Origin of the sequence: Solibacillus sp. FSL K6-4121 (genome assembly GCF_038002585.1) — a bacterium.
In the GTDB taxonomy this organism is placed as follows: domain Bacteria; phylum Bacillota; class Bacilli; order Bacillales_A; family Planococcaceae; genus Solibacillus; species Solibacillus faecavium.
In genome coordinates this window covers 1,256,030-1,313,700 of record NZ_JBBOCS010000001.1, presented here as the reverse complement: position 1 = coordinate 1,313,700, position 57,671 = coordinate 1,256,030, and the positions used below count along the sequence as shown (strand labels likewise).

Below are 57,671 nucleotides of genomic sequence, written 5' to 3'. Positions count from 1 at the left end.
TGAATACCGGCATTATTTACTAAAATATTGATGGTACCCATTTCATCAAGAATCTTTTGAACCACTTCTTCCCGACTTGCTCTTGACTTTAAATCACAAGGATAATGGTGCGCCTGCCCACCGCTTTGTTTAATTTCTTCTATTACCTCTTCCGCCGAAGAACGCGAAACAATAACAACTTCTGCTCCTGCTTGCGCTAAGCCAATTGAAATTGCCTTTCCAATACCACGGTTTCCACCGGTTACAAGGGCCTTTTTCCCATTTAAATTGAATAATTCCATAACTTTTCCTCCCTCAATTTACGAAATTAAAAATTCATATTGTTCATCAGTAATGTCAATTCCATTTTCCTGCACATCTTTTTCTCTTAAATTTGCTCTTTCTCCCGGAATATACACTTTTTCAAACCCTTCCTGTGGAGGGCAGCCTTGTATAGAAGACACCATCGATGTCATACTGTTTATAAAACTTTCAGAAGCCCCAAAAAAGCTTGGATTAATAACTAAAAAAAACTGTCCTAAATCTCTAGGCTTTGTTAAATCTTTATACATCGGTTCTATATCCCGTCCTGTATTTGTGCCGGCTAACACTCCGGAAAGAATATCTACCAAAATTGCCAATCCATACCCCTTTGCTCTCTCCATAGGTTGTAATGCCACCACATCGGCCGGGTTATCTGTCGCAACACCTTGGTCATCCAGTCCCCAATCTTTCGGAATTTTATTTCCCTTTTCCTTTTCAATCATCACCTTACCGAATGATACCTTGCTCGTTGAAATATCCAGTACCATCGGAAAATCTTTGCCGGTTGGAGCTCCAAATGCAATCGGATTCGCCCCTAAATAGGCTTCTTTACCTCCATAAGGGGCAACTAAAGCATCCGCTTGTGTAAAAATTAAACCGATCATATTCTTTTCAGCTGCCATTTTCGCATAATAGCCAACCGCACCTGAATGGGATGTTTTATTGACACTCACAACCCCAATCCCTTTTTTATAGGCAATCGAAATCGCCTCATCCATTGCGTATTTCGCCACGACATGACCAAGCCCATCATCACCGTTCAATTGAGTGATGACGTCATTTATTCTGTTATATTTAAGGGACGGGTTACTTTTTATGCTTTGATGTTTTAAACGCTCAATATAATGAGGAAGTCTTAAAATTCCGTGTGAAGGAATGCCTCTGCTATCTGCATATAATAGAATTTCCGTTACGATAGCGGCATGCTCCTCTGTTACACCATTGTCCAGAAATTTATTCGTTACAAATTTTTTATAATCATCAACCGATATTTTCATAAAATCCTCCTATTTACACAATTTGGGTATAAAAAAGAGACTGCATAGCCGATACGACCGCGCAGTCTCTACACATTAAACAACTACATACACTGGTTTTTGCCCTGCTAGTACATCGACCACATTTTTGGTTGTCTTCGTTCTTAATTCTTCTATTGCTTCCACAGAATAAAACGCACTATGTGGTGTAATATAAACATTATTAAATGTTAGTAATTCATGATCAGCCTGAACAGGCTCATGTTCAACCACATCTAATGCTGCACCAGCAATTTTTTTAGTTTTTAAGCCTTCGATTAACGCTGCCGTTTCAATAATTGGACCGCGGGCGGTATTAATAATGAAGACGCCATCCTTCAATGACTTTAATGTTTCTTTATTGATCAGGTGTCTCGTCTCTTCTACTAATGGAACGTGGAACGAAAGAATATCTCCGATTTTTAAAGCCTCCTCCAATTCCACTTTCCTCACACCGTAGTTGGCCATTACTTCTTCTGATACAAAAGGATCATAGCCTACTAATGTAAAGCCTAATGGCTTTACCTTTTCAATTACTCTTCTCGGGATACGACCAAATCCGAATATTGCAAAAACTCTGTTTTCAAAACGGTAAATCGGTTTACCGACACTGAAATCCCATACGCCATTTTTAACCGCATTATTGAGTTCTACAATTTTACGAGACCAAGCCATAAGAAGCGCTAATGTATGGTTAGAAACTTCCTCGATTCCATAATCAGGAACATTGCATACTTTAATCCCTAATTCTTTTGCTGCGGCAAGGTCGATTGTATCGACACCTACCCCATAGCGAGAAATCACTTTACAACTTGTTAACGATCTTAAAACACGTTCTGATAGCGGTGCATACTGATTAATGATAGCGTCCGCATCCTTCGCAGCTTCAATCACTTCATCCTCTGTTCTGCATTGTGCTTTGATAAATGAAATTTCTAAACCACTCTCAGTAAAGACACGCTCTTCATACTCTAAAGTATCAAATTCGTAATCCGTCAGCACTACTTTAAACATGTTTTGGCTCCTTTCGTACAGATGCGACACCAAGACCTTCTGCTCCTAGCTCTGACATCTTTGCTTCCGGACAGTAACGTTTAATCATATCCATCCCGATCGCTGCACGACGAACACGTTCACGAGCCAGTGACAGGTTAGTTGCTTCCCATTGTTTTCCAGACGGATAGACATCAGGATGATTACGTAACCCGAACTTAATGTATACCGGAGAAAGCACTCGAATAATTTCCGGAATTTCATAATATCTTAAAAAGCCACCAAAATTATCCGGTACTTCTATATAGATATCAATCGGAATATCAATTGCCTGACGAATTGCAGCAAGCTTTGCTAATGTTAAAGAGGAAGGGACGTTGTAAGTATCTGCACCTAAATCCTCCATAATTTTCACTGAAACAGGATTACATGCGCCCATCTGAACTGAAACTTTAATAACAAAATCTTCAGGCAGCAAACCTTCCTCTTTCATTTTCTTACTAATATAAAGAAGCCCTTCATCAGCCACAAGTGCTCCACGTAACCCTAAATCCGCACCGCGCTTCAAATCTTCCATTGCATATACTAACTGATCGGCACCTTCATGACGTAACGCCTGCGATTTCCCTGCAGCTGTTAGCGGTCCCGCACTAATATCCCATGTCCCTCTTGGCCCGACAAACAGGCTTAGTTCTATTCCGCGCTCTGAAGTTAATTGACACATTTCTTCAATTTCCTCATCCGTCTGAAGCATAATTCCACTACCTTGTGAAATCCGGTGAATAGTTAAACCGTATTCATCAATTGCTTTTAATGTTTCCTTCAATGCTACAGGTCCTTCAACACTCGGCAGCTCGATACGGTATTGTGCCCCATCAGGAAAACGCTTCGATGAAGTAGGTAAGTCCTGATAATCTCGTGCTGGGTAACCTAACTTTTCTAGAAATTCAACGGACTGATTCATTTCGTTCCTCCTAAAACTAAGCTTTTCGTTAACATTGCTTGCGCTAAACTTCTCAAATCCTGTTCATTATTAACAAACGGTGTTTTCAAATTTACCCGTTCTGTTGGATACCACCTTGCATAAACGGCTTCCTTCATTGAAATATAAAATGATGGGTGCCAAGAGTAGAGATCCATTAACTCGCTAATTTGCTGATGCAACTTCTTAATCTGTTGAAAGTCATTATTTTGAATGGCGTTATACAGGCTGACTGATAACTCAGGCAGAAATACGGATGTACCATTAATACTGCCGGATGCCCCCAGAATTTGTGCGTCCAATAAATGCTCATCAAATGCACTGTACACATGGAAATCCGGCTTTACAGACTTCACTGCATTGATGACATTTCGTATTCTTGCCATACTTCCTACCGTTTCTTTGATCCCTTTAATATGAGGAAACTCACTCGCAAGTTTTACAATGATATTAACCGGAATTTCCTGCCCTGTTAATTGTGGAATATTATATAAATAAATATCGATTATTACACGTTTTGCTAATTCGGCATAATAGGTATAGATTTGTTCTTCACTCATCGTCCAATAATAAGGATGTACAACAAGTATACCCTCTCCACCTAATTGCCCTACAAAATCCGATAATTCAACTGTTTCTTCTAAGACGGTACTACCAGTTCCGACAAGTACAGGAACCCGATTATTTAAATAAGGGATTATCTTACTTAAATATTCCTTTTTCTCATTTAATGTGAAATGAGGAAACTCTCCTGAACTGCCTAACAATACGATGCCATGTACCCCGCCATCGATTATTTTATCAAGCATATCCTTGTTTTTTTCTATATCTATTTTGCCGTTTTCATCTAATAGTGTAACAACTGGTGAAATAATCCCCTTCATGATTTATTCCCCCTTATTTCGCTTTAATATAGACTGTTTTGGAAACTGTATAAAACTCCTTGGCCGCTTGTCCTTGTTCACGACTACCTGAACTAGAGTTTTTCATTCCACCAAATGGGGCTTGGTACTCTACTCCGGCACTTTCAGCATTCACTCGAATTAAACCGGCTTCCATATCATCAATAAATGCTAAAGCGTTACCGATGTTTGTTGTAAAGATCGAAGCACTTAACCCAAACTCAACATCATTAGCCAATTCAATAGCCTCTTCAGTTGTATCTGCTTTAATTAATGCAATAACCGGGCCAAACACTTCTTCCTGTGCAATACGCATATTTGTTGTAACACCGTCAAAAATAGTCGGCTCCACAAAATACCCCTGAAGATTATCTGACTGCACCGCATTTCCGCCTGCAATAAGTGTTGCTCCTTCATTTTTTGCAATTTCGATATATTCTAATACCGTATTATATTGGCCTTCACTTGCACAAGGTCCCATCCATGTCGAAGATTCCAATCCCGGTCCAATCGTAATTTTCTCCGTTTCTTCGACTAGGCGATTTTTAAATTGCTCATAAATACCTGACTGAACAATCACGCGGCTTGTCGCCGTACACTTTTGACCTGTCGACTTAAAGGCACCGCTTAACACTGCCTGCACAGCATTTTCAAGATCTGCATCTTCCAGAACAATTACCGGGTTTTTGCCGCCCATTTCCAGCTGGTACTTCACCTGATTTTTAGAAGCAACCTCTGCAATCATTTTTCCGGTATTCGAAGAACCCGTAAACGTAATCGCATTAATTAATTTACTGTTAATAATTTCGTTTCCGACTGTTGAACCGCTTCCAGTAACGAAGTTAAATACGCCATCCGGTAAACCGGCGTCAGCAAAACATTTTGCTACTTTTGCTGCTGTTACAGCAGCTTCAGAAGCCGGTTTAAATACCACAGTATTCCCGTAAATTAAGGCAGGCGCAATTTTCCAGATAGGAATCGCAACAGGGAAATTCCATGGAGTAATAATACCTACAACACCTAATGAAGTACGTTTAGTAAACATTAACGCGTCTTTTTCAGAAGCCGGAATTACTTCACCATTACTTCTCGCACCTTCCGCAGCATAATATTTTAAAATCGCAATACCGCGCTGTGTTTCTCCTAAAGCTTCCGGATACGTTTTACCCATCTCGTCCGTTAAAGTTTTCGCGATATCTTCCATATTCTCTTCTAAAAGTGAAGCTACCTTATAAAGTAACTGTCCACGCTGGAAATCACCTAATTTTCTCCACTCTTTAACAGCCTTGCTTGCTGCTTCCAGCGCTTCGTTAGCTTCTTCAACAGTAGATGCCTGTACACTTCCCATCACCTGGCGATTTACAGGGTTAATACTATCTATAAATTTACCACTCTTTGATTCCTGCCATTTTCCGTTAATAAAATTCTCAAACACTTTTGTCGTTATCATTATATTCCCTCCTAGTTTTCTGTAATACTATTTACTAACACACCAATTTTTGTACTAGATATTTCGATACGGTCACCTTTTTGTAATGTAAACTCATTTGGCGGTACGATACAAGTTCCAGTCATCAAGGCTGTACCTGGTTCGATGTCATTTTCGAATACTAAGTAATGAACTAATTCATCCAACTTTCGTTTCAACTGACTAATATAGGCAGTTCCTTCAAATTGAATTACATTGTCTCTTAAAATTTTACAAGTAATATCAATATCATATGGATTTTCAATACCTTCAGGCATTAAAATTGCCGGTCCGATTGAGCAAGAGTTTTTCCAGATTTTCGCTTGTGGTAAATAAAGCGGATTTTCCCCTTCAATATCACGACAGCTCATATCATTCCCCAATGTAAAACCAATAATATCTTCATTTTTACCAATGATTAATGTAAGCTCTGGTTCAGGTATCTGCCAATTTGAATCACTTCGAATCGTTAAGTCATCGAGAGGTCCTGCAATACGTCGTGCTGTTGATTTAAAGAAGATTTCCGGACGCTCTGCATCATATACTTTGTCATAGAATGTTTCTTGAATTTCAACATTTGCCTTAGTCGCCTCATAATTGCGAGCCTCTTTACTTTTTAAATAAGTTACACCGGATGCCCAAATTTCTTCAGGAACAATCGGCAATGTATACTGCAGTTCATCTACATTGACTGCTAAGGGTTGAATATTTTCTTTCTGGATATAGTCGGAAGCTGTTAAATTATTTTCAGTTAGATAATAGTAAAATTCAACATAGTCATTAAATTTAATAGGAAAAACTGAGTTTTCTCCATTTACTAAAGCTGTTTGAACCTGGTTTTCAAAAATAAATCGAATAAATTTCATAAGTACCCCTCATTTATATTATTTTAAATAACCTAACTCACTTGATAATTCTAATGTGCACTGCTTTAAATAGGTTAAAATCTCTTGTTTTTTCTCTTCTGTAAAATTCACGAGAGGTGACGATATACTAATTGCCGCCACTACTTTTTGAGTGTAATCGTAAACAGGCATAGCCATACAGTATATCCCAGCTTCATTTTCTTCGTTATCTATGGCGTAGCCCTGCTCACGTACTTTCTCCATTTCCGATAAAAACGCTTCATACGTTAAAATGGTGTTTGCTGTCGCTGGTTTAAATTCATAATACTTAAATATATTTTCAAATTGATCTTGCTCTAAGTATGCAGTTAAAACTTTACCTACCGCACTACAATGTAGCGGAACTTTTTTACCAATTCTGGAGTAAATAACCAAAGTATTATTCCCATTAATTTTATCAATATATATAGCTTCTCGATCAACACGCGTAACTAAATGGACCGTCTCATTCGTTAAATGGTTTAACTTCATTAAATATTTATGAGCAATCGGTTTCATTTCAACCTGATTCATTAGTAAATTTCCTCGTTCGTATAATCTCCAGCCTAATGCATATTCCGCAGTATCCTGAACCTGCACGATGTAGCCGTAATGCTTCAGCGTTTTTAAAATGGAATGTATAGTACTTTTGTTTAAATCAAGCTTTGTACTGATTTCCTTAATACTAAACGAACGATGATTTTCATCAAATAATTCTAAAATTTCAAGTGCTCTTGATATAGACTGGATTAATGTCATTGAATTCACCTCTTAATTAGTTAAGAGATCGAAATTAGTTTAATGAATGTTCTTTTTGAAACTTCTTTGTCGCCTCTTCATAAACCTGGATCGGAACAACACCTTTTGAAGCATCCGTATGACCCACCATCCTGTTTACAGCAGCTACAAGCTTTTGTCTCGTTTTCATCTTTTGTTTTCTCTCATCAAATAACTGGATTCGATCTGTTTTTTCTTTAATAGTATCGTCATATGAAATTTCATTATCATAATGACCTACTAAATCAATTCGCTGTTCGCGTAATCTTAAATGTAAAATATCTCCGGTTTTTAAATAACCGATTCCTCCGTCTTCAAAAGCTTCAGGTGTCATATGTCCTATGGCTGCACCATAAGTTACACCGGAATATCTTCCGTCGCTAATAATTGTACAAATTCTTTTCAAAGTACGGTTTGCATTAATATGCTGCATTGGAGTAAACATTTCCGGCATACCAAACGCGACCGGTCCTTGTCCTGCAATAATAACCGCAATTTTTAATATACCTAACTTTACAATTTCATCGAAAAGTTCGTCATAGGATAAATTGTTTAACTCGGCAAATCTTTCAGGTGCATTATATTTTACAATCGTTTTCAATACATGTTCTTTAAAAACTTTTGATTGTTTATAACGTTCCATTAATGTAGAATCCAACAATTGTGCATTTGCCTCATCTTCATTATCAAAGTAGACAACTGCAGCTAATTTGTTGTCGAACTGGTCTAATTGAGGTGTTGGCATCCCGCTTATCTTTACTACGGCACTTTCAAAGAAATTTCCGCGTAATACATCTACCCCGCTGAATGCTCTTCTCGGGCTACTTAAAATAACCTGATTGTCCTTAACATTTGATGCAGGTAAATTATCTGAATACACTAACCGTGCTTTCCAAGATGTTCCGGTTACTGTTAAAGCATCTACATCCATATCGATACCATTCGTCAATAGTTCATGGAACAATGATTCCATACCTCTACTTTCACCGTTACAGCATTGCATTGCTAAAGCAAAAATATCTCTTCCTTCCGTTAACGAATAGTTAAATAAATCCGGAATCGGCTGTTCTTTTAATATACTTTCAATATCAAATAAGCTAAATTCATAGCCTGCGTACACCATTGCAGATACCATATGCATCATTAAGTTCGTCGAGCCGCCTGATGCACTGTGGATGCGTACGCCATTCCGAATATTCTGACTAACCAATGCAGCAACACCAAACTCCGGCTTATTAATCATATATTCAAAGGCATCGACTGCCGCATTCACTTGCTGCTGATCTGGCGGACTTGTCAATAATTCAACTGATGGATGGACAAGCCCTAATCCCGCCACTAAATGACGTGAACTGTTTCCTGTTCCGTTGAAAGCACACACACCGCCTTGGCTATCACACGTTGCAGCCGCCAAACGCATTTCCAAATATTTATGCTCGTCTTTTGAGATAACCTTTTTTTCAACTGCTCGTTCAAATACGCCTTGGAATGAAGTATTCGATGAACATTGTAAAATATAATTCATTGTATCTTTTAGATCATCACCAATATCCTCATGTCCGCTTGCAACAGCTCTGTCATACACTTCGTTAAGCTTTAACACTACGTCCTCAGGAATTGTTCCTCCAACTAATACATGCGCCGGTGCGAATGTAGCGAAGAAAGGTGCATCTCCTCTTGATTTTCTTAATGTATCCAAATGAGCCAACCCACTTACAACACCTAATGGCTGTTTATCGCAGCCTTGAATGACAAAGGCGCCATGATAACTGTGCGCTTCCAACTGATTGACAATCATTTGAGCGACGGCATTTCTACTTTGAAGCGAGTAGCTCATTCCCTGGTTTGATTGAGCTGTACCATCACACATAACAGGTGTAGAGAAGTAAAATGGAACTCCTCCATTTTGCCAAATTCGAATTGCTGCTCTGGAAGATGTTAAATAATCCATAATATGAGCCGGATGATCAGCAGATCCTCCAATAATTGCAATTCGCGGTGCATCCTTTTCCAGACGATGAATAATTTCTTCGAGTGTCCAATCAGGTGTCCCCCCCTCGTAGAGTGGTCCTAATATTTTTTTTGAATTGTCTAATAAACCAGCTACTGTAATTGGCTCATTAGCCTTCCCTTGTACGTGGTCACTATAAGGGTTGACCCTACTTTGCATTAATGGAAATACCATAATTATCCTCCTTTATTGTTTATAGGAATACCAGTGATAAAATAGGAATAAACGTGACAATTAAAAGTACAATTATCATCACAATAATGAATGGAATAATGGCCTTTGATAATGCTTCGAGACTTATTCCTGAAATACTTGAACCGACAAATAGATTGACTCCAACTGGTGGCGTAATAAATCCGATTGCTAAAGCAACAATCATAATAATACCGAAATGGATTGGATCATACCCAACTTGAATTGCGATTGGTAATAGTATCGGTGTTAAAATAATGATGGCAGCGATTGTATCCATAAAACACCCAACAATTAAAAGTAAAACAATGATTAGTAACATAATAATTATTTTGTCATCTGATAGTGATAGCAATCCGTTTGCAATTTTAAGAGGAATTTGTTCCATTGCCAAAAGTTTACCGAACCCTGTTGCACTCCCTACAATGATTAAAATTGTTGCTGACATGAGAGCCGAATCAACAAAAACAGATGTAAGGTCTTTGAGCTTTAGTTCACGATATACAAAGGCCCCGATAACAAATCCTACAGCAACCGCAATTGCTGCTGCTTCAGTAGGAGTAAAAATACCACCGTATATTCCACCTAAGATGATAAAAGGAATTAATAATGACCATTTTGCGTTCCAAATTTGTTTACCGATATTGGAAAGCGAAGTTTTTTCCGTGCTCCCTTTATATCCGGCTTTTTTTGCATAATAGTATGCATAAGCCATTAAACCGAGGCCAACTAAAATCCCTGGAATAATACCGGCCATAAACATATCGCCAATAGAAACACTCCCTGATACACCATACATAACCATAGGAATAGAAGGAGGAATAATTACACCGATAGAACCTGCTGATGCTACAACAGCAGTAGAAAACTTAATGTCATAGCCTTTTTTCACCATCGCTGGAATCATAATACTACCTACTGCAGCTACAGTTGCAGGGCCAGAACCAGAGATTGCGGCGAAGAACATACATGTTACGATAGCTGTAAGTGCTAACCCTCCTGTTACAGAGCCTACAAGAGATTCTGCAACTGCGATGAGTCGCTTGGAAATACCGCCCTTCCCCATAATTTCCCCTGCCAGGATAAAGAACGGGATTGCTAATAACGGAAATGAGTTAACAGCAGTTGTAAGCTCTTTCATAATAAACTCTATCGGCATTGTGCCATCAATTAAAATTGCAATCATTGCGGATAGACCTAATGAGATCCCAATTGGAACCGTTAAAATCAGTAAAATAGCAAAAGATATAAATATTGTAATCCCCATTATAATCCCCCTACCTACAGTTTAGGCATGTCTTCATCTATGATTTCTTCATTGTTTTTAAACATCTTCGTTTCTAGATACATGCGTTGAATTAAACGAATAGAAGTTAAAACCATTCCAAGAGGCATACCGAGATACATAATCGACATTGGGATACCTAATGATGGGGCTCTTTGTCCACTTGTATCAATCATTTCAAAGATTGAAAAACCATAGTACATTGCATAGAGAGCAAATATTAAAAATAAAATGTGAGCTACCATATTAATGAAGTATTTACCTTTACGGCCTAAAACAATAAGTAATGCTTCAACACGAATATGTTTGGCCTTTTTAACCCCATAACTGATACCTATGTACACCAGCCAAACGAAACAAAATCTTGCCAACTCCTCTGACCAGGAAAGTGAACTTTGGGCCACATACCGCATAAATACCTGTAATACAATTACAACTGTCATAACCCCAAGTAAAATTAACAGCAACACTCTTTCAAAGTTTTCATCCAGCCATTTCACTATACTCATGTAATCCCTCCCTTTTTTGATGAATGCGATGAGAAATCAAAAATTATTTCTGATTTCTCATCGCATCATTATTATTGAGCCTTTCCAATTTCTTCTAAATATTCATTAACAAAATCTTCGCCGATTGTTGATTTATACTTCTCAATAACTGGTTGTACAGATTTTTTGAATGATTCTAACTCTGCACCTTCAATTTTGTTATATTCCATTAATCCTTTTAATTCTTCTAAAGCAGACGCTGCTGTTTCACGAGATAAATCACGGTTATGCTCACCAGCTTCTAAAGCTGCAGTCTGTACGATTTCACGTTGCTCTTCCGATAAACCATCCCAAGTTTTTTGACTGATCAAGAAAATAAATGGAGAATAAATATGGTTTGTTTCAGTTAAATATTTTTGTACTTCCGGATATTTTTCAAGGAAAATTGTTGGATAAGGATTCTCTTGTCCATCCACTGTTTTTTGTTGCATTGCTGTAAACAACTCTGTGAAAGCCATTGGTGTTGGGTTGGCACCCATTGCAGACCAAGCACCTAAGTGAATTTCATTTTCCATTGTTCGAATCTTTAAGCCTTTTAAATCATCAATTGATTTGACAGCTTTTTTACTGTTTGTTAATTGACGGAAACCATTTTCCCACCAAGCTAATTGTAAAACACCTTGGCTTGAAGCTTTTTCTGCAAGTTTATCGCCAAATGGCCCCTGTAAGACAGAATCTACTATATCAGTATCCGTTAATGTGAAAGGTAAATCGAATACCCCATACTCCGGAACGAATGATGTAAATGGTGCAGTTGAAGGAATTGTAATTTCCAATGTTCCAAACTGTAACATTTCAATCGCTGAGCGGTCATCAGCAATCTGACCTGAGTGATATACTTCAACTTCTAATGAATCTGTTTGCGCTTCTACAAGTTCCTTAAATTTCAATGAACTCTTATATAACGGTGTCTGATCATTTAACCCGAGACTGATACGTAATTTTTTCTTTTCCCCTGAAGAGCTATCTCCCGCTACAGATGAATCTGCATTTACCGGAATCCCATTCGATTCCTCGTCACTTCCCCCACATGCTGCCAGTGCTAATGAAAATAACAATAAAAATCCTAAATAAAGTAACTTTTTCATCCAAACATCCCCTTTGTTTGATATTATGAAACGCCGTTTTGAAATCGCAAGAAAACGCTTTCAAACTTATTTTTATTTTAAAGTACCACTTATTTAAAATCAAGAATATTCTGTATTATTTTACTATTTTTATAATATATACTATTTCATTACTATAAATGAATTTTCTGTAAATAACCCTACATCTACTATTCCTGAGATTATTTTCAGTTCCTCGTAGGTCGTTTTAACATCTAATAGTTTTTCTTTGTGAATATCTACAATATAATTTTTATTATCTGTAATAACATAATCTTCTCTCACCTTTCTTACCGTTACATAAAAGCCGAGTTTAATTATTTTTTCAATTGTCCAGCTGAAATTATATGGAATAATCTCTACAGGAATGATTTCATTTGTAAATTTTTCCACAAATTTCGATTCATCGGCAATGATTACCTTTTTTTGTGATTTTTCAAGTACTTGCCTTTCTCTAAATAATGAGCCTCCTCCACCTTTTATCAGGTTATGCTGTGCATCAATTCGATCAGCTCCATCAAATGAAATATCCAGTAAAGCGACATCATCTATATCCATAATATTCAGACTATAATTCGACGCATAACTCTCAATTCTTTTAGAAGCGGGAACAAAATATAACTCAAGTTGCTCTCGGTTCATCCTTTCAGCAATCAAATCTACAAATAATTGCATTGTGGAGCCCGACCCCAAGCCGATTATTGTATTGTCTTCCACCATTTGAACCGCCTGTGCAGCTAGCTCCCTTTTTCGGGTCATGTTTTGACTTTTATTATAGGGTCCTACCATTCCGCGACAGTCCCGTCAGCATGTCTCCAAACAGGGTTCTTCCATTCGTGACCAATCTTCTGCTGTTCACGTACGAATTCTTCGTTAATCTCTATTCCTAATCCCGGTTTTTTAAGATTTCCAACAAATCCGTCTTTATACTCAAATACACTAGGGTCTACCAAGTAATCCAAAATATCGTTTCCTTTATTGTAATGAATCCCTAAACTTTGCTCTTGAATAAATACGTTATGACATGTCGCATCTACCTGCAGACAAGATGCTAATGCGATTGGTCCTAGTGGACAGTGAGGTGCCACCGCAATATCATATGCTTCTGCCATCGAAATTATTTTTTTGCACTCCGTAATACCCCCGGCATGAGATAAATCAGGCTGAATAATATCTACATAACCGTCTGCTAACAACTTTTTAAAATCCCAACGTGAATACATTCTTTCGCCAGTAGCTATTGGAATGGTCGTATGTCTGGCAATTTCCCGAAGCGCCTCGTTGTTTTCCGGCAATACCGGCTCTTCAATAAACATCGGATGATATTGTTCGAGTTCTTTGGCCAGGATTTTTGCCATTGGTTTATGCACTCTTCCATGGAAATCAATGCCAATCCCAAAATCTTTACCTAAATTTTCTCTAATAATCGCTACACGCTCCAATACATTCTCAACTTTTGAAAAAGAGTCAATAATTTGAAGCTCTTCTGTAGCATTCATTTTAATGGCCGTGAATCCATTATCATGAGCTTTTTTAGCGTGTTCTAAAATATCATTTGGACGGTCGCCCCCGATCCAGGAATATACCCTTGTTTTCTCTCTGCATGTACCACCAAGCAAATCATAAACTGGTGCATCATAGTACTTTCCTTTAATATCCCATAATGCCTGATCAATTCCAGCAATTGCACTCATTAAAATAGGACCACCACGATAAAACCCGCCACGATATAATTCATTCCAAATGTCTTCAATATTCATCGGATTTTTACCTATCAAGTATGGTTGTAATTCCTGAACACAAGCTTCTACTGTAGATGCTCTCCCTTCAACAACCGGCTCACCCCAGCCAATAATTCCTTCATCTGTAGTAACTTTTAAAAACAGCCATCTTGGCGGCACTTTAAATGTTTCTACCATAGAAATTTTCATGCTTTCACCTCATTAAATTTTTCTACATACTGCCGCGCAATCTCGGTCATTTGTTTGAAATCCCTATTATCAATAAGTTTCTTATCAAATAATGCACTTCCGATTCCTACTGCAACAGCCCCATTATTGAAAAACTCCGTCATATTCTCCAAGCTCACTCCCCCAGTAGGCATAAGCGGAATATGTGGCAGTGGCCCCCTCATATCTTTAAAATAACCAGGCCCTAACTTAGTAGCCGGGAATACTTTCAAAATATCTGCTCCGGCTGCATATGCTTGAACAATTTCCGTGGGTGTATACACTCCAGGGATGGAAATTCTCCCGTAACGATTCGTTAATTGAATCGTATCTATGTCCAAAATTGGTGAAAAAATGAAATCTGCTTTAGCCTCTATAGCTTGTTTAGCGGTTTCTTTATCCAATACCGTTCCTGCTCCAACTAAAACACTTGTTTTGTATTTTTCCTTTAATCGATGAATTGTATTAAAGCTATCTTCGCTATCAACTGTTACTTCAAGTACTTTAATACCACCTTCAACAATTGCTTCCGTTACTTCCATTACTACAGTCGGGTCTATTTTCCGCACAACGGCAACTACGCCATTTTGCTCAATAAACTTTAACTTATCCCATTTGTACATAAAATCCCCCCTATCTTAAGATGTCTATTTGTTCATTTGATTGGCAAAGCATTTCAAATTCTTCTCTATTCGGTAAGCCTTCTATATCGCCATACTGCTGAATAACACAAGCTCCAAGCAGGTTTCCGAAGTAGACACTTCTTTCTAATGATTGATTCGTTAGTAAGCCATGAATAAAACCTGCAGCAAAAGCATCCCCTGCTCCAACCGGATCTACTATTCCTGAAACTTGGACTGTTGGGACTTCAGTCAACCTTCCATTAATCGAGAATAGGGTAGATGATGCCCCCTTTTTTATAACAATAACTTGTCCTTCGCGTTTCGTAAGGATATTGCAAATGTCTCTCTCATTAGTGGTACCTACTAAAAATTCAGCCTCTGATAAGCCGGTCAAAATATAATCAGCATTCGCTGCAATTTCTAAAATAACTTCTTTTGCTTCTTCTTTTGGCCATAATTTAAACCGGATATTCGGATCAAAAATTATAGGTATTTGATTTTCCTTTGCAATTTCGATTATTTTAAATATCATTTCTCTGCAAGACAGACTTATGGCCGGTGTAATACCGGTTAAATGAATAAACTTGGATGTTTTTATCACGTCAACCGGGATATCTTGCACACTCATCTTGCTTGCAGCAGAATCTTTCCGGTAATAATACACATGTGTCGCTTCCTTCGTTTTTTGCTCTTTAAACAGCAAACCTGTTGGACTCTCAGAAGTTACTTTAACATTGGAAACATCAACGCCTTCAGCTCGTATTGATTTAATGATTCGTTTACCAAAAGGATCCTTCCCTACTTGAGACATATACGCAACATCATGACCTAACCTGGCAAGTCCAATAAGAACGTTGGATTCAGCACCACCAATTTTTTGATAAAGCGCAGGTATATCTTCAAAATTCCCTATTTGCATTGCTTGAAAAATTATCATTGTTTCGCCAACCGAAAATACATCTTTAATTTTAATCACCCCTTACTAACGTTATGTCCACCAAAGGAATATCTCAAAGCAGATACTACTTTCCCGCTAAAAGTCTCATCTTCAAGAGAGCGATTTCTCATCATTAAAGATAAATAGGTTACAGGCACTGGTAATTGTAATCTAATAGACTCTTCCATGAGCCATTTCACTTCACCTGACGCATGCATTTTACCTGAAATATTATCCAATTTATTATTCTCCTGAAAGGCATCTATTAATAAGTCCATCAACCAGCTTCTAATAACCGAGCCGCTGTTCCAATTTTTTGCTACCTCTGAATAGTTAAAATCGAATTCACTTTTTTCCAGCATTTCAAATCCTTCCGCGATCGCTTGCATCATACCGTATTCGATTCCATTATGAATCATTTTTAAATAATGTCCGCTCCCTGATGCGCCTGTATATATAAGTCCATCCTTACAGCAAATTTCTTTCAAAAATGGGTTTATTTTTTCAAAAACGGACGCATCTCCACCAATCATGGCACATAAACCATTTCTTGCTCCATTTATGCCACCACTTGTTCCCATATCCAAAAAGTGTATTCCTTTTTGTTTGAATAAAGCGGCCCATTCCATCGCTTCTTTAAAATTAGAGTTGCCACCTTCGATCAAAGTGCTTCCTTCCGGTAATCGTTCTAATAATACTGTTAAAACCTCATCTGTTATTTTTCCTGGTGGTACTAGAAGAAATATTAAATCATCAGGTTTAATTTCCTGAAATATTTTTTCATCCTCATCAATAAAAATAAAGGACTTACTATGGAATAATTCTTCTTTATTGATACTTTCCTTTATTGAACGATCAATATCATATCCTATTACGGAATATCCCTTTTCAAGAATATTCAAGGCTATGTTGCGCCCCATCTTTCCAAAACCATAAATTACAACTCTCAACAGTCTCATCCTTCCCAAAGCTTAGCCAAGCATTTTAATAATCAGCTGTATGAGAATAATTAGCATCATTAGACGAAGCAAAGGCTTTACATAACGTAAATTGATTTTTTTAGATATAAAAACACCCAGAAATCCACCAATAATTGCTCCGCCCGTTATTGCAAACGCTATCTCCCAAATCATGTGGCCTGATGAAATATAAGAAATAAGCGCGCCGCTACACCAGCCCAGTAAACTAATTCTCGTAAATAATATTGCCTTATAGTATTGCATTTGATCATTTGAAAAAACGTAAATAGCCAATGTACTGCTACCCGGACCAAAAATGCCATCATAAAACCCAATCGCACTTAACAGCTGGTAAACCTTACGTTTATTAATTACATTTTCATTTGTTCCGAAAAAATTATTCGAATAGAAAGTCATGGCAAAGGCAAAAATCATTAATATAATGGCAATGGTATTTAAAATTGTTTCATTTAGACTGGAAGCAAACGCACCCCCAATAAATCCACTGATTAATGCAATAACAAAGAGCATTAAACATTCAGATAGATTCACTTCTTTTTTCCTTATACTATTTATTGAAGTAAGCAGTGTACTGATTACCGCTCCAAATTTATCTGCAGAGATGGCATTGTGAATTGGAATTCCCATTAACAACATTGTCGGTAATGAAATTAGTCCACCGCCGCCAACTAGTGCACTAACTAAATGACTAAGAAAGCCAAGAAAAAAAACGATAATGAGAAGTGAATAATCCACCGGCAAAACGCCCCCACTGTTTTATATTGTGAAACGCCGTTTTCGTTTTACTTTAAAAAGTAGGGCCAATTCTCCAAATACCAAAATCATGTTGCCCTAAAATTTCAGCTTTTGTTAGCTTACCTGAACTTACCGCTGCTATTTCGGTAAGAAGTCTTTCACCCACTTCTTCTATTGTTTCCGTCCCTTCGATAACCGTCCCTGCATTAACATCCATATTTTCTTTCATCTTTTCGAAAATAGGAGAGTTAGTGGTAATTTTAATTACTGGTGCAATAGGTGAACCTGTCGGCGTACCTCGCCCTGTCGTAAATAATACCAACTGTGCACCTCCGGCAACCATTCCCGTCAATTGCTCAATATCATGACCTGGTGTATCCATCCATACTAAACCTTTTTCTGAAGGTGTTTCAGCGTATTCGATTATTTCATTAAGTGTGCTAGTCCCTGCCTTATTTGCTGCACCAAGAGATTTTTCTTCCAATGAGCTTAATCCGCCTTTTACATTCCCTGGACTTGGGTTACCTGAACGAATATCTACACCCATCAATACTGAACGCGCTTCCATTTGATCTATTACTTCATAAACCCTTTTGGCTATATGACTATTTTTTGCGCGATTTGCCAATAGGTGTTCTGCGCCGATTAACTCTGTAGTTTCGGCTAAAATAACCGTTCCTTCCAGTTTTACAATTTCATCACTTACATACCCGACTGCCGGGTTTGCAGAGAGTCCGGAACAAGCATCAGAACCGCCACATTCAGTTCCTATAGTTAATTCACTAAAATCACATAACTCCTTCTGCAGCATAGAGGCCTCTTGCACAAATTGAACTGCATGTTTTGCTCCCTCTGCAATTGCATCCAACGTACCGCCATGATCCTGTATAGAAACTAACTTTACGGGCTTCCCGGTTTTTTCTATTTCCTTATAAACACTTCGAGCCTGATGTGTTTCACAACCGAGACCGACAACAATCACTGCATAGACATTAGGATTGCAGCCCATCCCTACATATGTACGAAATGTTTGATCATAATCAACGCCTACTTGTGCACAACCATGCTGATGCACAAAAGAAACAGTCCCTTGAACCAGCTCTGTTATTTGGTTCGCTACCTTTGTGGCACAAGTAATTGTCGGTAAAATCAACACATGATTTCTTATACCAACCCTACCATCCGGTCTACGATATCCCCAAAACTTCTTCCCTTGTAAATCAATCAACTTTATCGCCCCTTCCTCTCGTACCCTCAAGGTTATGCACATGGACGTGAAAACCTTTTAAAATATTGCAAGTCGCCACCCCGATTGTTTCTCCGTATTTAATAATACGGTCCCCTTTCAAAATATCTTCCAGAGCAAATTTATGACCAAATTGAATTTCTTGCTTTAACTTAATTAGGTTATTTTTCGTTGGAATTTGAACCTCTGTATCAATAGGAATATTCTCTAATGCTGTTGCAACATTATCCCTTTCAGATAGAACAATATATTTCAAAACAGAAAAACACCACTCTTTCAACAAATTTTTATCATTAAACAGAATATATTGTTTATAGCACCATTCGTCAATAAAAACTTTCGAAATAATTAATATATTTAATATATTTAGAAGATTTAAATTATATTAGGAAAGTTCTTCTTATTTACCAAAAAAAGTTACTATCCATTTTTTTTATGTAAGACACGCGTTTTTACCAAATTAAAATAAAATATAAATGAGAAATTAATTATTTCTAATATATTAAAATTTTTTAACGACAAAAAACCTTTAAAATTAGATTTTTCTTCTAACTTTAAAGGTTTACTATACAGATTATTTAAATTTATCTCCGTATTTCTTCTCTATTTAATCACTTCTAACTCACGGCCAACCTTTTCATAAATTGCCAATGCTTCATCCAGCATTTCTTTCGTATGTGCTGCTGTTGGCATATTGCGTACACGACCTGTTCCTTTTTGTACTGTTGGGAACACGATTGCTTTTGCGTAAACACCTTCCTCAAGCAAACGCTTTGAAAACTGCTGCGTCAGTTTTTCTTCACCAATAATACATGGTGTAATCGGTGTTTCGGATTCTCCAATATTAAAGCCTAGTTTCGCTAAGCCGTCTTTTAAATATTGACCGTTTTCCCAAAGCTTGTCATGCAGCTCTGTTGATTCCATAATCATCTCCACTGCGCGTGTAATTGCCGCAACATCCCCTGGTGGTAATGCTGTCGAGAATAAAAATGGACGAGAGCGAACTTTTAGCCAGTCGATTAAATTCTTCTTCCCTGCCACATAACCGCCAACAACACCAATTGCCTTTGATAATGTACCGATTTGGAAGTCGATTTCGTTTTGCAGACCGAAATGCTTCACTGTTCCTGCACCTTTGCCTGTAACGCCTGAACCGTGTGCATCATCTACATACGTAATTAGGTCAAACTCTTTTGCGATTTCAACGATTTCAGGAAGCTTTGCAATATCGCCATCCATCGAGAATACACCATCTGTAATGACCATTACTTTGTTGTACAGACCAGATTCCTTTGCATCTTTTGCCTTTGCGCGTAAATCATCCATATCTGCATGGGCAAACGGAATAATTTTCGCTTTTGATAAACGGCAGCCATCGATTATCGAAGCATGATTTAATGCATCCGATAAAATCGCATCATTTTTATCCATTACAGCGGAAATTGCCGCCATATTACAATTGAAGCCTGATTGATAGCTAATCGCTGCTTCCGTACCTTTAAATTTCGCTAATGTTTCTTCAAGCTTTACATGTAGATCAAGTGTACCGTTAATTGTACGAACTGCACCAGCGCCGACACCGTATGTAGCAATTGTGTCTTGTGCAATCTTCTTCAGCTCATCATTTGTTGCCAAGCCTAAATAGTTGTTTGATGATAAGTTAATCAACTGTTTTCCCGCTACCTGAATAATCGGGCCATTTGCACCTTCTACTGGATCGATTTCATTGTATAAACCTTGTGCTTGTAATGCCAGTAAATTTTCATCTAAAAAGGTATTTAATACGTTTGACATGCGCGTTCATCCTTTCGATTTCTAACTCCACTTTATTTTAGCATATAGGGAAAATTTTTTATGTAAGTGGCTCTCCTATTATTTCCTCAAGCTTTCTTCTAAAGAAAAAGAGCGATGGCTGAATGACATAGCCGGTGCCGAGTGCTAAAATAACCGTCCCTACACCAACAGGTCCACCAAGTAACCAGCCTGCACTTGTTGCAAATACTTCCATAACCATACGTCCTGTTTTGACAGAATAGCCTTTACTCGCAATAATCATCATAATCGTATCACGAGGCCCTTCGCCTAAATTTGGTGCAATATAAAGTGCGCAACCAATACTCATGACAAAAAATCCTGCCGTAAAATAGGCGAGCTCAAACAAAAATATATTTGCCACAGGTAATAGCCAGTTGAAAAAATCAATAAACGAACCAATCAACAGCATATTTAAAATTGTCGCCCGCTTCGGAATTCGCTTTAAATAAAGAGATGTCGCGATAATAATAAAAAGCCCTGTCAAAATAGACCACGAACCAATTGTTAGTCCAACCTGCTTATACATGCCTATATGAAAAACATCCCATGGACCTGTCCCGATCACATTACCTTTAATCGTCATCGTAATACCCAGAGCCATAATAATTTGCCCTATAAAAAAACTTCCCCATTGCCATTTAAATTTCTTCGACACAACAATCCTTCTTTCTATTTCACGGCAATCACTGCATAATGACCGTTTGTTGCCTTTACTAAGTCTGTCGGTGCAAGCTTAATTTGCATCCCTATTTTACCTGCACTTACAATGATATAATCAAGTGCTGCAGCGGCTTGGTCGATAAATGTTGGAAACGGCTTTTTCATGCCAATTGGCGAACAGCCTCCGCGCACATACCCTGTTAAGCCAAGCAACTCTTTCACTGGAATCATTTCCACTTTCTTTTCCCCTACAACTTTTGCAGCTGCTTTTAAATCGAGTTCTGCGTCGACTGGGATGACGAAAACGAAGTATTTCCCCTTACCAGCAGTGGCAATTAATGTTTTATATACCATTTCCACAGGCTGACCAATTTTACTAGCCACAGTGATGCCATCAACCGCTCCCCCATTTTCTGTCGTGTATTCAAAAATCTCGTGTGCAATTTTTTGCTGCTCAATTAAACGAATTGCATTTGTTTTGGCCTGTTTCTTCGCCAACGAAAACACTCCTTTTTATCTTATACATCTCGGCATAATTGCGTCTGGATTTCAGCTTCAAAATCGCTGGATGCTGCCCAATCAGCAATTATTTAGTTTTAGGCGCCTTAACTTCTTTTTATGAGAGCGTTTGAACACCAGAAAAAAGAAGCCAACTTTGAAAATAGTATATCATTGAATGCATTACTAAGGGGCCTTCACAAATTATTAAAAATAAAAACCCCCTCTAGTTGTTCCACTAAAGAGAGCTTGTTGTTATGCAATTTGGGAGAAAGCCGGTTCATCTATTGAACGATAACCGTTGTTTACCATCGCAATATGAGAAATATACTTTTGTGTAGCGGTATTGAATGAACGCTGAAATAACAGCTTTTCCAAATCCAGGTCAATTAAGGATTGCTCGTCTGGATTACGTGCAAAATCTTTTTGAAATTTTTCTGGCATAGAAAAAGATAAATCTTCATTCTCCAAAGGAGCGAATTCCTTAGATTGATTTTTGCTTTCCCCTACTGATAGTTGCGAACTTTTGCGGGCTGCTGCATCCGTGTCGTGCAATTCTTTTTCCGTTTTACCAGAAAGTAAATGTTCAAGTGCTTCAAGCAGTGGATTTTTACTTGTATCTGTATATTTTGCATGCTTCTTATAAATTTCACTTGCCTCTTTGCGCTGCATTGTTCGTTTTCTATCTTCTAATACAAGGTTGGATCCTTGGACAATGCTAGAAATTTTCATCTGTTTTCACCTCTCTTGTAGATTCCCGAATAAAATTTATTTAAATATACCAATATAGCAAAGAAATAAATAGAGAATATTCACACAATATCCACATTCAGAACTTTCCTACTAAATCCTACCTCTTCCATTTGCCTATAAGTTGATATTTATATAAAAGTACCCAATACCTAGAGTAAAAAACATTTTCAAGCATTTTTCCTATCCTCTTTAATAAAATAAGAATGTGCTAAAAGTCAATTTGGCTTTTAACACATTCTTATTTAGTAACCGTTGAAATTCACAAATTCTCCAACAGGTTTACGATATCCGCGGGCACGTACTTTTTCTACACTTTTTCCAATCGTAATCATCATGATTGGCTCCAAATGATTTGGAATATTAAATACTTTCCTTAATTCATCCACATTATGGACATGCATTGGACATGTATCAAAGCCATAATGTTTTGCGCTTAGCATAAATAACATTGCGTGCAGACCCGCATTTAATGCCAGTTCCAAATCCAGTGCACCTTGTTTCTCCTTTAAACCATCACTATAGTTTTTGATGGTATTAATTGTTGTTTCATAGTCCACTTCATCCATCATTTTCAGCATTTTTAATGGACCATAAATTTTCTCAACATCCGGTCTTTCAATACTGTTTTTATTGCCCATTACAATGACAACGCCGCTTGCTGTATGAATTTTATATTGGTTGTAGCTTAGCTCCCTAACCTTCTCTTTCTTCTCCTTATCCGTAATGACTAAGTAATTTGTAAATTGTAAATTATACGCGCTCGGTGCTGTTTTGGTAAGTTCAAATATTTTTCTAAAGTCTTCTTCATTCATTAGTTCGTTTTCAAGAAAATTCATTGCGGAGTGGCGGGATTTTACTAATTCTTCAAAGTTCATATTGTTTACCTCTTCCCGTGAAATTTTTATCTCTAATTAAAACATCTTTATTTCGAGATAAATTTACCACACTTTGAATTTAACTGTCAATAATTACATTTATAAATTGCACCTAAAATTACAAGGTCTACATTTTGTAAAAGCGGTTAAAATATTTGGCAGGCTATTTTTACTTCAAGATAAGGAGATGGGAAAATGAATTTGGACAATAAAGTAGTGATCGTAACAGGGGCAGCAGGCGGTATTGGGAAAGAGGTTGTAAGAAAATTAATTGGGCTGCAGGCAAAGGTTGTGTTAGTTGATTTAAACGAAGATGCAATCAAAGCAGTTCAATCAGAGCTTTCTCTTACTGAAGATAACAGCTTAATCGTAAAAGCGGATGTATCCAAAGAGAACCATGTGAAGAACTATGTGGACCAAACCATTTCGAAGTTTGGACGCATCGATGGTTTTGTAAATAATGCAGGTGTAGAGGGTCCAGCAAAGCCTCTTGAGGACATTACAGAAAAAGAGTTTGATTTCGTTTATGGCATTAATGTAAAGGGTGTTCTTTTCGGTTTAAAATATGTATTGCCAGTAATGAAAGGCCAAAAATATGGGTCTATTGTAAATACATCATCTGTAGCAGGCTTAATCGGCTCCCCAAGTATGGCACTATACAATTCCTCTAAACATGCAGTAATGGGGCTTAATAAAGTGGCGGCTTTAGAAGCAGCGGCATTCAACGTTCGTGTAAATACAGTAAATCCGGGTGTCATTAATACACAAATGATGCGTAAAATCGAAGCAAATGTTGCACCAGGTGCAGCGGAGGCCGCTCAAGCCGCATACAATGATGCCGTACCGATGAAGCGCTATGGTGAACCAGAAGAGGTAGCAAATGTCATTGTCTTTTTGCTTTCCGATGAGGCTTCTTATGTAAGTTCTTCTTCAATTACAATAGACGGTGCTTTATACAATGTTTAACTTTAACTAAAGGAAACTAAAACTCAGAAGAGCTTATCTTTTGGGTTTTTTACATATTAAAAAAAAGCGTATCAATAAGGATCTATTGATATGCTAAATTGGATTTATTTAAAATCTGAAGAGGTTAAGCATTGCACCAACCTGCCTCATCGTATTTACTCCATTTGTAATGGTTCCAACGTGACCCATCATTGTATTTAAATTATCTGTTAGCCCTCCAAGCCGTGAGCCAGGTGCCTGGGAGTTAGGATTAAATTGCTGTTGGCCTTGCCTTGGATCATTTGGATACGGTGAGTAAAAGGAATCTCTAGGTCTTGAAAATTCATTTGGTCCAGAGAAACCCATCCGTTGTCTACCCATTTGAGGAGGGCCGAATTGTTGGCCAGCTGGTGGTGGATATCCCATCCTAGGGTCCTGTCTAAAAAATACCACATTATTCACCTCCCTACTATTACGACTCTAATCTAATATATGTTCGTGATTTTTTGTAACATAGACATTAATACTTTATTTTTTTACAATAACGAATCTCGAGCGAATTATTATTAGATCAGTGCTTTTGTTATCCCCTCTTACTTAAAGTGCAGTGCTTCGTCACCATAAACAATTAGGTCGCATATTGATAAAAAAAGATGATGGGAGTAGTGACATGGGTAAATTTGACTCTGAAAGGCTTACTGTTGAATATAGAAATGGTGTAACAGCTCAAGAGCCAATTATTCCAAGGCATCACACATTAACGCACTCTGATTTTACGGGAGAATTATTTTTGACCATTGGGACACAATTTGCCTGGGACAAAGTTAATACGGAGTTGAGAGATGAAGTATTAGGACAGTGGGTACTGAATGGTAATTCCCTAATCTACAATGTATATATTTATATAGATCAAAAAGAGCATGATATAGAAGCAGCAATACGCCGAAATGGTATTTTCAGGCGAGAACTACCGCTTGCATTGACAGCCATCCGTTATGGAGACCGATTTTTATTCGGCATGTACCCAGTATTGGATTATGCAGTAATAATGGTAAACTTTATATCCTCTTATCCACTGCTATATAAACAGGAGTATTGGGGAACTTTTAGTAATTTTTCAAGCTAAATATTTGGTTATACCTTGAAACCAAAACTTCCCCCTTTCTCCTAAAATACTTGACGCAATTCAATCTGCCCTTCTCCATGTCCTTGCGGGTCGGGCATCCGCATTGCCCACTCGATCGCTTCTTCCTTCGACTTCACCTCAATCAATATAAACCCAGCAACCAGTTCATTCGTTTCAGTAAAAGGACCTTCCGTAACTACCGGCTTTTCCCCCGGAACGGGAAATGAAATACGGAGACCATTTGAACTCGGATGAAGTCCCTTCGCCATTAAAATGAGTGTATTTGATTTAGAATTCTTAACCTGAGTAAATAAGATTGTTTTTAAGTCAATATCACAATTTTTTAGTATTTGTCTTTTGAATAAAGGAAATAATATTAATATATATTGTCGTCATTTCTTGAGGTGTTTTGTCCAAATCATTTTGAACCCATTGTTCGATTAATCCTAAAAAGGCAGATGTGATAAACGATAAAAAATATTCCATTGGTACCTCTAACGTAGCTTTGAAACTTTCGTTTTTCTCTAAATTGATACGTACCTTTTCTGAAAATGCCGCCCTGAATCGAAGGTGAAAACCCGCTCTACCATGATCACTTAGAAAAATTTTAAGTAAAGGGGATTGTATTTTAATAGCACTGAATAAAGTAGCCGCTAATTGCTCCTGCTCTTTTTCAAACGTATGTGTAGATGAATAGTTCGATTGCAATTCATCAATATGATTACCTAGATCCGCAAATAACTGCTGTTCTATTTGATCCAATAAATCAAATTTATCTATAAAGTGTAAATAAAATGTTCCGCGATTAATTTGTGCTTGTTTTGCAATATCGCCTACGGTAATAGATTCAAAAGTTTTACTCTCTAAAATTTTTATAAATGACGTTTGAATAAGCTCTTTTGTTTTTCGATTTTTTTCTTTGTAGATACTCAAAAAAACACCCCTCCATACAAAATTGAACAATCTGTTCATTTTGTTGATTGCTTTGCACTTTTCTCGATTATAAAATAAACAGGTACCACTAAACAACATGTTCAAAATTGAGAAAGGAAGATGATTTCCATTGAAATTATTTAAAGAAAAATTAGCATGGGCCGCTCCCATTGCCGTTATATTAATAATTGCTCTATTTTCGGTAAACTTATTCGCACAAGGAGATCCACAAGTAAAAAACCTGCCGGTTGCACTGATTGTAAATGATGAGGGTGAACATGTAGAGTCTGTGAAAGTCGCTGTAGCACAAATGAGTCAAGGTGTTGATGGCGCAGAGCCAATGCTTGCTTTTACAGATGAAAACCTGGAGGATATTGAAGCATTATTTGATGAAAAGGAATATTATGCAGCACTAGTTATTCCTGAAGGCTATAACGATGACGTGCAAAATGCACTGGCTAATAATAGTGCAGCGACATTGGAAATTTATCTTAACCAAGGCTTTAACATGACAGGTGCCAACGTCGCTAAAACAGCATTAAATGGTTTAATTACACAGTTAAGCAATCAATACTCAGCAAACTTTATAGCACAAATGGGTGACCAGCCATTTGATGCTGAAAAAGCTGCTGTGCTAGTGCATCCGATTGTAGCGAATGAACAGATATTTAACCCAATTACTTCAGCTACAGCTAATGGCAGTGCACCAACTTTATTGGCAGTACCTGCTTGGGTAGGGGCGCTAATTGGTGGTTTCGTATTATTTTTATCCACATCCATCATATTAAAAAGAGATAATTTAACTCGTAAACAAGTAGTACGTTTAATGGGTGAACAAGTATTATTCGGTGTTATTATTGCCCTCTTCTCAGGGTTTACTGTAGCCACATTGGCTTACATCGCTGGTATTAATATGCCTGGCTACTTCCTAGTTGCTTTCTTTGTATCATTTGCAGCATTCTGTTTCTTCTTATTAGTATCTGCAATTACTGCATGGATCGGAAAACCTGCTATTACATTATTCATGGTAGTCATGCTTCTAGGTATGGGTGTACTAATGACACCACAGGAAATGCTTCCAAGCTTCTTTGTAAACTTCATTCGCCCTTGGGTACCGATTCGCTTTGCTTCTGAAGGATTACGCGAAATCTTCTACTTCGGCAGCGGCTTTTACACAGGTGCTTCCTTCAATACTATTTTAGGAATTGGGATTACAGGTTTGGTGATTTTCATTCTATCTATTTTCAAACCGGTAAAAGCACAGAAAAACTAATCCAACATAAAAACGCAGGTACATTGAATACTTTCCCACTCATTGTCCTGCGTTTTATTATTTTTTGACCTGTTGATTAATCATCAAATTTCATACCTTTTAATAAGTCTGCAAATGCATTATTAATCGGCTCTGCTTCTTTTTCTTGCGCTTTTAAATACTTTTGGACACTGCGTTTGTCCACTTTGCCGCCGCCTTCTTTTTTTCGGCGCGCTTCAAAGGCTGACAATTTTTCACGGTAACCGCATTTACATACGAAAATTTGACCATCACCTTGTCCATGCAACTCCAATTTTTTCTTACATTGTGGACAGCGTGCGTTCGTTACGCGTGAGACGTTTTTACGGTGACCGCATTCACGATCCTGGCATACGAGCATTTTGCCTTTCTTCCCGTTCACTTCTAGCATCGGTTTCCCGCAGTCCGGACAGGATTTTGTTGAAATATTATCGTGCTTGAATTTTTTGTCGCTCTTTTTTATGTCCGAAACGATCGCTTTTGTATGTTGTTTCATTTCATTAATGAATATATCTTTTTTCAACTTACCGTTAGCAATTTGTTCAAGCTTTTGCTCCCACTCGGCTGTCGTTTCAGGAGATTTCAACTCGTTTGGCACTAAGTCCAATAACTGGCGGCCTTTTGACGTAATGTGAATATCTTTCCCGCGCTTTTCAATAAGGAAGGAATTAAATAGTTTATCGATAATATCGGCACGGGTTGCAACAGTACCTAATCCACCCGTTGATTTTAATGTATCAGCAAGCTTTTTATTTTGCGTATTCATATATTTCGAAGGATTTTCCATCGCTGTCAGTATTGTAGCCTCTGTGAAACGGGCCGGTGGTTTCGTTTGCCCGGAAGTTTGAGCTAGTAAATTAACCTGCAGTACTTGTCCTTTTTCGAGACGTGGTAACAATTGCTCCTTCACGTCTTCATTTGAATCTTCATCGTCAAATCGATTTGAGTAAACTTCTTTCCATCCAGCAGATAGCACCGTTTTACCGCGCGCAATAAACTTCTCCTTACCGATAAGGGCCTGCACTGTCAATTGCTCATATTCATGTGCCGGGAAAAGAACAGCCAGAAAACGCTTAACGACTAAATCATAAATTTTACGCTCTTTATCCGTAAAATTCGCAAAATTAACGTATTCTTCAGTTGGAATGATGGCGTGATGATCTGAAACTTTGCTGTCATCTACAAAAGATTTATTTGCTCTAATTGGTTTCGTTAATACTTTATTTGCCAATGTACGATATTCACCTACGCTACATGCTTTTAGACGCTCTGATAAAGTACCTACAATATCAGAAGATAGATAGCGAGAATCTGTACGTGGATATGTTAGCACTTTATGTGATTCATACAACTTTTGCATAATATTTAGCGTTTCTTTTGCGGAATAGCCAAATAGTTTATTCGCATCACGCTGTAATTCTGTTAAATCATAAAGCCCGGGAGAAAATGTTTTTTTCGGCTTTCGTTCCACATCGATTACTTTTGCATCCTGCTTGTCCAGTTCATTAACTATCGAATCAATCTTTTCCTTATTAAAGCTGCGTGAATTTCCAGTAGCATCTTGCCACGTTAATTTTAATTCCTTCGTTTGTGCCTCGATACCGTAGTATGTTTGAGCTTTAAAGTGCTTTATTTCATCCTCACGTGCCGCTACCATTGCGACAACTGGAGTTTGCACGCGCCCAGTGTTTAGCTGTGCATTAAATTTCGTCGATAATGCACGACTCGCATTCAGCCCGATATACCAGTCGGCCTCGCTTCGGGCAACTGCTGCATGATATAGGTTTTCATACGCTTTGCCTGGCTTTAAATTCGCAAAGCCTTCTTTAATCGCTTTATCAGTAACAGAAGAAATCCAAAGACGTTTAATCGGCTTATTCACTTTTGCACGGTCTATAATCCAACGTGCTACAAGCTCTCCTTCACGTCCTGCATCTGTTGCGATAATGATTTCATTGACATCACTACGTGTCAGCTGTGATTTCACTGTATTATATTGCTTGCTCGTCTGTTTAATAGTCGTTAGTTTCAAACGTTCCGGAAGCATCGGTAAATCTTCCAGCTTCCATTGCTTATATTTTTCATCATAGCTTTCGGGATCTGCCAGTGTCACTAAATGGCCTAGAGCCCAAGTTACAATGTATTTATCCCCTTCCAAAAAGCCATTTCCTTTTTTATGACACTTCAGCACATTTGCAATATCTCGTGCTACTGAAGGTTTTTCTGCCAATACTAAACTTTTAGCCATCGTACACAATCCTTTCATACCTCTTTAACCCAACTATACCATACATTAATTAAGCCTTGGCGTAATTGTGTCTAACGTTTGTGGGATACATGTTTAGCCCTTCAAATCTTTAAATTATGTAAAATTAATGAATATAATACTTCAATTAATTTCCTTATAATTTAATTATTTGTAAAAATAACCTATATTTTTAATAAATACGCAAAATTTTATTCATTTCATCAAAATTTAAGTGGTAAAATAAGATTATTTCCGATATAATTTAATCGTTCTTTCCCTTCATTTGTATGAAAAATCAAAAATTTCACCTCTTTACGAGAAAAATTAGTAGACAGTTGGATAATCTTGTTATACAATAAGGTTAATTAAATTGCTTAAGCTGTTTACGATTAATTCACATATTAAAAAAGTGAACGTGTACGCTCCCTTTTTTAATGTGTGAATTTTTTTATACATTTAGCAATTCAATAATTAATTTTTTTGGAGGTTTTCTCTCATGCAACAAGGTACAGTAAAATGGTTTAACTCAGAAAAAGGTTTCGGTTTCATCGAAGTTGAAGGCGGTAACGATGTATTCGTACACTTCTCAGCTATCCAAGGCGAAGGTTTCAAAACTTTAGACGAAGGTCAAAAAGTTGAATTCGACGTTGAAGAAGGCAACCGTGGCCCACAAGCTACTAACGTAACTAAACTTTAATTTTAACGATTTAAGTATATAGTTAGTTGCAAGAAGCATACTCACATTGAGTATGCTTCTTTTTTTATAGTTTCATAATTACTTCTGCTTTAATATTTCTACATCAAAAAAGGCTTCCCGAAGTAAATTCAGAAAGCCCCGTATACTATAAGTCTTTTGTACGTTTATTAAACAGTACTACCGATATTGCGATTGCACCTGCTGTCCATGCAGTGATTATGCTAAATGCACCTATTAATTCAGTGAATGCTGCATTTGCCTGTGACAGCTCTGCCAATCGTATCAATTGTGTACTCGGTAAAACTTCGACAATTTTGTATAATAGATGATCTTCTCCTAAAGCTAGTGCCAATGGACCGAATGTAAAAATAATCATTACTGGTAGAACAGCTAAAGAAGCTTCCATAATGGACTTTGTAAATAAACCGCAAATCGTTCCTAACGCCAAGTAGAAAGCTGTCGAAAGCGCTAAAGCAAGTGCAATTACTATAATCTGCTCCGGTGCAAACCCTACTAAATAGCAAGATACGGCTAAAATGATGGCTGTCATTAAAAATACTAGTAAGCTTTTGCCAAATAATATATCAAATGTTGAAGCCGGCGACATCATTAAACCACGCAGCGTATTCCTTTCTTTCTCTTCAGCAATCAGACATGCCTGAACATACGTAGTTACCATTGAAAGTGTTACATTCAGAGGCAAAAAGTACATATCAATGGAGTTAGAGCCCATTCGTCCATAAAAAAGCGCTAAAACTAGTGGCATAAGTACAACGGAAGATATTACATAATTCCGGGAAAATTCTTTATAGTCCTTCATGAAAATGGCTTGAATACGTTTTACTGAAATGTTCATTATAAATCACTCCCTGTTATTTGTACGAAAATATCGCCTAATGTTGGTTCATTGGAATACATACGTGACACACGCTTTGCCTTCATCCACTCCATTAATTGCACCGCACCCTGTTCGCCATTATAGACAACATGATTTTCTCCATTTTCCAGTTCTACTGTAAATGAGTGGTCGCTATATTTTTTCTTTAGAGCAAGTGGTGTATCAATTTCTCGAATTTCGCCTTTATGTAAGAAGGCAACACGATTACATAGCAACTCTGCTTCTTCCATATTGTGTGTTGTTAAAAAGATCGTTGTGCCTAACTCATTTAATTTACGAAGCCCGTTATAAATATGCTGGGCATTTACTGGATCGAGCGCAGATGTAGGTTCATCCAAAAACAGCAATGGCGGTTTATGCATAATTGTCCGGGCTAGAACAACACGCTGCATCATCCCTTTGGAAAGCTGATTAACTTTCTTTTTACGATCCTTCTGTAAATTCACGAATGCCAATGCTTCTTCTATTGTAGTTTTAGGCAAGTTGTATAACTGACTGTACAATAATAAATTTTCTTCAATGGAGAGACGTTGGTATAGCCCACTATTGTCTGACAAAATGCCAAACTTCGATTTATTGTGGCCTTTATTCATTTCACTTGCTGGCTGTCCAAAAACGGATACTTGACCACCTGTATGTGTTAACTGTGCAGTCAGTATTTTAATTGTTGTCGTTTTCCCTGAGCCGCTTGGACCAAGAAAGCCGAAAATTTCTCCTTTACGAATGGAAAAGGAAACATTTTTTAATGCCTCTTCTTTTCCGTACTTCATTTGTAAATTTTGCACCTCAATAATTGCTGTCATTTTATTTCCTCCCTTGAAATCGTTGATACCATTAATTTAAAGGAAGTGCGCATTCACTGCATTATAATATCGGTGAATTGTCGCTTTATGGGGTTGTTTGGTGTTATAAATCGATGAGTGGCGCAAACTATTTCCCAGGAAATCTTTTATATTCCGACAATTTCTTTTAGCTCCGAAAGCTTTGTTCTTGAAAGGGGCACCTCTAATTTTCCTGTACCTTGCAGTGATAGACTATAGCTATTACGTGTCCATGAGATTATTTCCCTTACTTTTTGCAAATTGACGATATATGAGCGGTGACAGCGGAAAAAGCCGAAATGATGCAGTCGTTTTTCCAGCTCACTCAATGTTAATGTACATGGATATGCTTCTCCCGCTACATAAACAAACACTTCCCCTTCGACACTTTCAATATAGTCAATTTCAGGTGGATTAAATAGAATAATCTTTTCATTTTTTTTCGTTGGAATCTTTTCGATTTTCAACTGAATCGTTTCAATTGGTCCTTGTCCTTGTTCCTGTTGCTCTTCTTTAACATCCATTTTATGTAAGCCTTCTTCATCCAGCCTTAATATTTCTCCTTCCGAATTAATTAAGTGCTCTAAATTATTCGATAGTAATACTATTTTTTTGCCTGCAAGCTGAAGTTGTATAATTAAATGCATAAGAACTTTGCGTTCAACTTGCTGTAAATTTTGAAAGGGTTCAATTAAAACAATTGCTTCCTTCCGCTGTACATAAGCCTTTAAAAAATTAAGTAATTGGCGCTCACCAGAGGTTAATTCATTTACACGGACTTTTTTTAATTGTTCTAAGCCAAATGCCTTCATAAGGGTCTCAACAGAATCGTTCATATTATGTAATTTTAAATAAAACTGAAATGTTTCCTCTACAGTTAATCGCTCGTAATGCCCTTCTTCATGTGCATGGACGTATACTTTAGGCATTTTCAATAGTTGCAGCTTTAAAAGATTCATTTTTGTTACGTCTGTATAAATATTGACTAAAGGTTTTTCTGCAAATAGTTCTACCGCAGGTAAAAGTACCTCCCCAAACTCTTCAATTACTTCAATAGTTAATTTCAATATCGTACACCTCGTTCAAATGGGTATTTTATAAAATATTATACTACTATTTCACAAATTTCCTATAAATGGTTTATATAAAAAAGCTATTGCTTGAATGAATCAACACAATAGCTTCGAAGTATGAATTTATAAAATTTGCCCTAATCGTTTAATGCCTTCTTCAATAATTTCTGGGGTAGCGTTTGTATAGTTAAGGCGCATCGTGTTTACTTCCTTTTTCGATGTGTAAAATGGATTGCCCGGTACAAAGGCCACTTTTTGATCCATTGCTTCATGGAATTTTTCAAGGGCATTTACCCCTTCTGGCAACGTTACCCAAATAAACATGCCGCCTTCAGGTTTTGTATAGGAAACGTATGGCGGGAAATATTTTTCTATTGCGGTCAACATCGCATTTGATTGCTCCTTATAGAGAGCAATTATTTTTTCAACATGCTTCTCATAGGCATTATTCGTTAAATAATGATGCAACGTGTACTGCGCAAAAATATTCGTATGCAAGTCCGATGCTTGCTTTGCCGTTTCAACATGACTTAAAAATTCATGATTTTTCGTAAGCATATAACCTAAGCGCATACCTGGTGCAACTGTTTTTGAAAAAGAACCTAATAGGACGCTATTTTCCATCTTACCTGCTGCAATATAGGGTAAATGCTCTCCTGTAAAACGCAGCTCGCCATATGGATCGTCCTCAATGAAAATGATATCTTCATTTTTCACCGCTTCATAAACTTCTTCCCGGCGCTCCTGTGTATAAGTTAAACCGGTTGGATTTTGAAAATTGGGTACTGTATAAACCATTTTGACATTTGGCTTTTTCAGTGCCTCTTTCAATTCCGCTACATTTATACCTTCCGTTTCCAAAGTGACACCGTGGAAAGTCGGTTCACGAAGTGTAAATGCCTGAATTGCCCCTAAGTATCCCGGCTCTTCTATAATAACGCCATCGCCTTTATTTAAAAGTACTTTCGAAATAAGCTCCAATGCCTGCTGTGATCCAGTTGTGATCAGTACATCATCAGCTGTATAATCCAGACCGGGCTGCTTTTTGTTATGTTTTTCTGCAATATACTGACGTAGTGGTAAATACCCTTGAGTCGTGGAATATTGGAAAACCTTCGCACCACTTTCATCAATCGCATGATTAACAGATTCTTTCAACTGCCCGATTGGAAAAGAAATCGGATTTGGCAATCCCCCGGCAAATGAAATGACATCCGCTGAGTCCGTTACTTTTAAAATATTACGGATAAATGATGATGGTGTGTTTAAAATACTATCAGAATACTGCATTGATGTTTCTCTTCTTTCACTTGGAATTTTCAAAATTTTAGCACTTTTCTAATCAATATACAATAGGTAAGTATCAATTAAGAAAATGCCTACCTATTGCTAGTTTATTTATGACATAGATGTGTCAATTACACCGTTTTCGTTTTTCTTCCTACTAAAAAATAATAAAGTGGAATACAGATTAAAATAAGTGGAATCATGGATGCAAATATCATACGGTAAGTTGTATGCGGCTCTACCATCCCTAGAATAAACGGTCCAATACCTAAACCTAAATCATACAAAATAAAGTAAGTCGATGTAGCTAAACCAAAACGATGTGGTTCAGTCACTTTAACAGCAATTGTTTGGGCAATTGAATTAAAGTTCCCATAACCAAGTCCGATCAAGGCAGCAGCAACAAGTAACATCCAGCTTGCTGAAGCTTGACTAAATAGCAGCATACCGACTGCAAAAATAACGAGACATGGGTACACAATAATATTTGGTCCACGTAAATCCATTAATTTCCCTGTGTAAGGGCGTGAAAATATAATGATAAAGGCATATGCTAAAAAGAAGTAGCTTGAAGCTTCTACTAAATTGATTTCCCTTGCATAAAACGTTAAAAATGACATAACACCTGAATAGGCAAAACCGATTAGTAACGCAACAAATGAAATCGGCAATGCTTTCGGTTCGATAAATTTTTCAAGTAGTGATAATTTTTTTGATTGATGCTCTGAATTAGTATTCTTTTGATTTATTGACACTTTAACAAATAATGAGGCAATTAATAAAAGTAATGATAATACTGTATTTGTATAGAAAATTACATCAAAGCCATTTTCAAGTCTCATCATAAACATCCCTACAAAGGGCCCTATTGCTGTTGCCAAAACAGCACTTAAGCTAAAGTAGCCAATTCCCTCTCCCTTACGCGTTGCAGGTAAAATCGTGGCAACAATTGTCCCTGTTGCTGTACCAATTGTACCGACTGCGACCCCTTGTAATAAACGGATTACCAATAAATACGTAACCCCCCACTCAAATAAATAAAGAGTTGTCGCAATAAAAAATACAATTAAACCAGTCAACAGTACTTTTTGCGGACCGCTATTTCCAATCAATCGCCCGGCTCCTAATCGACCCATTAATGTTCCTATAATGAAGATACTCGATACAAGACCTGCAATACTTGTTGAGACATGATACGTTTCGACTGCATAGCTAGAGATTGTTACCATTAACAGAAAGAATATTAAAATAGACATAAAATTAATGATTGATACAACAATAAAATCCTTTGTCCAAATAGGTTCTTTTACTTCATTCATATTAATCCTTCTTTCAATAATTGTTCCATTTCATTTAAGGCTTGTTGAAATTTTTTTTGTTGTTCTTTCGTTAATGTACTTAATAACCGCTGTTGCAGTAATTTAATTTCCGGAAAAATGATTCCATATAAATCTTCTCCGCTTTCTGTCAAACTCAAATATTTTTCACGTTTGTCTTCCCCGTATTTTATTTGAATTAGTCCATGCTGGGTTAATGTTTTGACATTTGCTGATACAGTTGGTTTTTCCACATCCCAGTATTTTGCTATTTGACTTGTTGTCGTTAAACCATGTTCCATTAAATAATGTAAAAGCGACCAGTTGGCATTCGATAATTCATGCGGAGCCAAAATAGTAGCTAACTGTGCCGTATAACGTTTATGAAAACGATGTATTTGTAAAAAGAATGTCATGTCACTTCTTCTCCTCCAAAAATTAGTTAGTTAGACTAACTAATTAAATAGAAGTTTGTATACTTTGTCAAGATACAATATGTTAAAGTCCCTAAAAAGAAAAGCACGTTTCGAAATCCTCCTCCGAAACGTGCCTGGCTTAACTAATAGAAAATTAACAATAAAGTACCAACCAAGAAACAGTAATATGCGAAATAATGCAACTTACCATTTTTCATGATTCCCATAAACCAACGCATAGCAAAGTATGTCATAAATAACGTTGCAAGGAACGTTACTGTGTAGGGAATGGCTAAGTCCATTTTATTTGGCTCCGCTAAGAAATCTGTGTAACCTAATACTACTCCGCCTAAACTTACCGGAATATACAGCATGAATGAGAATCGTAAAGCCGTCTCTTGGTTCATGCCAACTGCAATGGCAGATATAATTGTCGCACCTGATCGGCTAATACCCGGTGTTAATGCAACCGCTTGCCCTAAACCAACTAGAAATGCATCTTTAGTTGTTAGATCACCGTCACGCTTTGTTCCTCGCAAATTACGAATTAGCCATAAGGCAATCCCTGTAACAAATAACATGATAGCAATGATCGTCATGCTAACATTATCTGCAATTACATCACTAAGCAATACACCTAAGACACCAGCTGGAATAGAGCCGATTATAACGTATATCGCAAAGTTAAAGTCTGCACGGTACCTAGCATCACGTGTTTTAATAAACAGTAAAAATCCCGTAAGCAATCGAATAATATCTTCACGAAAAATGAACATAATGGCGATTAATGATGCTGTATTCGTTAAAATGGCGAACATAAATCCTTGCTCACCCAACCCTAAAATTTCACTTGCAATCATTACGTGACCACTGGACGAAACTGGAATTGGCTCTGTTAAACCTTGCACCAATCCGATAATAAAGTGCTTTAAAACTAAAATTAAATCAAAATTTTCCATTTGTATCTCCTAAAAAAGTTGTTATCTTCTGTTAGACGACAAAGTACGCCTAAATGTTCTCCTCTTTACGATAATACTGTTCGCCAATGTGTGCAAGAGCTTTTGGTAAAGTTCCACCTGTCACAAAAAATAATTGGCGTGTGGCACGAGAAGCCATTGTATAAAGTAAATAAGCATCCATCTTTTCGGTATAGACCCCAGCATTCGCATCCGCTACAACCACTGTCGTAAATTCAAATCCCTTCGCCATATAGCCCGGCATAATTAAAATGCCCTTCATATATACCTTTTGCTCCTCCGTTACGAGCTGCAATTGTGGTACGAGTGGCTTTAATTCATGATATAACTGCTCACAGGCTAACTTATTTTTGCATAATATGACAAAGCTGTCCTGCTCTTTAAATTGTACTTTTACGAGTTGGGCAATCGTATCAGTTACAGTTACAGTTACAGTCGCAGTCTCAATAACTTGCGGCTTCTCACCTGATACACCGAGCGATTGTGTCGTCGTATTGTTCAATATGGCACTCATAAAATCGGTAATCTCATTTGTTGAGCGATAGGATTTATTCAGCTCGACTACTTTGAAATGCTTTGCCAATGGACCAGCCAGTGAATCCTTCATTTGTGGATGCACGAGTTGATTTTTGTCGCCCAGCAATGTGTAATGGGCTTTCGGATGCATCGCTTTAATTGTTAAGAGCTGTAAATAAGAATAATCCTGAATTTCATCAATAACGATATGTTTGATTGTATTATTGGCATACAAGCCTTTGACAATTGCCTGCAAGTACATAATTGGCGCTAAATCTTCATAATACAATATGCGATTTTTTAATGTTTCAGTAGTTGCCTCTTGAATCGCCTGCATAAATAAATCATCTTTTTCGAATCCGAGTGAATTAATATACATTTTATTGATGTTAACGAAACCGAGTTGCTGAATTGTACTTTCTAGCTTTCCATATCTTTTTTGCAGCTTTTCATTTACTTGCTGTTCAATTTCCTTATCCGTTCCGATGTAAGCATTTACAGCCTTTAGTTCTTTCATCAATACTTTACGGTCCTTCGATTTTTGCTGCCCCACTTTTTCCAATAGAACATTACGGATTTTTTTCAGGCGAAAATCAATGTCCAGTGCACCATATTTCTCATAAAACAATTCGGTTAGCTTTTTTGCAGAAACGAATAGTTTCCCTTCTACCTTTAAGTTGTAAAATGGCATGCCCGCCTTTTTTATGCTCGCAATATAATTGAGCAGTTGTTTTACATAATTATGCGACCCCTTAAATGCATAATATTCACGCCCTTCATCGGTCGCAAGTTGCAGCCGCTCAATGTTTTCGTAGCTTGTTTCCGCTTTGTAATGTGTTAATTTTAAATCGCGCAATAAACGATAATAAGTTGTATGCTGTACATTTTCCTCACCGAGCTCCGGCAAAACATTTGAAATATAGTCATTAAACAAATCCGATGGTGAAATGAGTAAAATGCTACGCGCATTCATTGTCTGACGGTATTCATAGAGCAAAAAGGCAATTCGCTGCATCGCTACTGACGTTTTCCCACTACCGGGTGGTCCTAGTACAATGAGGTTGTCTTTATTTGAAGAACGAATGACGATATTTTGGTCACTTTGGATTGTAGCAACGATCGACTTCATCTTTTCCTTTGCGGTATCGGATAAAAGGCTTTGTAGTACTTCATCTCCTACATAAATATCCGCATCCAATACCTGCAACAACTCATCATACTTCACTTTGTATTGGCGGCGTCCTTGAATCGTTACAGAAATATATTCGCCGTCCGGAATTTGATAGCGTGCCTGTCCAACTTTGTTTTCATAAAAAAGACTCGAAATCGGTGCACGCCAATCATAAATTAGAACATCATCCGTTACTGGCTCCCTAAAAGTCGATAGGCCAATATATAAATGCTCGCGCTCACCTTGTTCATTTTCGAGTGATATGCGTCCGAAATATGGACTTTTATATAAAATTTGCATCTTGGCAAGTTGTTCACTTTGCTGTACATATTCTCGTTCACGTAATTGCATCGTCTGTAGCATTTGTGAAAACTGGATGGCACTTTCCCCTGAAATATCATTAAACTCCGAAGACGCTTGTGTACGTTCCTCGACAATGTCGCCTTTTTGCTTTTTTAAATGGTTTGTCTGCACTTCGATTTGTTGTTTTAACAGCGCACTAATTTGCTTTAAATGCGCCTCTTCCTTTTGCCAAATCGTTTGTTCCATCTTCTGTTCGCCTCCAAATGCTCCAAAAGTAAAAATTTTACTTACTTATTTCCAGATGAATATTCATGCTACAACAAAATCACATGAGATTCAATCTGAAGAATGTATTAATTTCCATTATTTAGAATCCAACTAAAGATGATATACCCCTACGGCAGATGACAAGCTAAACAAAAAAAGTGAAGCATCCATTTTCGGGACACTTCACTTTATTTTACTGAATATCTACTGGCTGCTTTGACAATGTTTTCGTCATTTCACAATATTGAACGAATACTCGTGCCAATTCACGAAGACGGTTGTGTACATCTTCATCGATAATTTTATTATCCTTATCAAAATGATCAGCATGCGTATATACATAGTTTGGTGTAACTAGGCATCGGAAATAGTCCAAAATCGGACGTAATTGGTTTTCTAATACTAAATGGTGCTGATACGTACCGCCATTGCCGATAATCGCTGCCGGCTTGTAGCGCATTGCTTTTGGTGGAATCATATCAAACGCATTTTTCAATACACCAGGAATAGATGCCTGAAAGATCGGTGAAGCAAAAATATAAGCATCAGCTTCTTCAAATTTTTGAATCATCATTTTCATATCGTCGTTAAGCGGACTGCCATCTAAAATTTGATGCTTTAATTTTGAGAAATATAATATCTCCAGCTCCAGTGAAGGGTTAAAAGCTTCGATATATTGTTGAACTTGCTCCAAAAGAACGCCGGTTTTACGGCCAAATATGGTGCCGTCGACAAGTAATATTTTCATAATTGTTCCTCCATGTAACTCGTTGTACTCATATTGTATCAGAATAACTTATTTTGATAATAGGTAGTTGCTTAGGAAAGATCAATTTCAGTCTTTTGTCTGACATTGTTATGTCGGAATAAAAATGCTATTTTTCTTTGTCGGCTTCCTTTAATTTACTGTGATCGATTTCAGTATCTTTATCTGCATGTGGTAACTCTTCTTCGTGGAATTTCTTCCAATTGAAGGTTACCTCCTCGTCTATAAATGAGTCTTTTTCTACATTTATCGGCATTTCCAATTCCAAAAGCTCATCTGATAAATAAATTGCTATTTTTTCCTTTTTACCATGCAGCGCGATGACTTTCATAGCTTTAGCAATTTGCTTTGCAGGGATTGAACGTACCTTTTTCATCGGACCCACCAGTAAAGGATTGAGCACTTTTAATACCTTTTCCCCCACCGTCTCACCTAACCGAAACTCCGGACGATTCCCGGTTATTAATGAGGGGCGGACAATAGATAGTTTCGGGAAATCCATATTAATCAATTCCCTCTCTAAATTCCCTTTTACCCGACTATAATATGCGAACGCTTTTTCATTTGCACCCATTGCCGAAATAACGATAAAATGACCGACACCCTTATTTTTAGCAAGTGCGGCAACTGACAATGGAAACTCAAAATCAACCTTTTCAAATTGTTCTTTTGACCCTGCTTTTTTCATCGTTGTTCCTAAGCAGCAAAACACTTCATGCGCAAACTCAAAATCACACTCAGCAATCTGATCAAATTCACAAAGTCTTACATCCAATTTCGGATGGGAAAAATCAAGCGGTCTTCTCGAAAGGACATTTACTGCCGCGTATTCTTCACTTTCACACAGCAGCTTAACGAGTTCCGTCCCAACTAATCCTGTTGCACCTACGACTAAAGCTGAACGCATTACTTTCATATCTTTCCTCTTTTCTACGATTTAATGTATGTACTCTCTCATTCATAATTTCGGCTATTCCACCATATTTTATAGAGATAGTGGAAAGGATGGGATATACGTGCAAAAAAGAAAAATTATCTGGATTATCGAACAATGTGATATTAAAGGGACGTATCCTTTTGAACGTGCGGTAACATTAGCAAATTTATTGCAAGATGAGAGTGTCATTCTATTCGTTAAAACTAATAACCAGCAGCTCATTGATAAATTGGCCCAAACAGGCTTAAATATTAATCTTTTCGATCGTTTTACTGAGCTTAAAAAGAAAATCCGTGAGATTGAACCACATTTAATTATTCACGACGGAAAAGATACACTAGTAGAACAAGTTGAAATGATTAGACCATTTTGCTCTACTATTGTTCACTTTGATGATTTTGGAGTTGGGGCACAGCTGATAGACTGCCACCTCGTCGCTCTGTTTGGCGAATCTCATGAAGATTCACATGTACACGAGCTTGCAGGCAGTTATGCATTTGCCGTTCCACCGAACTTAGAGAAAGTTGCATATGAAGTTCTCGAAACACCTGACAGCACTATAAAGGGCGAACTCCCGCACATTGTTGTCGCCTTTGAAGATGGAGATAACAATAATTTAACATACCGCACATTGCGCCACCTAACACAGTTGCACATCCCGCTGAAAATTTCCGTTGCCATTGATGATGATTATAAGCATGACTTGGATAGTTTAAAATTAATGGCTTTAAGCCGGAAAAATACAGTCATAGTCAAAAAGTCCGACGCACTTCTTCAACTAATGCCACAAGCGGACTTAATTATTTGTAATGCCAACTATACACCATATAAAGTTGCAGCAGCCGGTATTCCTTGCATTACAACCGCTCAACATGATAATGAACTCAACTATGCTTTCACTCGTGAAATGAATGGCTTTATCCATATCGGTTTAGGCCGGAAAATGAAACAATCTATTATTCAAAATGCGGTAATGGAGCTTTTACTTCATGAACAACGTCGCGAACGAGCTGTCCGTAAACAACGAAATCTTGAAATTTTGACAAATAATGAGATATTAAAAAATTTACTGTTGGATTTAGCCTATGCCCGCCATAATATGGCACACATTTAAGTATTGGTAATTGTAGTCTGCGCCTTTCGGGTATATATTAATGTGTTTCTTATATAGATTCCGCAAAAAATTAAGGTTTCTTATCCTCCATATTAGAATGCATTATGTTACAATATGAAAAGGTAAATTTTCGTTCGTAAAGGAGCAATTATCGATGTTAACAAAAGACCAGCTGCAGCAGCAAATCGCCGAATTAAAGATGGATTACATCAATCTTCAAGGCGATATGGAAAAGCTTGAATCAGTAGGCCATCCAGACTCAGTCAATCAAGCGCTCGTACGTCTTGAAAATATGGAAGCACGGCTAGCAGAACTAAACAAACAGCTCGCAGCACTTTAATGTTGCGGGTTTTTTTTGAGGAAAAAGCAAAGTAATATAATGCCGTTTTTGGTACTTGTTGATTTCCGTTTCGGCGGACGCTTTCCGGGGGTGTGGCCCGAGCCTGTAGTCTCAGGCGTCAGGCTATTCCCCAGGAAGCTTTGAGTGACTTCTTTGACTCTGCTTCGCTCTGCAACGATAGGCGGAGCCGACAGTTGCACTCGCCACCTACACTCCAATCAACTATATTATCCGCTAATTTTATATTACTTTTTACCATACTATTACTTATACAATAAAAACACTCGGAGGATTATATATGGCAATTTTAACTGTTGAAAAGTTAGGTCATTCATTTGGTGACCGTACATTATTTAAAGATGTATCGTTCCGTCTTGTAGAAGGCGATCATATTGGTTTAGTAGGTGCAAATGGTGTCGGGAAATCGACATTAATGAGCATTATTACAGGTCAGGCAATTCACGATGAAGGAAAAGTAGAATGGCTACCTGGCACACACTACGGTTATTTAGATCAGCATACGGTTTTAACGGCTGGTCGTTCGATGCGCGATGCATTGCGTGATGCATTTTTACCGTTGTACAAAAAAGAAGCACGCTTAAATGAAATTTCAGCTGAGCTTGCAGAGCCAGATGCAGATTATGACAAGCTTTTAGAAGAAATGGCTGAAATCCAGGATGCACTGGATGCAGGCGATTTCTATACATTAGATATGAAAATTGATGATATTGCTCGTGGTTTAGGATTAGATGCAATTGGCCTTGACCGCGATGTTGCAGCATTATCAGGTGGTCAGCGTACAAAAGTACTGCTTGCCAAGCTTTTACTGGAAAAGCCAAAAGTACTGTTACTGGATGAGCCGACGAACTATCTGGATGAAGAACATGTTACTTGGTTAAAAAACTACTTAAAAAATTACCCATATGCTTTCCTTTTAATTTCGCATGATACGGAATTCATGAATGATGTAGTTGATGTCATTTTACATTTGGAATTCGCAAAAATGACGCGTTATACGGCAACATATGAAAAGTTTATTGAGCTTGCGGAAATAAATAAACGTCAGCATATTGATGCATATGAAAAACAACAGGAATTTATTAAGCAGCAGGAAGATTTCATTGCCCGCAATAAGGCTCGTTACTCAACAAGTGGCCGTGCGAAATCACGTGCGAAACAATTGGATCGTATGGAGCGTATTGATCGTCCAGAAACTGCTGTTAAACCTGAATTCAGCTTTAAAGAAGCACGTACACCTGGCCGTTACGTAGTTGAAGCCGAAAACTTAGTTATTGGCTATGATAAAGAAAAGCCGTTACTGCCTCCTCTTACATTCCAAATTGAGCGCGGCGAAAAAATTGCACTAGTAGGCATGAATGGTGTCGGGAAATCGACTCTATTAAAAACAATGCTAGGGAAAGTCCAACCGCTGGACGGGAAAGTCATTTTAGGCGATTATTTAGAGCCATCTTACTTTGAACAGGAAGTAAAAGCTGATAAAATTACGCCGATTGATGATGTATGGAATGCCTTCCCTTCAATGGAACAGGCACAAGTCCGTGCAGCATTAGCACGCGCTGGTCTTAAAACAGATCATATTACTCGCCCACTGAATTCACTTTCTGGTGGTGAGCAGGCAAAAGTACGTCTTTGCAAGCTGATGATGGACCAAACAAACTGGTTAATCTTTGACGAACCGACAAACCACTTAGATGTTGATGCAAAAGAAGAACTAAAACGTGCGATGAAAGAATTTAAAGGCACAATCGTTCTTGTATCGCATGAGCCTGAGTTCTATGAAGGCTTAGCAACAAAAGTATGGAATGTACAAGATTGGTTCACTACGCGTGAAACGAAGGAATTAAACGAATTTAAATAAATTGTTGGAGCAGTATACTCTCTTTATGGAGTGTACTGCTTTTTATTTTTTATTTTAATTTGAATATTTTAAGTTCTTTTTAGAAAAAGTGGAGAATATATTAGAAATTCGAGGATTTATTTCTTCTATATTATTAATCTCCTTCTCTCTTAGTTTCTTTACAAAACTGTAATATAAAAATTGAAACTTTTTTTATAAGAATACGTATATTTTATTAGAAGAATGGGTATACAGATAAAGGTAAACATATAAAAAAACCAGTTGCATTATAAATAGCTTACTGGTAAGATATTATTATAAATAAATGTCTTACAACTAAGCTATCACCAAATTATTGATTATGGGAAAGCGAGGAAAATTATTATGACAGTAACAATCTATACACAATCAAGCTGTTCCTCATCACGAAAAGCATTAAAATGGTTAAACGAAAATAACATTGCTTATACGGAAAAGAGAACAACTTCTCAACCTTTAACATTAGCAGAATTTAAACATATTTTAAGTATGACAGAAGACGGTACAGATGAAATTATTGCGACAAACTCGAATGATTTCAAAAACCTTGATATTGATATTGATCAGTTATCCATTCAGGAACTGTACAATTTGATTCAACATCATCCACGCATGCTGCGCAGCCCTATTTTACTTGATGAAAAACGCATTCAAATCGGCTATAACGAAATGGACATTCGTCGTTTCATTCCACGAAAAGTGCGAGCATTTGAATTAAATGCCCTTCAAAAATTAGCCGTAGAATAGCGATAACATTTGGAGTTGACACTTAAATGAATGAGCATAAACGCGAGCAATTATCCGACCTTTTTGAAAAGATGACATCGTTAGAACGCAAAATTGCCAATCAATGGAATAGTCAAAATCAGCTAGGCTTTTCAAAATCACATATTTTAATTCTAGCTTACTTACATACAGACGGACCAAAGCGTCCTTCTGCCATTGCCGAGAAGCTAAAAGTGACTACAGGCGGTGTAACGGTTTTGACGACGAAGCTTATTAAAGCTGGACTAATTGAAAAAACTCAAAATGAAGCGGATCGCCGCGCTTCGCAAATTCATATTACAGAAGCAGGAATCGAAATACTCGAACGCTCTCGCCAACAAGTAGATAATCTTTTTGAGAATCTGTTCGGTATGTTAACAGAAGATGAAATTAAAACTTTAACAGCAATCTTTGAAAAATGTGCGAAATTTTAAACCACGCGAGCATTCACTGCTCACGTGGTTTTTTAGTTTAGATCGGGAATCAGGTGAACGTGTTTTAATTTTATTCGTCATTTTTTGTGAGTTATTCGCCATACTTGCTTCTATATTCGCCAACTGAGCTATCATAATCGTCAATACCAATGTCATAATATCCACTTTCAGAATTTTATTAGCTACTTCCACATATATTCGCCACTTAAATTTTTTAATCGCCCTTTTACACAACTTATTCGCCATTATAAAGGGCAATTTAACATAAAAAAGCTACAGCAACTTTTTGCCATAGCTTTCGTCCTAAAAATTATTAAGCTAATACTGCTTCTGCGACACCATTATCGGATAGTAATATTTCTTTTAAGCGTGCTTTTGCGCGGAATAAACGTGATTTCACAGTACCAATTGAAACTTTCATCAGATCAGAAATTTCGGCTAATGAAAATTGGTCCACATAGAAATACCATAATGTTTTTTGATAAATATTATCAAGCTGGCTCATTTTTTCCTGCACAATTTTCGTGATTTCTGTTTTTTCCACAATTTCTTCTGTCGTAAAGTCATTGTTGGGAACCAAATCTAAAATCGGTACGTCTAATTGTTCAGGTTGATTCATCATGTATTTACTGCGACGAACATTTTTGCGATAGCGGTCGCGGAATGTATTCATCGTAATGGTTGTCAGCCAAGCTTTCACATGGTCTACTTTTGCTACTGATTCTTCATAACGTACAACTTTTACCCAAACTTCCTGCATCAAATCTTCTGCTTCATTTTGATTGCGAGTTAGTTTTAAACAAAGGTGATAGATGTAACGGTTATACTCATCATAGATATTTGTTAGTAATTCATTCATTTTTTTATCCTCCGATAGAATGTATTTTATATAAGGTCAATTTATGTGCAATTTTATAAATATCCATTATGCATCGGCATAATATGGTATGACCTTATTGTGCCAAATAAAATACTTACGCTCTATCGGATTGGCTTTCAATTACCTTACAATGCTGTAAGAATCGAAGAAATCATTTGAACTGTATGACCTTCTATGTAACTCCCTCACTATATTGCCTTACACTATTCCCTTTTCTTACAATGTCTCCATCATATAAGAAATGAGCTCCATAACTTTTTTATAATCTTTCTCAAAGTTCGGCTGTATCGTACTAATTTGCGCAAAGTTACGCTCCTTTAAGTAGGCGCTGTCACTATGGAGCAAAAATCCATTCAATTCACATGTTTGTATGATGAGAGGCATTTTTTCGTGTTGCCACGATGCAATCATCGGATACATCGTCTTTACAGGTAACCCTGAGCTTTTAATAAGCTCCATCCGTTTGTTCAATACAGTATAGCGCTCCGGGTAAGCTTTCAACGCATCACTTACTGCCTTAATATAAAAATGCGGTAATGTAAACGGAATTTGTCTTTCAATATAATATGGTAAGTTTAAATAAAGAGGTGCATCACTCGCACACGGCAATTCTCTACAAAAGACGAAAGCCAGACCCGCTATCGTTCCAAGTGCCTTCCCACTAACCGCTGTCGCATAGAGTAACCCTTCCATCGAAAAAGGCAGCGCAGCAAACGAGCTAATACAATCTGCACAAAGCTTTATCCTATATTTTTTTGCCAGCTCTAAAAGAGGCTCGAGTGGATTCAATATACTATTGGATGTCTCACCATGGACGAAAATAATATAGTGGTAGTTACCCTGCTCTAAAGCTGACTCAATTTGTGGCATATCAAATTCATTACCCCATCCAAAGTCCAGGCACTCGACATGTAACCCCCACTGCTTTGCCTGATTTTTTAGACGATTGCCGAATTCCCCGTTCACTAAAATAAGCCCCTGCTCCTGGGGAAATTCACTTTTCAACTGACCGAGCATTGCATCGTTGGCTAGTGTCCCTGTACCGACGAGCGGAATGACGTGATTGGCATGCGCCAGCTTGCATAGCTGTTGCTTCATATCCTGCAGTTCCTGATTAAATTTATTGGAACGATGCGAAATGGTTGCTGGTTCAATCGAATGTTCAAGCGCAACCGGACCTGGATAAAACACAATATTTTGCTCACGCAGCCGTTCACGAAATACTTCACTATCTTTTCTGGTTAATACCATGGGCAAATAGCTTGCCTCTTGTGTACCTACTGCTGGCGCAAACTGTTTAAACCCCATTTGTGTATATAGCTTTTCTTCTCTTACTGTCCCTGAAATGACACAGGCAGTATAGCCCACATCATAATAATAACGATAAATGGCAGTGGCAAGCTTTGCAAACACACGCCCATTACGATGTGCCTTTTTAACGGCAAGCAACCGGATTTCGCATAAATATTCACAAACTTCAGGGTCTAGGTGATTTTCTACATTTCCGATTTTCTGGTCAATCGAAAATGGTCTTTTGTCTCGAAATGCAGCCATTCCAACTATTTCGGTGTTCTTATAAACAATGAGGTAAACATTTTCATGATGAAATTTATCAATAAGACGCTTGGAAGGATTGGGCTGATGCTGTGGTATTTCTTCTACAAACGTTTCATAATTTAATGCAGCAATCGCATCGAATTCTTTTTCCGTTGCAGCAATTTTACTCCAATACATTTGGCTTCACTCTTTCTATAATACTATGTCTTTGCTTCCAAATAACAAGCAGAAGTGCAATGGATACGATAAATCCTACTTCTGTATAAATGCCTGTAACAATTCCATATACGATAAAGCCCCCACCCATACTAAGCGTTGCACTTTTCGTAATGCCTAGACAGATTAAAAATCCAGCTAAAAACGACAAAAATATTAAAGGAGAAAAAGCGAGCATTGCACCGATAACAGTTGCGACACCTTTTCCACCTTTCCCGCTATTCCAAAATGGATACAAGTGACCAAGCACGACGGCTATAATTGCCACTGCAATTGTCAGCTCAGGTAACTCAAGAACACGCCCTGCAACTACAATGGCCACACCCTTTAGCCCATCACCAATTGCAACAATGACAAAAGCTGATTTGCCAAGTGTTCTTCCCGCATTCCGCGCCCCTAAATTCCCGCTGTTTTGCTCGTGTAATTTGACTCCCTTTATCTTTGCGACAACTGCCGCTATTAAAATTGTTCCAAGTAAATAACTCGCTATAATAAAGAGCATTATATTATTCCCTCTTTTGCCTGGCTAACATGCCATGCTTTATTCACAAGTTAACAAGCCATCCTCTTTATACTCAAAGGTTACCGTTTTTTGCTGTTGTTCAAAACCTTCAAAACATATATCAATTGTTTCCATGTTTTTATTGTGTGTTTGGGTAATACTTATAAAGGCTATGCCAGTACCGACAATAATTGCACCAATTGAACCTGCTAAAATTCTTTGCTTCCATTTACTCATCTATTTTCACTCCTAAATAATACATTTGTTCAGGCATCTTATTCCCTTTTATTAAAAAAAACTATTATACTACTAATATCTATTGCCATTATCTATTGCCATTTACAAGGAGTAATGTATGAAAAAAATTGGAATTCCCTTAGGCATTGTTTTAATCATTTTACTATTCATTGGGATTATTTGTATAGCAATTGCCGCAGAGGTTGGAGTTTTATTGCTCGTCGGCATTGAATTTGAGCATTGGAAATACCTAGTCGGATTCATCATTTTATACGGTATCATTGAGTTTGCGCTTGTGATGCTGTCCGATGTCCTCATTGAATTAAAGTCAGAGCAGCTTCATCGTTTCCATCAATATTTTGCACATTTGCTTATATCCTTTACGCTTTTAATGACGATTTCAATATTAATGGAATCTATTTATCTTCCTATGTACGGTGGCATAATCTTTGCAATTACAACTGCTACCCTCTATTTACTGTTTGATTCCAGCTCAAAAAAAGAGCGGATACAAAGCTGAATTTTATAGGTTGTATGCTATACTTATTTCTATAATCGAAATATAAGGGGGCACTCTTTAATGAGTCACTTACAAACTTTAGATGCTTATTTCACAGAGCATCGCGAACGTCATTTAGCAGAGTTAAACGAATTTTTACGCATTCCAAGTATTTCTGCTTTATCTGAACATAAAGACGATATGACAAATGCAGCAAACTGGTTGGCAGACCACTTAAAATCTTTAAACATCGAAAATGTATTAGTTGATGAAACAGCCGGTCACCCTGTTGTATATGGAGAGTGGTTGCATGCAGAAGGCAAACCGACTATTCTGTTTTACGGTCACTACGATGTACAACCAGTAGATCCGCTTCACTTATGGGAGACACCTCCTTTCGAGCCGGCAATCCGTGATAATAAGCTTTTTGCACGTGGTTCTTCAGATGATAAAGGACAGGTGTTTATGCACTTAAAAATGATTGAAGCGTTATTTGCAACAGAAGGCACATTGCCAGTCAATGTAAAATTCATCTATGAAGGTGAAGAAGAAATCGGTAGTCCGTCCCTTCCGCAATATACGGAAGACAACAAGGCAAAATTAGCAGCAGATTTAATCGTCATTTCCGATACAGGTCTTTATGCTAAAGGGAAACCGGCAGTATGCTACGGCTTACGTGGGTTAACGGGGGTTCAAATAGATGTGCGCGGAGCAAAAGGCGACTTGCATTCAGGTCTATATGGTGGCGGCGTTCAAAACGCTATTCACGCATTGACTGAAATTCTGGCTTCATTCCGTGATGAGCATGGAACAATTCAAGTAGATGGTTTCTATGATAAAGTGTTGCCATTAACTGATGAAGAGCGTCAGGCATATCGTGACCTGAACTTTGACGAAAGTGCTTTAAAAGAAGAAGTAGGTGTGCAGGAGCTATTCGGTGAAGTAGGCTATACTTATTTAGAACAAACATGGGCACGTCCTACATTGGAAATCAATGGCGTGTTCGGTGGTTTCTCCGGTGAAGGGATTAAAACAGTCTTACCTGCTGAGGCTGGCGCAAAAATTACTTGCCGCTTAGTACCAGATCAGGACCCTGAAGAAATTGTAGCATTATTAAAAGCACATATCGAAAAGCATAAGCCTGTTGGTGTAGAAGTTACGATTTCTGAATTCGATAAAGGAAAGCCTTACATTACACCATTTGATCACCCAGTGATCCAAGCAGCTGGCCGTTCTTATGAAAAAGTATACAACGTACCGACAGCCTATACACGTGGTGGTGGCTCGATTCCAATCGTTGCAGCATTCGATGAAATTTTGGAATTGCCGGTTGTGTTAATGGGCTTCGGTCTTTCAAGTGAAAATTTCCATGCACCGAATGAGCACTTCCATTTGGAAAACTTCGACCAAGGTTTACGCGTACTTGGTGATTACATGTTTGAAATTGCTAACATTAAACTATAATAACGATTGCACAAAAAAAACTCCGATGCACACTACTGCACCGGAGTTTTTTGTTTCCGTACGAGACCATATAAAAATAGGGGGTTTTATATGCTGTCGAAGTCGTATACGAGAAAATTTGAGTAAAATAGCATATTAGATTAGAGTGCAAATTAACTTCCAAGCAATTCGCCTCGCTTGTTGATTTCATCATAGCATTTCCATTTTCCGAAAAAAATAGGCCCAATGCGTTTGACATATAATCATCACAACTTCTGTTCACAATTTCTTAACAAGCAATAACCCTTAACAAAAAAGCGCACCAAAAGTCGAAACTTCCGGTACGCTTTTTCTATTTAAAGTACATTTAAAATCATGCCGACCGATGCATAAATGAAAACTGTTCCAAAAACAGCCATCATATGGAATAGCGAGTAGCCGAACATAATATTAGCCCACTTTTTCTCTTCTTGTTTCTTTGATGCCGTAATACTCATACATAGCCAAATGACACTTAGAACAAGCGAAACAATGGTTAACCCTAAGCTAAGCGGGTAAAACAGAAAGCTTGATAAACATAACAACACTAAATAGATATTCGACTGAATATAAGTGCGTCGCTCTCCTTTTGCTACAGGCAACATTGGGATATTCGCAGCGGCATAATCTTCTTTTTTACGAATGGCGATAGCATAAAAATGTGGCATTTGCCAAATCACCATAATTAAGAAAAGAGCCCATGCAGCTGGGTGCCAAATATCCGGAGCTACAGCTGCCCACCCAATTAACGGTGGCATGGCTCCTGAAATACTTCCTACTTCTGTGTTCCAAATGGTACGGCGTTTCGTCCACATTGTATATGGCACAACATAGAAAAATACACCTAAGAATCCTAATAAAGCCGCTAATGGTGAAGCTAAATACAGCGCCACACACCCTAGTATCAATAAAATCGTCGCAACAATCAGTACTACCTTTGCTGATAGCTCTCCAGTAACTGTTGGACGTGTTTTTGTTCGGGGCATAATTTGATCAATGTCTCGGTCATATACGTTATTGTACGCACCTGCTGCGGCAATGACTGCTGCAGAACCAAGAATTGCAAAAATAATAGCTGGAATATGTTCAATAAAATTTAATTCATATGTGTATAGGGCAAGCATTAATGCCGCGATCATCGGAATTAAGTTTGATTTAATAATGCCAGTCTTCACAGCTTGCGCCCACAATTGGCGATTCGATTGCGTTTGCATATTTCCTAATCCTACTTCCTAATTAATCACTTTCTCTAGTATACCCCAAATGGGTCATAAAGGGTTAATATCCAGGCTTTTTTTCTCATTTCTTCATAGAATATTCTGAGATAATGTAGACACAATTACATTGCCAATTAACTCAATTCCTTTTCCCTCTCGCGATAAATCCATTTAATCAGCGGCAATATACAGAGGAAAATAAAGAGCAAACGAAAGAGTTGGAATACTGTTACGACTGAAATATCTGCTTTTACAGCTGCAGCAAGCAAGCCCATTTGGTCAAGTCCTCCAGGTGCTGTACTTAAAAAACTCGTTGCGAAGCTTAAGTTTAAAAATTCAGCAATAAGCAGACTAGTGCCATAGGTAAGTACAATCATCGCAATAGTACTCAATACTCCCCCGGCCAGAACTTTTGCAGGTAAACGCAAAGTTGATGGTTTTAACAATAAGCCGATATATGTACCAATCAATAGCTGTGCTATATGAAGAACATCACTCGGCATTGTCGGTGTATCAATACTAAATAACTTCAAAGCAATCACAACGATAATCGGAGTCAAAAAATGGGCAACAGGCAGCTTTAATCTTTTACCAACTGGCACAAGTGCAGCAGACAAAATAATAAGCAGCACTACTTGCCAAACATCTATAGTAAGCGGAATCGAAGCCCCTCCTACGACATTGCCGGATACTAAAAATGGGATAAGCAGTACAACGCCCAATACACGCACTATATGAAAATAAGTGACCGCTGTTAAATTAACATCCCCTTCTTCTTCCGCAAACAATACGAGTTGCGACAATCCTCCAGGAACATTTGCAGCTACTGCTGTTTTAAAAGTAAGTCCTGTCGTACGAGAAATCCCCCATGCAATCCCTAAACAAAATAAAAACAGCAAAACATTCACAATAACCATGAACAACATTAACGACTTAAAATCGGAAAACAAAGCGAAATCAAACTGCTGACCAATAGCGACTCCAACGATAATGAGCCCCGTATTTCGTAAAGTGGCCGGCCAGCGAAGACGGTCTTTTATAAAAAATTGTGCAATCAGTACCGAAAAAATAGGACCGATCAGCCAGGGAATGGGTAAAGAGAGGGCTGAAAATAAAAGTGCACCGATTAGTGCAATGATAAACGCAAGAAACATAACGCCCCTCCACTTTCATTAGTAGTTTATTTTATTTTAGCTGAAACTATTTCGTAAAGCGAACAAGCAGGGTGTATTAACAGAAAATGTTAAAATTTATTTTTACAATAATTAGGTGTTCCACCCACCTTTTATGCTACAAAAAACAAAAAATAGGTATTTTAATAGTATTATTGATAAATTTTTTAAAAAGAATTTTTATCATTATAATTTTATATTTATACATTAATTTTTATTATTAAATCTTGTTATATAATAAACATAAATTATAATACTATAGAGTTAAATCAATACTCCACTCCATTAACAGATGCTATAATCCCTTCTGTATCAGTACATAACAATACGAACCTAAATTAAAGAAATATACATTTACATTTTATAAATATAGTTATGAAGTTCTTTCTGTAAGCCTTTTCATTTGTAACTTCTCTTTCACAGATGCATAATCAAATTATAAAGTTAATAAACTTTAAATTGAGTGATAGAGGTGTAGTTAAATGATCTATGCAAATCCTAATACTGCTGGTGCAGTAGTTAACTTTAAAGAAAAATATGAGAACTTTATCGGTGGCGAATGGGTAGCTCCTGTTAAAGGACAATACCTAGATGTAAAATCACCTGTAACTGGTAAAGTATTTACTTCAGTTGCACGTTCAACTGAAGAAGATATTGAATTAGCATTAGACGCAGCACATGCAGCTAAAGGTGCCTGGGCACAAACTTCTGTTGCATACCGCGCGAATATTTTAAATAAAATCGCAGATCGCATTGAAGAAAATTTAGAAAAAATCGCTGTTGCTGAAACTTGGGACAACGGTAAAGCAGTGCGTGAAACATTAAACGCTGATATTCCTTTAGTAGTGGATCATTTCCGTTACTTTGCTGGTGCAATTCGTGCACAACAAGGCGGAATTTCTGAAATCGATAACGATACAGTAGCATACCACTTCCACGAGCCAATCGGTGTTGTAGGTCAAATTATTCCTTGGAACTTCCCATTATTAATGGCTTCTTGGAAAATCGCTCCTGCATTAGCGGCTGGTAACGTAATCGTAATGAAGCCTGCTGAACAAACACCAGCTTCAATCATGGTATTAATCGAATTAATCCAAGATTTATTACCAAAAGGTGTATTCAACGTTGTAAATGGTTTAGGTATTGAAGTTGGTAAACCACTTGCTACGAACCCACGCATCAACAAAGTGGCGTTCACTGGTTCTACTGGTGTTGGTCGCTTAATTATGCAATACGCTACAGAGAATATTATCCCTGTAACATTAGAGCTTGGCGGTAAATCACCAAACGTCTTCTTCCCAGACGTAATGGATCATGACGATGAGTATTTGGATAAAGCTATCGAAGGTTTAGTAATGTTCGCATTAAACTCAGGCGAAATTTGTACTTGTCCTTCACGTGCATTAGTTCACGAATCTATCTATGACAAATTCATGGAACGTGTACTAGAACGCGTTAAAGCAATCAAAATCGGTAACCCGTTAGATACAGAAGTAATGATGGGTGCTCAAGCTTCAAATGAACAATTACAAAAAATCTTATCTTACATCGAAATCGGTAAAGAAGAAGGCGCAGAGCTACTTATCGGTGGCTACCAAAACCAATTAGATGCTGACCAAGAAGGCGGCTACTATGTGGCACCAACAGTATTCAAAGGTCACAACAAAATGCGTATCTTCCAAGAAGAGATCTTTGGTCCAGTTCTTTCTGTAACAACTTTCTCTACTTTCGAAGAAGCTATGGAAATCGCTAACGACACTGAATTCGGTCTAGGTGCTGGTGTATGGTCACGTAACATGGATACAGCTTACCGCGCTGTTCGTGGTATCCAAGCAGGTCGTGTTTGGACAAACACTTACCACCAATACCCTGCACACGCTGCATTCGGCGGATATAAAAAATCAGGTATCGGTCGCGAAAACCACTTAATGATGTTAGACCACTACCAACAAACAAAATGTATGTTAGTAAGCTACAACAAAAACGCTCAAGGTTTCTTCTAAGCCGAAGCGGACTATTAGAGGATGCGCTTTTATAGTGCATCCTCTTTTTTATAGGAGGGTGCTTTATGGAAAAGTTAGTTGCGACTGAAAAAGCGGTTGAGGTTATTGAGCTGTTGAAGACAAAGCATGGGAAGTTAGTTTTTGAACAGTCTTCCGGATGCTGTGATGGCACGGTGCCGATGTGTTTCCAAGCGAACGGTCATTATATTAGCAGTCAGCTTGTATTCATCGGGGAAATTGCAGGTGTTCCCTATTACATCGATAAGCAGCAGGCGGAGTATTTAAAGCATATGCAAATTGTTGTTGATGTAATGGAAGGACGCGGTGCTTCGTTTTCATTGGAAAGCGCGGAAGGCTTTGCTTTTTTAATGAAGTCAAAGGTAATGAAATAATTGTAAAACGCCACCCAGTAACTTATATAAAGCTTCTGAATGGCGTTTTTTTATTAGGATAAAACTGGGGGATAAATTGGGATAGACAATGTCACCAATGTCACACTTAATAATAATAACGATAATTTAATGTTTTTCTTCATAGTCTTCGTCTCCTTTATTGTTAAATGAATTGGATTGCTTTTTCAAACTTCTTTTCCTGTCGATAGTACTCACCCAATAAATAAGAAAACTGCTGATGGATTACTTTAAATTCTTCATTATTTGCCGTAAACGGAATTAACCTCCCTTCTAAAAAACCCATTGCTTTCTTTTCTTCTCCTTTGAGCAAATATAAATAAAAAGAAGCAAATAAATTAAAACTTAGTTTTTTCATATTTTTTGCTTCTTCCTTTAAAATAGTAAAGGTTTTCAGGCTCTCTTCCCCTAGATTGAGGCGATATTGTGTAAAACCTAAATTGTATAAACAAAATAAATAGTTATCGCTGTTCTTTTCCATTAAAGAAGCACTTTTTTCAAAGTAGACTAATGCACTTTCATATTCTCCTCTAATTTGATACAAATCTCCTAAATTATGATAGATAGCAGGCAGTAGCTGCTGTTGCTGCAAAAGTTCTACATTCCTCAATAGATGTTCATAGATTTCGATTGCTTCATGAAATACTTTTCCTTGAGAATAATAAAGCGCCAACGACATTGATGTATAAATAATTCTTTTAAAATTAAACTGGTCCTTATAAAATTGAAGGGCTTTTCTCCCGTAAATAATCGCCTGGCTTGTCTCTTCTAGCCGTCCTTTTATTAAAGAGAAATGGTAATAAAACTCCCCTTCCAGTGACCCTAGTTCCGGATGTATGTAAAGAATTTGAGTAAGTTCTACAGCTGCTTCAGCATACTTCCCTCTTGTTATTAAAACTAATGCAAAATAGTAAGAATGTAAATATTTCTCATGTTGGGAAAAATTCTGACGGTGGGCATTTAGCCACTTTAACTGGTCTTCTGCCAATTTATATTCATTAATAAACACATAATAACGCAATTTATAAAGCTCATATAAAAAAATACATTCAGTAAAACCGATAATTTCTTCGTATTTTTTTAATTTTTCCATTATTTCTATCGCTTTTTCATTCTCTAAGTAGTTTATATGTTTTTGTAAATCATTCAGTAATATAATAATATTCTGCTCGCTGATTTCTACATCATGTATATTAATATTCAACCGTTCCAGCAACAGACGAATTGTCTCGCTATTCGCTTCCTTATTGTTATTCTCAATTTTGCTTAAATGGGGAATTGAGCAAATCCCTGCTGCCACCTCATTTTGTGTCATTCCCAGCTTTGTACGATAGTACTTAATTAATGATCCTACTTTCATACAAATAAACGCCCCTTTCAAATAGCTAGGTATTTTATCCAGTATACTTAAATTTTTCCC

Annotated in this window: 57 protein-coding genes and 1 pseudogene (1 of these 58 cut by a window edge); 13 read left to right on the top strand and 45 right to left on the bottom strand. The window is 37.4% G+C overall.

Features of this window, described 5'->3' with window-relative positions; genetic code table 11:
* The 25 genes from fabG to MHH95_RS06585 all read right to left on the bottom strand — a co-directional run.
* On the bottom strand, positions 1 to 281 hold the 5' end (the start) of the coding sequence (gene fabG, locus MHH95_RS06705; RefSeq protein WP_340726874.1) for a 3-oxoacyl-ACP reductase FabG. Its footprint begins 472 nt before the window's first position; 281 of the gene's 753 nt are visible here — the first part of the coding sequence; it begins with the start codon at positions 279 to 281; its stop codon lies off the left edge, out of view.
* An 18-nt stretch (positions 282 to 299) separates the two neighbouring features.
* Positions 300 to 1,301 (bottom strand): Ldh family oxidoreductase, encoded by a 1,002-nt coding sequence (locus MHH95_RS06700; RefSeq protein WP_340726873.1) that lies wholly within the window; start codon positions 1,299 to 1,301, stop codon positions 300 to 302.
* A gap of 75 nt (positions 1,302 to 1,376) precedes the next feature.
* Positions 1,377 to 2,333: a C-terminal binding protein gene (locus tag MHH95_RS06695; RefSeq protein WP_340726872.1), complete on the bottom strand. Its 957-nt coding sequence runs from the start codon at positions 2,331 to 2,333 to the stop codon at positions 1,377 to 1,379.
* Positions 2,326 to 3,276 carry a U32 family peptidase gene (locus MHH95_RS06690; RefSeq protein WP_340726871.1) on the bottom strand — a complete coding sequence of 317 codons (951 nt, stop codon included), beginning with the start codon at positions 3,274 to 3,276 and terminating at the stop codon, positions 2,326 to 2,328. Before MHH95_RS06690 ends, MHH95_RS06695 begins: the two co-directional genes overlap by 8 nt.
* Positions 3,273 to 4,178: a dihydrodipicolinate synthase family protein gene (locus MHH95_RS06685; protein WP_340726870.1), complete on the bottom strand. Its 906-nt coding sequence runs from the start codon at positions 4,176 to 4,178 to the stop codon at positions 3,273 to 3,275. Before MHH95_RS06685 ends, MHH95_RS06690 begins: the two co-directional genes overlap by 4 nt.
* 13 nt (positions 4,179 to 4,191) lie before the next feature.
* Positions 4,192 to 5,646 (bottom strand): alpha-ketoglutaric semialdehyde dehydrogenase GucD, encoded by a 1,455-nt coding sequence (gene gucD, locus MHH95_RS06680; protein ID WP_340726869.1) that lies wholly within the window; start codon positions 5,644 to 5,646, stop codon positions 4,192 to 4,194.
* Positions 5,647 to 5,657: 11 nt separating this feature from the next.
* Complete coding sequence (locus MHH95_RS06675) at positions 5,658 to 6,530, bottom strand: fumarylacetoacetate hydrolase family protein (RefSeq protein WP_340726868.1); 873 nt, start codon at positions 6,528 to 6,530, stop codon at positions 5,658 to 5,660.
* Positions 6,531 to 6,548: 18 nt separating this feature from the next.
* Complete coding sequence (locus MHH95_RS06670; RefSeq protein ID WP_340726867.1) at positions 6,549 to 7,307, bottom strand: IclR family transcriptional regulator; 759 nt, start codon at positions 7,305 to 7,307, stop codon at positions 6,549 to 6,551.
* 34 nt (positions 7,308 to 7,341) lie between these two features.
* A complete protein-coding gene (locus MHH95_RS06665) occupies positions 7,342 to 9,510 on the bottom strand; it encodes a dihydroxy-acid dehydratase domain-containing protein (RefSeq protein ID WP_340726866.1) in 2,169 nt (722 codons plus the stop codon).
* 19 nt (positions 9,511 to 9,529) lie between these two features.
* Positions 9,530 to 10,798 (bottom strand): TRAP transporter large permease, encoded by a 1,269-nt coding sequence (locus tag MHH95_RS06660; RefSeq protein ID WP_445683002.1) that lies wholly within the window; start codon positions 10,796 to 10,798, stop codon positions 9,530 to 9,532.
* 11 nt (positions 10,799 to 10,809) lie between these two features.
* The gene (locus MHH95_RS06655; protein WP_340726864.1) at positions 10,810 to 11,322 is read right to left on the bottom strand and encodes a TRAP transporter small permease; all 513 of its coding nucleotides are present in this window, start codon (positions 11,320 to 11,322) and stop codon (positions 10,810 to 10,812) included.
* 71 nt (positions 11,323 to 11,393) lie between these two features.
* Positions 11,394 to 12,449 carry a TRAP transporter substrate-binding protein gene (locus tag MHH95_RS06650; RefSeq protein ID WP_340726863.1) on the bottom strand — a complete coding sequence of 352 codons (1,056 nt, stop codon included), beginning with the start codon at positions 12,447 to 12,449 and terminating at the stop codon, positions 11,394 to 11,396.
* Between the two features lie 141 nt (positions 12,450 to 12,590).
* Positions 12,591 to 13,226 carry a ribose 5-phosphate isomerase A gene (gene rpiA, locus MHH95_RS06645; protein ID WP_340726862.1) on the bottom strand — a complete coding sequence of 212 codons (636 nt, stop codon included), beginning with the start codon at positions 13,224 to 13,226 and terminating at the stop codon, positions 12,591 to 12,593.
* A 23-nt stretch (positions 13,227 to 13,249) separates the two neighbouring features.
* The gene (gene dgoD / locus MHH95_RS06640) at positions 13,250 to 14,398 is read right to left on the bottom strand and encodes a galactonate dehydratase (protein ID WP_340726861.1); all 1,149 of its coding nucleotides are present in this window, start codon (positions 14,396 to 14,398) and stop codon (positions 13,250 to 13,252) included.
* On the bottom strand, positions 14,395 to 15,039 hold the full coding sequence (locus MHH95_RS06635) for a bifunctional 4-hydroxy-2-oxoglutarate aldolase/2-dehydro-3-deoxy-phosphogluconate aldolase (RefSeq protein WP_340726860.1): 645 nt from the start codon (positions 15,037 to 15,039) through the stop codon (positions 14,395 to 14,397). Before MHH95_RS06635 ends, dgoD begins: the two co-directional genes overlap by 4 nt.
* 10 nt (positions 15,040 to 15,049) lie before the next feature.
* Positions 15,050 to 16,015, bottom strand: a complete 966-nt coding sequence (locus MHH95_RS06630; RefSeq protein ID WP_340726859.1) for a sugar kinase — start codon at positions 16,013 to 16,015, stop codon at positions 15,050 to 15,052.
* Positions 16,012 to 16,926, bottom strand: a complete 915-nt coding sequence (gene gnd / locus MHH95_RS06625; protein WP_340726858.1) for a phosphogluconate dehydrogenase (NAD(+)-dependent, decarboxylating) — start codon at positions 16,924 to 16,926, stop codon at positions 16,012 to 16,014. The genes MHH95_RS06630 and gnd overlap by 4 nt, the downstream gene beginning before the upstream one ends.
* 21 nt (positions 16,927 to 16,947) lie before the next feature.
* A complete protein-coding gene (locus tag MHH95_RS06620; protein ID WP_340726857.1) occupies positions 16,948 to 17,691 on the bottom strand; it encodes a sulfite exporter TauE/SafE family protein in 744 nt (247 codons plus the stop codon).
* Between the two features lie 52 nt (positions 17,692 to 17,743).
* Entirely contained in the window at positions 17,744 to 18,919 is a 1,176-nt protein-coding gene (locus tag MHH95_RS06615) for a UxaA family hydrolase (RefSeq protein ID WP_445682993.1), read from the bottom strand.
* On the bottom strand, positions 18,912 to 19,193 hold the full coding sequence (locus MHH95_RS06610) for a UxaA family hydrolase (RefSeq protein ID WP_340726855.1): 282 nt from the start codon (positions 19,191 to 19,193) through the stop codon (positions 18,912 to 18,914). The genes MHH95_RS06615 and MHH95_RS06610 overlap by 8 nt, the downstream gene beginning before the upstream one ends.
* A gap of 347 nt (positions 19,194 to 19,540) precedes the next feature.
* The gene (locus tag MHH95_RS06605; RefSeq protein WP_191700727.1) at positions 19,541 to 20,731 is read right to left on the bottom strand and encodes a glycine C-acetyltransferase; all 1,191 of its coding nucleotides are present in this window, start codon (positions 20,729 to 20,731) and stop codon (positions 19,541 to 19,543) included.
* A 58-nt stretch (positions 20,732 to 20,789) separates the two neighbouring features.
* A complete protein-coding gene (locus tag MHH95_RS06600; RefSeq protein WP_340726854.1) occupies positions 20,790 to 21,407 on the bottom strand; it encodes a YczE/YyaS/YitT family protein in 618 nt (205 codons plus the stop codon).
* 14 nt (positions 21,408 to 21,421) lie between these two features.
* Entirely contained in the window at positions 21,422 to 21,910 is a 489-nt protein-coding gene (gene ybaK, locus MHH95_RS06595) for a Cys-tRNA(Pro) deacylase (RefSeq protein WP_340726853.1), read from the bottom strand.
* A gap of 255 nt (positions 21,911 to 22,165) precedes the next feature.
* Entirely contained in the window at positions 22,166 to 22,642 is a 477-nt protein-coding gene (locus tag MHH95_RS06590; protein WP_340726852.1) for a hypothetical protein, read from the bottom strand.
* A 263-nt stretch (positions 22,643 to 22,905) separates the two neighbouring features.
* Entirely contained in the window at positions 22,906 to 23,538 is a 633-nt protein-coding gene (locus MHH95_RS06585; RefSeq protein ID WP_340726851.1) for a nitroreductase family protein, read from the bottom strand.
* 195 nt (positions 23,539 to 23,733) lie between these two features.
* On the opposite strand from MHH95_RS06585, the gene MHH95_RS06580 reads away from it, so the two are divergent.
* Complete coding sequence (locus MHH95_RS06580; protein ID WP_340726850.1) at positions 23,734 to 24,504, top strand: SDR family NAD(P)-dependent oxidoreductase; 771 nt, start codon at positions 23,734 to 23,736, stop codon at positions 24,502 to 24,504.
* 649 nt (positions 24,505 to 25,153) lie between these two features.
* Entirely contained in the window at positions 25,154 to 25,609 is a 456-nt protein-coding gene (locus MHH95_RS06575; protein ID WP_340726849.1) for a staygreen family protein, read from the top strand.
* Positions 25,610 to 25,650: 41 nt separating this feature from the next.
* Here the strand turns inward: MHH95_RS06575 and MHH95_RS06570 are convergent.
* Together MHH95_RS06570 and MHH95_RS06565 are read right to left on the bottom strand one after the other, a co-directional pair.
* Positions 25,651 to 25,887: pseudogene (locus tag MHH95_RS06570) on the bottom strand (YciI family protein); the annotation flags it as partial.
* Positions 25,888 to 25,942: 55 nt separating this feature from the next.
* Complete coding sequence (locus tag MHH95_RS06565; protein WP_340726848.1) at positions 25,943 to 26,542, bottom strand: TetR/AcrR family transcriptional regulator; 600 nt, start codon at positions 26,540 to 26,542, stop codon at positions 25,943 to 25,945.
* Between the two features lie 130 nt (positions 26,543 to 26,672).
* Here MHH95_RS06565 and MHH95_RS06560 point away from each other — a divergent pair, with 130 nt between their 5' ends.
* A complete protein-coding gene (locus MHH95_RS06560) occupies positions 26,673 to 27,815 on the top strand; it encodes a YhgE/Pip domain-containing protein (protein ID WP_340726847.1) in 1,143 nt (380 codons plus the stop codon).
* 76 nt (positions 27,816 to 27,891) lie between these two features.
* Here the strand turns inward: MHH95_RS06560 and MHH95_RS06555 are convergent, their stop codons facing one another.
* On the bottom strand, positions 27,892 to 30,081 hold the full coding sequence (locus MHH95_RS06555; RefSeq protein ID WP_340726846.1) for a DNA topoisomerase III: 2,190 nt from the start codon (positions 30,079 to 30,081) through the stop codon (positions 27,892 to 27,894).
* Between the two features lie 496 nt (positions 30,082 to 30,577).
* Between MHH95_RS06555 and MHH95_RS06550 the strand changes: the two genes are divergently transcribed.
* The gene (locus MHH95_RS06550; protein WP_008404655.1) at positions 30,578 to 30,778 is read left to right on the top strand and encodes a cold-shock protein; all 201 of its coding nucleotides are present in this window, start codon (positions 30,578 to 30,580) and stop codon (positions 30,776 to 30,778) included.
* A gap of 145 nt (positions 30,779 to 30,923) precedes the next feature.
* Here the strand turns inward: MHH95_RS06550 and MHH95_RS06545 are convergent, their stop codons facing one another.
* The 10 genes from MHH95_RS06545 to MHH95_RS06500 all read right to left on the bottom strand — a co-directional run bounded on the left by MHH95_RS06545 (position 30,924) and on the right by MHH95_RS06500 (position 41,505).
* Positions 30,924 to 31,634, bottom strand: a complete 711-nt coding sequence (locus MHH95_RS06545; RefSeq protein WP_191700714.1) for an ABC transporter permease — start codon at positions 31,632 to 31,634, stop codon at positions 30,924 to 30,926.
* Entirely contained in the window at positions 31,634 to 32,479 is an 846-nt protein-coding gene (locus MHH95_RS06540) for an ABC transporter ATP-binding protein (protein ID WP_340726845.1), read from the bottom strand. Before MHH95_RS06540 ends, MHH95_RS06545 begins: the two co-directional genes overlap by 1 nt.
* Before the next feature lie 146 nt (positions 32,480 to 32,625).
* Complete coding sequence (locus MHH95_RS06535; RefSeq protein WP_340726844.1) at positions 32,626 to 33,564, bottom strand: LytTR family transcriptional regulator DNA-binding domain-containing protein; 939 nt, start codon at positions 33,562 to 33,564, stop codon at positions 32,626 to 32,628.
* 129 nt (positions 33,565 to 33,693) lie between these two features.
* Positions 33,694 to 34,893, bottom strand: a complete 1,200-nt coding sequence (locus MHH95_RS06530; RefSeq protein ID WP_340726843.1) for an aminotransferase-like domain-containing protein — start codon at positions 34,891 to 34,893, stop codon at positions 33,694 to 33,696.
* Between the two features lie 95 nt (positions 34,894 to 34,988).
* Positions 34,989 to 36,176 (bottom strand): MFS transporter, encoded by a 1,188-nt coding sequence (locus tag MHH95_RS06525; protein WP_340726842.1) that lies wholly within the window; start codon positions 36,174 to 36,176, stop codon positions 34,989 to 34,991.
* Positions 36,173 to 36,589, bottom strand: coding sequence for a MarR family winged helix-turn-helix transcriptional regulator (locus MHH95_RS06520; RefSeq protein ID WP_340726841.1), 417 nt, complete (start codon positions 36,587 to 36,589; stop codon positions 36,173 to 36,175). Before MHH95_RS06520 ends, MHH95_RS06525 begins: the two co-directional genes overlap by 4 nt.
* Positions 36,590 to 36,732: 143 nt before the next feature.
* On the bottom strand, positions 36,733 to 37,548 hold the full coding sequence (locus MHH95_RS06515; RefSeq protein WP_340726840.1) for an undecaprenyl-diphosphate phosphatase: 816 nt from the start codon (positions 37,546 to 37,548) through the stop codon (positions 36,733 to 36,735).
* Between the two features lie 49 nt (positions 37,549 to 37,597).
* Positions 37,598 to 39,802: an RNA polymerase recycling motor HelD gene (helD, locus tag MHH95_RS06510; RefSeq protein WP_340726839.1), complete on the bottom strand. Its 2,205-nt coding sequence runs from the start codon at positions 39,800 to 39,802 to the stop codon at positions 37,598 to 37,600.
* A 214-nt stretch (positions 39,803 to 40,016) separates the two neighbouring features.
* On the bottom strand, positions 40,017 to 40,571 hold the full coding sequence (locus MHH95_RS06505; RefSeq protein WP_191700706.1) for an NADPH-dependent FMN reductase: 555 nt from the start codon (positions 40,569 to 40,571) through the stop codon (positions 40,017 to 40,019).
* 127 nt (positions 40,572 to 40,698) lie between these two features.
* Positions 40,699 to 41,505: an NAD(P)H-binding protein gene (locus MHH95_RS06500; RefSeq protein ID WP_340726838.1), complete on the bottom strand. Its 807-nt coding sequence runs from the start codon at positions 41,503 to 41,505 to the stop codon at positions 40,699 to 40,701.
* 100 nt (positions 41,506 to 41,605) lie between these two features.
* Between MHH95_RS06500 and MHH95_RS06495 the strand changes: the two genes are divergently transcribed.
* From MHH95_RS06495 to MHH95_RS06475, 5 genes are all read left to right on the top strand, one after another.
* Positions 41,606 to 42,640 (top strand): PseG/SpsG family protein, encoded by a 1,035-nt coding sequence (locus tag MHH95_RS06495; RefSeq protein WP_340726837.1) that lies wholly within the window; start codon positions 41,606 to 41,608, stop codon positions 42,638 to 42,640.
* A gap of 154 nt (positions 42,641 to 42,794) precedes the next feature.
* Positions 42,795 to 42,980 (top strand): SE1832 family protein, encoded by a 186-nt coding sequence (locus MHH95_RS06490; RefSeq protein WP_191700703.1) that lies wholly within the window; start codon positions 42,795 to 42,797, stop codon positions 42,978 to 42,980.
* Between the two features lie 298 nt (positions 42,981 to 43,278).
* Positions 43,279 to 44,859, top strand: a complete 1,581-nt coding sequence (locus tag MHH95_RS06485; protein ID WP_340726836.1) for an ABC-F family ATP-binding cassette domain-containing protein — start codon at positions 43,279 to 43,281, stop codon at positions 44,857 to 44,859.
* A 363-nt stretch (positions 44,860 to 45,222) separates the two neighbouring features.
* On the top strand, positions 45,223 to 45,624 hold the full coding sequence (gene spx / locus MHH95_RS06480; protein ID WP_191700701.1) for a transcriptional regulator Spx: 402 nt from the start codon (positions 45,223 to 45,225) through the stop codon (positions 45,622 to 45,624).
* Between the two features lie 26 nt (positions 45,625 to 45,650).
* Entirely contained in the window at positions 45,651 to 46,076 is a 426-nt protein-coding gene (locus tag MHH95_RS06475; protein ID WP_191700700.1) for a MarR family winged helix-turn-helix transcriptional regulator, read from the top strand.
* A gap of 313 nt (positions 46,077 to 46,389) precedes the next feature.
* Here the strand turns inward: MHH95_RS06475 and MHH95_RS06470 are convergent, their stop codons facing one another.
* From MHH95_RS06470 to MHH95_RS06455, 4 genes are all read right to left on the bottom strand, one after another.
* Positions 46,390 to 46,935: an RNA polymerase sigma factor gene (locus MHH95_RS06470; protein WP_191700699.1), complete on the bottom strand. Its 546-nt coding sequence runs from the start codon at positions 46,933 to 46,935 to the stop codon at positions 46,390 to 46,392.
* A 237-nt stretch (positions 46,936 to 47,172) separates the two neighbouring features.
* Positions 47,173 to 48,690, bottom strand: a complete 1,518-nt coding sequence (locus MHH95_RS06465; RefSeq protein ID WP_340726835.1) for an aminotransferase class V-fold PLP-dependent enzyme — start codon at positions 48,688 to 48,690, stop codon at positions 47,173 to 47,175.
* Complete coding sequence (locus MHH95_RS06460; RefSeq protein WP_340726834.1) at positions 48,677 to 49,231, bottom strand: glycerol-3-phosphate acyltransferase; 555 nt, start codon at positions 49,229 to 49,231, stop codon at positions 48,677 to 48,679. The genes MHH95_RS06465 and MHH95_RS06460 overlap by 14 nt, the downstream gene beginning before the upstream one ends.
* Positions 49,232 to 49,270: 39 nt before the next feature.
* Entirely contained in the window at positions 49,271 to 49,468 is a 198-nt protein-coding gene (locus tag MHH95_RS06455) for a hypothetical protein (protein ID WP_340726833.1), read from the bottom strand.
* Positions 49,469 to 49,586: 118 nt separating this feature from the next.
* On the opposite strand from MHH95_RS06455, the gene MHH95_RS06450 reads away from it, so the two are divergent.
* Together MHH95_RS06450 and MHH95_RS06445 are read left to right on the top strand one after the other, a co-directional pair.
* On the top strand, positions 49,587 to 49,988 hold the full coding sequence (locus tag MHH95_RS06450) for a histidine kinase (protein ID WP_340726832.1): 402 nt from the start codon (positions 49,587 to 49,589) through the stop codon (positions 49,986 to 49,988).
* A gap of 60 nt (positions 49,989 to 50,048) precedes the next feature.
* The gene (locus MHH95_RS06445) at positions 50,049 to 51,431 is read left to right on the top strand and encodes a dipeptidase (RefSeq protein ID WP_340726831.1); all 1,383 of its coding nucleotides are present in this window, start codon (positions 50,049 to 50,051) and stop codon (positions 51,429 to 51,431) included.
* 335 nt (positions 51,432 to 51,766) lie between these two features.
* Here MHH95_RS06445 and cyoE read toward each other — a convergent pair whose 3' ends face one another.
* Together cyoE and MHH95_RS06435 are read right to left on the bottom strand one after the other, a co-directional pair.
* Complete coding sequence (cyoE, locus tag MHH95_RS06440; protein ID WP_340726830.1) at positions 51,767 to 52,663, bottom strand: heme o synthase; 897 nt, start codon at positions 52,661 to 52,663, stop codon at positions 51,767 to 51,769.
* A gap of 137 nt (positions 52,664 to 52,800) precedes the next feature.
* The gene (locus MHH95_RS06435; RefSeq protein ID WP_340726829.1) at positions 52,801 to 53,820 is read right to left on the bottom strand and encodes an AbrB family transcriptional regulator; all 1,020 of its coding nucleotides are present in this window, start codon (positions 53,818 to 53,820) and stop codon (positions 52,801 to 52,803) included.
* A gap of 500 nt (positions 53,821 to 54,320) precedes the next feature.
* Here MHH95_RS06435 and exaC point away from each other — a divergent pair, with 500 nt between their 5' ends.
* Together exaC and MHH95_RS06425 are read left to right on the top strand one after the other, a co-directional pair.
* On the top strand, positions 54,321 to 55,841 hold the full coding sequence (gene exaC, locus MHH95_RS06430) for an acetaldehyde dehydrogenase ExaC (protein ID WP_191700691.1): 1,521 nt from the start codon (positions 54,321 to 54,323) through the stop codon (positions 55,839 to 55,841).
* Positions 55,842 to 55,906: 65 nt separating this feature from the next.
* Positions 55,907 to 56,233, top strand: a complete 327-nt coding sequence (locus MHH95_RS06425) for a DUF779 domain-containing protein (RefSeq protein ID WP_340726828.1) — start codon at positions 55,907 to 55,909, stop codon at positions 56,231 to 56,233.
* Positions 56,234 to 56,396: 163 nt separating this feature from the next.
* Here the strand turns inward: MHH95_RS06425 and MHH95_RS06420 are convergent, their stop codons facing one another.
* Complete coding sequence (locus tag MHH95_RS06420) at positions 56,397 to 57,611, bottom strand: helix-turn-helix domain-containing protein (protein ID WP_340726827.1); 1,215 nt, start codon at positions 57,609 to 57,611, stop codon at positions 56,397 to 56,399.
* Positions 57,612 to 57,671: the final 60 nt, after the last annotated feature.

Bases quoted from the DNA above. Each gene is read 5' to 3' on its own strand.
- MHH95_RS06475 (WP_191700700.1), top strand. From the start codon at position 45,651: ATGAATGAGCATAAACGCGAGCAATTATCCGACCTTTTTGAAAAGATG.
- MHH95_RS06465 (WP_340726835.1), bottom strand. From the start codon at position 48,690: ATGTATTGGAGTAAAATTGCTGCAACGGAAAAAGAATTCGATGCGATT.
- MHH95_RS06525 (WP_340726842.1), bottom strand. From the start codon at position 36,176: ATGAATGAAGTAAAAGAACCTATTTGGACAAAGGATTTTATTGTTGTA.
- MHH95_RS06550 (WP_008404655.1), top strand. From the start codon at position 30,578: ATGCAACAAGGTACAGTAAAATGGTTTAACTCAGAAAAAGGTTTCGGT.
- MHH95_RS06580 (WP_340726850.1), top strand. From the start codon at position 23,734: ATGAATTTGGACAATAAAGTAGTGATCGTAACAGGGGCAGCAGGCGGT.
- MHH95_RS06460 (WP_340726834.1), bottom strand. From the start codon at position 49,231: ATGCTCTTTATTATAGCGAGTTATTTACTTGGAACAATTTTAATAGCG.
- MHH95_RS06685 (WP_340726870.1), bottom strand. From the start codon at position 4,178: ATGAAGGGGATTATTTCACCAGTTGTTACACTATTAGATGAAAACGGC.
- MHH95_RS06450 (WP_340726832.1), top strand. From the start codon at position 49,587: ATGAAAAAAATTGGAATTCCCTTAGGCATTGTTTTAATCATTTTACTA.
- MHH95_RS06490 (WP_191700703.1), top strand. From the start codon at position 42,795: ATGTTAACAAAAGACCAGCTGCAGCAGCAAATCGCCGAATTAAAGATG.
- MHH95_RS06695 (WP_340726872.1), bottom strand. From the start codon at position 2,333: ATGTTTAAAGTAGTGCTGACGGATTACGAATTTGATACTTTAGAGTAT.
- MHH95_RS06500 (WP_340726838.1), bottom strand. From the start codon at position 41,505: ATGAAAGTAATGCGTTCAGCTTTAGTCGTAGGTGCAACAGGATTAGTT.
- exaC (WP_191700691.1), top strand. From the start codon at position 54,321: ATGATCTATGCAAATCCTAATACTGCTGGTGCAGTAGTTAACTTTAAA.
- MHH95_RS06605 (WP_191700727.1), bottom strand. From the start codon at position 20,731: ATGTCAAACGTATTAAATACCTTTTTAGATGAAAATTTACTGGCATTA.
- MHH95_RS06555 (WP_340726846.1), bottom strand. From the start codon at position 30,081: ATGGCTAAAAGTTTAGTATTGGCAGAAAAACCTTCAGTAGCACGAGAT.
- MHH95_RS06545 (WP_191700714.1), bottom strand. From the start codon at position 31,634: ATGAACATTTCAGTAAAACGTATTCAAGCCATTTTCATGAAGGACTAT.
- helD (WP_340726839.1), bottom strand. From the start codon at position 39,802: ATGGAACAAACGATTTGGCAAAAGGAAGAGGCGCATTTAAAGCAAATT.
- MHH95_RS06665 (WP_340726866.1), bottom strand. From the start codon at position 9,510: ATGGTATTTCCATTAATGCAAAGTAGGGTCAACCCTTATAGTGACCAC.
- MHH95_RS06670 (WP_340726867.1), bottom strand. From the start codon at position 7,307: ATGACATTAATCCAGTCTATATCAAGAGCACTTGAAATTTTAGAATTA.
- MHH95_RS06690 (WP_340726871.1), bottom strand. From the start codon at position 3,276: ATGAATCAGTCCGTTGAATTTCTAGAAAAGTTAGGTTACCCAGCACGA.
- MHH95_RS06515 (WP_340726840.1), bottom strand. From the start codon at position 37,548: ATGGAAAATTTTGATTTAATTTTAGTTTTAAAGCACTTTATTATCGGA.
- MHH95_RS06520 (WP_340726841.1), bottom strand. From the start codon at position 36,589: ATGACATTCTTTTTACAAATACATCGTTTTCATAAACGTTATACGGCA.
- MHH95_RS06585 (WP_340726851.1), bottom strand. From the start codon at position 23,538: ATGAACTTTGAAGAATTAGTAAAATCCCGCCACTCCGCAATGAATTTT.
- MHH95_RS06455 (WP_340726833.1), bottom strand. From the start codon at position 49,468: ATGAGTAAATGGAAGCAAAGAATTTTAGCAGGTTCAATTGGTGCAATT.
- MHH95_RS06420 (WP_340726827.1), bottom strand. From the start codon at position 57,611: ATGAAAGTAGGATCATTAATTAAGTACTATCGTACAAAGCTGGGAATG.
- dgoD (WP_340726861.1), bottom strand. From the start codon at position 14,398: ATGAAAATTTCTATGGTAGAAACATTTAAAGTGCCGCCAAGATGGCTG.
- rpiA (WP_340726862.1), bottom strand. From the start codon at position 13,226: ATGACCCGAAAAAGGGAGCTAGCTGCACAGGCGGTTCAAATGGTGGAA.
- MHH95_RS06470 (WP_191700699.1), bottom strand. From the start codon at position 46,935: ATGAATGAATTACTAACAAATATCTATGATGAGTATAACCGTTACATC.
- MHH95_RS06635 (WP_340726860.1), bottom strand. From the start codon at position 15,039: ATGTACAAATGGGATAAGTTAAAGTTTATTGAGCAAAATGGCGTAGTT.
- gucD (WP_340726869.1), bottom strand. From the start codon at position 5,646: ATGATAACGACAAAAGTGTTTGAGAATTTTATTAACGGAAAATGGCAG.
- MHH95_RS06590 (WP_340726852.1), bottom strand. From the start codon at position 22,642: ATGAAAATTTCTAGCATTGTCCAAGGATCCAACCTTGTATTAGAAGAT.
- MHH95_RS06485 (WP_340726836.1), top strand. From the start codon at position 43,279: ATGGCAATTTTAACTGTTGAAAAGTTAGGTCATTCATTTGGTGACCGT.
- MHH95_RS06655 (WP_340726864.1), bottom strand. From the start codon at position 11,322: ATGAGTATAGTGAAATGGCTGGATGAAAACTTTGAAAGAGTGTTGCTG.
- MHH95_RS06675 (WP_340726868.1), bottom strand. From the start codon at position 6,530: ATGAAATTTATTCGATTTATTTTTGAAAACCAGGTTCAAACAGCTTTA.
- MHH95_RS06700 (WP_340726873.1), bottom strand. From the start codon at position 1,301: ATGAAAATATCGGTTGATGATTATAAAAAATTTGTAACGAATAAATTT.
- spx (WP_191700701.1), top strand. From the start codon at position 45,223: ATGACAGTAACAATCTATACACAATCAAGCTGTTCCTCATCACGAAAA.
- cyoE (WP_340726830.1), bottom strand. From the start codon at position 52,663: ATGCAAACGCAATCGAATCGCCAATTGTGGGCGCAAGCTGTGAAGACT.
- MHH95_RS06425 (WP_340726828.1), top strand. From the start codon at position 55,907: ATGGAAAAGTTAGTTGCGACTGAAAAAGCGGTTGAGGTTATTGAGCTG.
- MHH95_RS06540 (WP_340726845.1), bottom strand. From the start codon at position 32,479: ATGACAGCAATTATTGAGGTGCAAAATTTACAAATGAAGTACGGAAAA.
- MHH95_RS06505 (WP_191700706.1), bottom strand. From the start codon at position 40,571: ATGAAAATATTACTTGTCGACGGCACCATATTTGGCCGTAAAACCGGC.
- MHH95_RS06575 (WP_340726849.1), top strand. From the start codon at position 25,154: ATGGGTAAATTTGACTCTGAAAGGCTTACTGTTGAATATAGAAATGGT.
- MHH95_RS06435 (WP_340726829.1), bottom strand. From the start codon at position 53,820: ATGTTTCTTGCGTTTATCATTGCACTAATCGGTGCACTTTTATTTTCA.
- MHH95_RS06650 (WP_340726863.1), bottom strand. From the start codon at position 12,449: ATGAAAAAGTTACTTTATTTAGGATTTTTATTGTTATTTTCATTAGCA.
- MHH95_RS06445 (WP_340726831.1), top strand. From the start codon at position 50,049: ATGAGTCACTTACAAACTTTAGATGCTTATTTCACAGAGCATCGCGAA.